The sequence below is a fragment of the Radiobacillus sp. PE A8.2 genome (assembly GCF_045635475.1).
Lineage (GTDB): Bacteria > Bacillota > Bacilli > Bacillales > Amphibacillaceae > JBJGXI01.
This window is the reverse complement of record NZ_JBJGXI010000044.1, coordinates 1-47,360: the sequence shown is the minus strand read 5'-3', so window position 1 is coordinate 47,360 and position 47,360 is coordinate 1. Positions and strand designations below refer to the sequence as shown.

52 protein-coding genes and 1 pseudogene are annotated in these 47,360 nt (G+C 38.5%); 32 read left to right on the top strand and 21 right to left on the bottom strand.

The window, feature by feature from the left end:
* Positions 1 to 109 precede the first annotated feature (109 nt).
* The gene (gene trhO, locus ACI6MV_RS19545) at positions 110 to 1,081 is read right to left on the bottom strand and encodes an oxygen-dependent tRNA uridine(34) hydroxylase TrhO (RefSeq protein WP_407272000.1); all 972 of its coding nucleotides are present in this window, start codon (positions 1,079 to 1,081) and stop codon (positions 110 to 112) included.
* Positions 1,082 to 1,381: 300 nt separating this feature from the next.
* Here trhO and ACI6MV_RS19540 point away from each other — a divergent pair, with 300 nt between their 5' ends.
* The 4 genes from ACI6MV_RS19540 to ACI6MV_RS19525 all read left to right on the top strand — a co-directional run bounded on the left by ACI6MV_RS19540 (position 1,382) and on the right by ACI6MV_RS19525 (position 3,357).
* Positions 1,382 to 1,579 (top strand): cold shock domain-containing protein, encoded by a 198-nt coding sequence (locus tag ACI6MV_RS19540; protein ID WP_407271999.1) that lies wholly within the window; start codon positions 1,382 to 1,384, stop codon positions 1,577 to 1,579.
* 93 nt (positions 1,580 to 1,672) lie between these two features.
* The gene (locus ACI6MV_RS19535; RefSeq protein WP_407271998.1) at positions 1,673 to 2,353 is read left to right on the top strand and encodes a class I SAM-dependent methyltransferase; all 681 of its coding nucleotides are present in this window, start codon (positions 1,673 to 1,675) and stop codon (positions 2,351 to 2,353) included.
* 12 nt (positions 2,354 to 2,365) lie between these two features.
* Positions 2,366 to 2,656, top strand: coding sequence for a hypothetical protein (locus tag ACI6MV_RS19530; protein WP_407271997.1), 291 nt, complete (start codon positions 2,366 to 2,368; stop codon positions 2,654 to 2,656).
* Positions 2,657 to 2,760: 104 nt separating this feature from the next.
* The gene (locus tag ACI6MV_RS19525; RefSeq protein WP_407271996.1) at positions 2,761 to 3,357 is read left to right on the top strand and encodes a xanthine phosphoribosyltransferase; all 597 of its coding nucleotides are present in this window, start codon (positions 2,761 to 2,763) and stop codon (positions 3,355 to 3,357) included.
* 154 nt (positions 3,358 to 3,511) lie between these two features.
* Here the strand turns inward: ACI6MV_RS19525 and ACI6MV_RS19520 are convergent, their stop codons facing one another.
* Together ACI6MV_RS19520 and ACI6MV_RS19515 are read right to left on the bottom strand one after the other, a co-directional pair.
* Entirely contained in the window at positions 3,512 to 4,390 is an 879-nt protein-coding gene (locus tag ACI6MV_RS19520; RefSeq protein ID WP_407271995.1) for an NAD(P)-dependent oxidoreductase, read from the bottom strand.
* A gap of 53 nt (positions 4,391 to 4,443) precedes the next feature.
* Positions 4,444 to 5,109 (bottom strand): Type 1 glutamine amidotransferase-like domain-containing protein, encoded by a 666-nt coding sequence (locus ACI6MV_RS19515; RefSeq protein WP_407271994.1) that lies wholly within the window; start codon positions 5,107 to 5,109, stop codon positions 4,444 to 4,446.
* Between the two features lie 234 nt (positions 5,110 to 5,343).
* On the opposite strand from ACI6MV_RS19515, the gene ACI6MV_RS19510 reads away from it, so the two are divergent.
* The gene (locus ACI6MV_RS19510) at positions 5,344 to 5,793 is read left to right on the top strand and encodes a GNAT family N-acetyltransferase (protein ID WP_407271993.1); all 450 of its coding nucleotides are present in this window, start codon (positions 5,344 to 5,346) and stop codon (positions 5,791 to 5,793) included.
* Positions 5,794 to 5,893: 100 nt separating this feature from the next.
* Positions 5,894 to 6,595, top strand: coding sequence for a TraR/DksA C4-type zinc finger protein (locus ACI6MV_RS19505; protein WP_407271992.1), 702 nt, complete (start codon positions 5,894 to 5,896; stop codon positions 6,593 to 6,595).
* Positions 6,596 to 6,956: 361 nt separating this feature from the next.
* Here ACI6MV_RS19505 and ACI6MV_RS19500 read toward each other — a convergent pair whose 3' ends face one another.
* Positions 6,957 to 7,571, bottom strand: coding sequence for a GDSL-type esterase/lipase family protein (locus ACI6MV_RS19500; protein WP_407271991.1), 615 nt, complete (start codon positions 7,569 to 7,571; stop codon positions 6,957 to 6,959).
* A gap of 140 nt (positions 7,572 to 7,711) precedes the next feature.
* Here ACI6MV_RS19500 and ACI6MV_RS19495 point away from each other — a divergent pair, with 140 nt between their 5' ends.
* Complete coding sequence (locus ACI6MV_RS19495) at positions 7,712 to 8,446, top strand: serine/threonine protein kinase (protein ID WP_407271990.1); 735 nt, start codon at positions 7,712 to 7,714, stop codon at positions 8,444 to 8,446.
* Here the strand turns inward: ACI6MV_RS19495 and ACI6MV_RS19490 are convergent.
* Positions 8,427 to 8,600, bottom strand: coding sequence for a hypothetical protein (locus ACI6MV_RS19490; RefSeq protein WP_407271989.1), 174 nt, complete (start codon positions 8,598 to 8,600; stop codon positions 8,427 to 8,429). The two genes, ACI6MV_RS19495 and ACI6MV_RS19490, sit on opposite strands and share 20 nt — an antisense overlap.
* 254 nt (positions 8,601 to 8,854) lie before the next feature.
* Between ACI6MV_RS19490 and ACI6MV_RS19485 the strand changes: the two genes are divergently transcribed.
* Genes ACI6MV_RS19485 through ACI6MV_RS19470 form a run of 4 tightly spaced genes read left to right on the top strand, consistent with a single transcriptional unit; the run spans position 8,855 to position 11,547 of the window.
* A complete protein-coding gene (locus tag ACI6MV_RS19485) occupies positions 8,855 to 9,241 on the top strand; it encodes a GntR family transcriptional regulator (RefSeq protein ID WP_407271988.1) in 387 nt (128 codons plus the stop codon).
* Positions 9,238 to 10,122, top strand: coding sequence for an ATP-binding cassette domain-containing protein (locus tag ACI6MV_RS19480; RefSeq protein ID WP_407271987.1), 885 nt, complete (start codon positions 9,238 to 9,240; stop codon positions 10,120 to 10,122). The genes ACI6MV_RS19485 and ACI6MV_RS19480 overlap by 4 nt, the downstream gene beginning before the upstream one ends.
* Positions 10,103 to 10,849, top strand: coding sequence for a hypothetical protein (locus ACI6MV_RS19475; RefSeq protein ID WP_407271986.1), 747 nt, complete (start codon positions 10,103 to 10,105; stop codon positions 10,847 to 10,849). Before ACI6MV_RS19480 ends, ACI6MV_RS19475 begins: the two co-directional genes overlap by 20 nt.
* A complete protein-coding gene (locus ACI6MV_RS19470; protein ID WP_407271985.1) occupies positions 10,846 to 11,547 on the top strand; it encodes a hypothetical protein in 702 nt (233 codons plus the stop codon). Before ACI6MV_RS19475 ends, ACI6MV_RS19470 begins: the two co-directional genes overlap by 4 nt.
* 522 nt (positions 11,548 to 12,069) lie before the next feature.
* On the opposite strand, the gene ACI6MV_RS19465 is transcribed toward ACI6MV_RS19470, so the two are convergent.
* Entirely contained in the window at positions 12,070 to 13,353 is a 1,284-nt protein-coding gene (locus ACI6MV_RS19465; RefSeq protein ID WP_407271984.1) for a serine hydrolase domain-containing protein, read from the bottom strand.
* Positions 13,354 to 13,403: 50 nt separating this feature from the next.
* On the bottom strand, positions 13,404 to 13,841 hold the full coding sequence (locus tag ACI6MV_RS19460; RefSeq protein ID WP_407271983.1) for a GNAT family N-acetyltransferase: 438 nt from the start codon (positions 13,839 to 13,841) through the stop codon (positions 13,404 to 13,406).
* A gap of 100 nt (positions 13,842 to 13,941) precedes the next feature.
* Between ACI6MV_RS19460 and ACI6MV_RS19455 the strand changes: the two genes are divergently transcribed.
* Positions 13,942 to 14,148 (top strand): zinc ribbon domain-containing protein, encoded by a 207-nt coding sequence (locus tag ACI6MV_RS19455; protein ID WP_407271982.1) that lies wholly within the window; start codon positions 13,942 to 13,944, stop codon positions 14,146 to 14,148.
* A gap of 518 nt (positions 14,149 to 14,666) precedes the next feature.
* Here ACI6MV_RS19455 and ACI6MV_RS19450 read toward each other — a convergent pair.
* Entirely contained in the window at positions 14,667 to 16,106 is a 1,440-nt protein-coding gene (locus ACI6MV_RS19450) for a S1C family serine protease (RefSeq protein WP_407271981.1), read from the bottom strand.
* 372 nt (positions 16,107 to 16,478) lie between these two features.
* Between ACI6MV_RS19450 and ACI6MV_RS19445 the strand changes: the two genes are divergently transcribed.
* From ACI6MV_RS19445 to ACI6MV_RS19425, 5 genes are all read left to right on the top strand, one after another.
* A complete protein-coding gene (locus tag ACI6MV_RS19445; protein ID WP_407271980.1) occupies positions 16,479 to 17,183 on the top strand; it encodes a response regulator transcription factor in 705 nt (234 codons plus the stop codon).
* A complete protein-coding gene (locus ACI6MV_RS19440) occupies positions 17,180 to 18,502 on the top strand; it encodes a sensor histidine kinase (RefSeq protein WP_407271979.1) in 1,323 nt (440 codons plus the stop codon). Before ACI6MV_RS19445 ends, ACI6MV_RS19440 begins: the two co-directional genes overlap by 4 nt.
* A gap of 82 nt (positions 18,503 to 18,584) precedes the next feature.
* Positions 18,585 to 20,411 (top strand): translational GTPase TypA, encoded by a 1,827-nt coding sequence (gene typA / locus ACI6MV_RS19435; RefSeq protein WP_407271978.1) that lies wholly within the window; start codon positions 18,585 to 18,587, stop codon positions 20,409 to 20,411.
* Positions 20,412 to 20,531: 120 nt separating this feature from the next.
* The gene (locus tag ACI6MV_RS19430) at positions 20,532 to 20,807 is read left to right on the top strand and encodes a YkvA family protein (RefSeq protein ID WP_407271977.1); all 276 of its coding nucleotides are present in this window, start codon (positions 20,532 to 20,534) and stop codon (positions 20,805 to 20,807) included.
* A gap of 147 nt (positions 20,808 to 20,954) precedes the next feature.
* Positions 20,955 to 21,764: a ZIP family metal transporter gene (locus tag ACI6MV_RS19425; protein ID WP_407271976.1), complete on the top strand. Its 810-nt coding sequence runs from the start codon at positions 20,955 to 20,957 to the stop codon at positions 21,762 to 21,764.
* A 346-nt stretch (positions 21,765 to 22,110) separates the two neighbouring features.
* Here ACI6MV_RS19425 and ACI6MV_RS19420 read toward each other — a convergent pair whose 3' ends face one another.
* The 5 genes from ACI6MV_RS19420 to ACI6MV_RS19400 all read right to left on the bottom strand — a co-directional run bounded on the left by ACI6MV_RS19420 (position 22,111) and on the right by ACI6MV_RS19400 (position 25,205).
* Positions 22,111 to 22,260 (bottom strand): YfhE family protein, encoded by a 150-nt coding sequence (locus tag ACI6MV_RS19420; RefSeq protein ID WP_407271975.1) that lies wholly within the window; start codon positions 22,258 to 22,260, stop codon positions 22,111 to 22,113.
* 86 nt (positions 22,261 to 22,346) lie between these two features.
* Positions 22,347 to 22,853, bottom strand: a complete 507-nt coding sequence (locus ACI6MV_RS19415) for a cupin domain-containing protein (protein ID WP_407271974.1) — start codon at positions 22,851 to 22,853, stop codon at positions 22,347 to 22,349.
* Positions 22,854 to 22,879: 26 nt separating this feature from the next.
* Positions 22,880 to 23,659, bottom strand: a complete 780-nt coding sequence (gene fabI / locus ACI6MV_RS19410; RefSeq protein ID WP_407271973.1) for an enoyl-ACP reductase FabI — start codon at positions 23,657 to 23,659, stop codon at positions 22,880 to 22,882.
* Positions 23,660 to 23,755: 96 nt separating this feature from the next.
* Entirely contained in the window at positions 23,756 to 24,301 is a 546-nt protein-coding gene (locus tag ACI6MV_RS19405) for an HD domain-containing protein (RefSeq protein WP_407272001.1), read from the bottom strand.
* A 94-nt stretch (positions 24,302 to 24,395) separates the two neighbouring features.
* On the bottom strand, positions 24,396 to 25,205 hold the full coding sequence (locus ACI6MV_RS19400; RefSeq protein ID WP_407271972.1) for a DUF2935 domain-containing protein: 810 nt from the start codon (positions 25,203 to 25,205) through the stop codon (positions 24,396 to 24,398).
* 242 nt (positions 25,206 to 25,447) lie between these two features.
* Between ACI6MV_RS19400 and ACI6MV_RS19395 the strand changes: the two genes are divergently transcribed.
* On the top strand, positions 25,448 to 26,644 hold the full coding sequence (locus ACI6MV_RS19395) for a CapA family protein (RefSeq protein WP_407271971.1): 1,197 nt from the start codon (positions 25,448 to 25,450) through the stop codon (positions 26,642 to 26,644).
* A 63-nt stretch (positions 26,645 to 26,707) separates the two neighbouring features.
* Here the strand turns inward: ACI6MV_RS19395 and ACI6MV_RS19390 are convergent, their stop codons facing one another.
* Both ACI6MV_RS19390 and ACI6MV_RS19385 read right to left on the bottom strand, forming a co-directional pair.
* The gene (locus ACI6MV_RS19390) at positions 26,708 to 27,376 is read right to left on the bottom strand and encodes a DUF1129 family protein (protein WP_407271970.1); all 669 of its coding nucleotides are present in this window, start codon (positions 27,374 to 27,376) and stop codon (positions 26,708 to 26,710) included.
* A gap of 2 nt (positions 27,377 to 27,378) precedes the next feature.
* Positions 27,379 to 27,708, bottom strand: a complete 330-nt coding sequence (locus ACI6MV_RS19385) for a PadR family transcriptional regulator (RefSeq protein ID WP_407271969.1) — start codon at positions 27,706 to 27,708, stop codon at positions 27,379 to 27,381.
* A gap of 171 nt (positions 27,709 to 27,879) precedes the next feature.
* Here ACI6MV_RS19385 and ACI6MV_RS19380 point away from each other — a divergent pair, with 171 nt between their 5' ends.
* From ACI6MV_RS19380 to ACI6MV_RS19370, 3 genes are all read left to right on the top strand, one after another.
* Entirely contained in the window at positions 27,880 to 28,095 is a 216-nt protein-coding gene (locus ACI6MV_RS19380) for a hypothetical protein (RefSeq protein ID WP_407271968.1), read from the top strand.
* A gap of 117 nt (positions 28,096 to 28,212) precedes the next feature.
* Positions 28,213 to 29,028, top strand: a complete 816-nt coding sequence (locus tag ACI6MV_RS19375; RefSeq protein WP_407271967.1) for a DUF368 domain-containing protein — start codon at positions 28,213 to 28,215, stop codon at positions 29,026 to 29,028.
* Between the two features lie 340 nt (positions 29,029 to 29,368).
* Positions 29,369 to 29,689 carry a thioredoxin family protein gene (locus ACI6MV_RS19370; RefSeq protein ID WP_407271966.1) on the top strand — a complete coding sequence of 107 codons (321 nt, stop codon included), beginning with the start codon at positions 29,369 to 29,371 and terminating at the stop codon, positions 29,687 to 29,689.
* A gap of 201 nt (positions 29,690 to 29,890) precedes the next feature.
* Here the strand turns inward: ACI6MV_RS19370 and ACI6MV_RS19365 are convergent, their stop codons facing one another.
* A complete protein-coding gene (locus ACI6MV_RS19365) occupies positions 29,891 to 31,804 on the bottom strand; it encodes a DUF2207 domain-containing protein (RefSeq protein ID WP_407271965.1) in 1,914 nt (637 codons plus the stop codon).
* Between the two features lie 95 nt (positions 31,805 to 31,899).
* Positions 31,900 to 32,784, bottom strand: coding sequence for a MerR family transcriptional regulator (locus ACI6MV_RS19360; RefSeq protein ID WP_407271964.1), 885 nt, complete (start codon positions 32,782 to 32,784; stop codon positions 31,900 to 31,902).
* A 245-nt stretch (positions 32,785 to 33,029) separates the two neighbouring features.
* Between ACI6MV_RS19360 and ACI6MV_RS19355 the strand changes: the two genes are divergently transcribed.
* Genes ACI6MV_RS19355 through fni form a run of 8 tightly spaced genes read left to right on the top strand, consistent with a single transcriptional unit; the run spans position 33,030 to position 41,894 of the window.
* Positions 33,030 to 34,550, top strand: a complete 1,521-nt coding sequence (locus ACI6MV_RS19355; protein ID WP_407271963.1) for a phytoene desaturase family protein — start codon at positions 33,030 to 33,032, stop codon at positions 34,548 to 34,550.
* Positions 34,547 to 35,998, top strand: coding sequence for a phytoene desaturase family protein (locus ACI6MV_RS19350; RefSeq protein ID WP_407271962.1), 1,452 nt, complete (start codon positions 34,547 to 34,549; stop codon positions 35,996 to 35,998). Before ACI6MV_RS19355 ends, ACI6MV_RS19350 begins: the two co-directional genes overlap by 4 nt.
* Positions 35,991 to 36,818, top strand: coding sequence for a phytoene/squalene synthase family protein (locus ACI6MV_RS19345; RefSeq protein ID WP_407271961.1), 828 nt, complete (start codon positions 35,991 to 35,993; stop codon positions 36,816 to 36,818). The genes ACI6MV_RS19350 and ACI6MV_RS19345 overlap by 8 nt, the downstream gene beginning before the upstream one ends.
* Positions 36,819 to 36,864: 46 nt before the next feature.
* A complete protein-coding gene (locus ACI6MV_RS19340) occupies positions 36,865 to 37,575 on the top strand; it encodes a carotenoid biosynthesis protein (RefSeq protein ID WP_407271960.1) in 711 nt (236 codons plus the stop codon).
* Entirely contained in the window at positions 37,544 to 38,293 is a 750-nt protein-coding gene (locus ACI6MV_RS19335) for a lysophospholipid acyltransferase family protein (RefSeq protein ID WP_407271959.1), read from the top strand. Before ACI6MV_RS19340 ends, ACI6MV_RS19335 begins: the two co-directional genes overlap by 32 nt.
* A complete protein-coding gene (locus ACI6MV_RS19330; RefSeq protein ID WP_407271958.1) occupies positions 38,275 to 39,396 on the top strand; it encodes a glycosyltransferase family 2 protein in 1,122 nt (373 codons plus the stop codon). The genes ACI6MV_RS19335 and ACI6MV_RS19330 overlap by 19 nt, the downstream gene beginning before the upstream one ends.
* Positions 39,393 to 40,853 (top strand): phytoene desaturase family protein, encoded by a 1,461-nt coding sequence (locus ACI6MV_RS19325; protein ID WP_407271957.1) that lies wholly within the window; start codon positions 39,393 to 39,395, stop codon positions 40,851 to 40,853. Before ACI6MV_RS19330 ends, ACI6MV_RS19325 begins: the two co-directional genes overlap by 4 nt.
* Before the next feature lie 12 nt (positions 40,854 to 40,865).
* Entirely contained in the window at positions 40,866 to 41,894 is a 1,029-nt protein-coding gene (fni, locus tag ACI6MV_RS19320) for a type 2 isopentenyl-diphosphate Delta-isomerase (protein ID WP_407271956.1), read from the top strand.
* 25 nt (positions 41,895 to 41,919) lie between these two features.
* On the opposite strand, the pseudogene ACI6MV_RS19315 reads toward fni, so the two are convergent.
* A pseudogene (locus ACI6MV_RS19315) lies at positions 41,920 to 42,147 on the bottom strand (GNAT family N-acetyltransferase); the annotation flags it as partial.
* A 149-nt stretch (positions 42,148 to 42,296) separates the two neighbouring features.
* Between ACI6MV_RS19315 and ACI6MV_RS19310 the strand changes: the two are divergent.
* On the top strand, positions 42,297 to 42,617 hold the full coding sequence (locus ACI6MV_RS19310; RefSeq protein ID WP_407271955.1) for a thioredoxin family protein: 321 nt from the start codon (positions 42,297 to 42,299) through the stop codon (positions 42,615 to 42,617).
* Between the two features lie 130 nt (positions 42,618 to 42,747).
* Here ACI6MV_RS19310 and ACI6MV_RS19305 read toward each other — a convergent pair whose 3' ends face one another.
* From ACI6MV_RS19305 to ACI6MV_RS19295, 3 genes are read right to left on the bottom strand one after another with little or no spacing between them, the layout of a single operon-like run.
* A complete protein-coding gene (locus tag ACI6MV_RS19305; protein WP_407271954.1) occupies positions 42,748 to 45,291 on the bottom strand; it encodes an FtsX-like permease family protein in 2,544 nt (847 codons plus the stop codon).
* 2 nt (positions 45,292 to 45,293) lie between these two features.
* Positions 45,294 to 45,953 carry an ABC transporter ATP-binding protein gene (locus ACI6MV_RS19300; RefSeq protein ID WP_407271953.1) on the bottom strand — a complete coding sequence of 220 codons (660 nt, stop codon included), beginning with the start codon at positions 45,951 to 45,953 and terminating at the stop codon, positions 45,294 to 45,296.
* A gap of 34 nt (positions 45,954 to 45,987) precedes the next feature.
* A complete protein-coding gene (locus tag ACI6MV_RS19295; RefSeq protein ID WP_407271952.1) occupies positions 45,988 to 46,401 on the bottom strand; it encodes a hypothetical protein in 414 nt (137 codons plus the stop codon).
* 556 nt (positions 46,402 to 46,957) lie between these two features.
* Here ACI6MV_RS19295 and ACI6MV_RS19290 point away from each other — a divergent pair.
* Both ACI6MV_RS19290 and ACI6MV_RS19285 read left to right on the top strand, forming a co-directional pair.
* Positions 46,958 to 47,146, top strand: coding sequence for a hypothetical protein (locus ACI6MV_RS19290; RefSeq protein WP_407271951.1), 189 nt, complete (start codon positions 46,958 to 46,960; stop codon positions 47,144 to 47,146).
* Positions 47,136 to 47,360: sigma factor (locus ACI6MV_RS19285; RefSeq protein WP_407271950.1), on the top strand; the 225-nt coding region annotated here is incomplete at its 3' end. The genes ACI6MV_RS19290 and ACI6MV_RS19285, both read left to right, overlap by 11 nt.

Sequence of the window (47,360 nt, the reverse complement as noted above, 5' to 3'; positions counted from 1 at the left end):
CACTCTCCAAGTTACGACGGAGTATAGCTGTTTTGCTTACTAACAACAATCTTTTAGAAAACAGCCTAATATAAAAAGACCACAAAGGATCGCCTTATTAGTTATATAACTAGGATTGTGTTATAGCATCTTCATTTTCAATACGGGATAAACGAGCTTCAATTTCATCAGAAGATAGATTGTGCTCCTCCACGTACATATTTCTTGGAGACACACGGCATTCATGTGTACAGCCACGCATATATTTATGCTCATTTTCTTCTGAGCAGAGAATTTGTTTATTACATTCAGGATTAGCACAATTGATGTAACGTTCACAAGGCTCGCCATCAAAGTAATCTTTTCCAACGATCACATGGTCTTTGCGATTTACTGGCACAGCAATTCGTTCATCAAATACATACAATTGCCCATCCCAAAGCTCACCTTGGACTTCTTGATCTTTTCCGTATGTGACAATTCCACCGTGTAGTTGACCTACATCTTCAAAGCCTTCTTTCACAAGCCAGCCTGAGAATTTTTCACAACGAATGCCACCAGTACAATACGTAATTACTTTTTTACCGTCTAATATGTCTTTGTTTTCTTTTACCCAATCTGGAAGGTCACGGAACGTTTCTATATCCGGACGGATTGCCCCGCGGAAATGACCCAAATCATATTCGTAATCATTTCTTGCATCTAAAACTACCGTATCTTCATCCTTTAGTGCTTCGTAAAACTCTTTTGGACTTAGATATTTTCCCGTTGTTTCTTTTGGATTCACATCATCTTCCAATCGAAGCGTTACTAATTCAGGTCTTGGACGAACGTGCATTTTCTTAAACGCATGTCCCTCTTCCTCATCAATCTTGAAGATCATATCAGCAAAACGAGGATCTGCATGCATCGCTTCCATATACTTATCTGTTTGTTCGATGGTACCGGAAACTGTGCCATTGATACCTTCGTTTGCGACTAAGACACGACCTTTTAATTCTAGATCCTTACAGAATTTTAGATGTTCTGCAGCAAAGCTTTCAGGATCATCAATTTGTACATAATTATAGTACAATAAAACGTGATACTTTTCCTTTTCCATTTGTATTACCACCTATCAATTCATATTTACAAGATATAAATGAGTATAGGCTGGACAATCTAATATAACATTGTATCTTGCAAGGATATATTTTACCAAAAAAGTATCATACATGGCAATGTCGTTTTTTGTAGTCCGAAAATTACCAGCGGATTATTGATTTTTAATGGAAAAAGTAGTAAAGTGAAGTAGTAAAAGGAAATTTGAATTTGAATATTTCTTTACGTTCTCTTTAACAATAAGTGGTGTAAAGGTAATATTAGATTCAGTTACCTTGTTTATTGTTAGGAGGTCAAGTATATGACAGGAAAAGTAAAATGGTTTAATGCAGAAAAAGGCTTTGGTTTTATCGAACGCGAAGACGGCGACGATGTATTCGTTCACTTCTCAGCGATCCAATCAGAAGGTTTCAAAACACTTGAAGAGGGTCAAGAAGTTGAATTCGAAATCGTTGAAGGAAACCGTGGACCACAAGCTGCTAACGTAACTGGTCTGTAATAACAACACAACTGCCAAAGGATGTATCTCTTGATGAGATGCATCCTTTTTTAATAGCTCAAATATTTTATAATGATTGTGGAGGATGATACGATGACTGATCATAGATTTAATTGGCACAAGGAAGCAGAGCAACAATGGGATATGCGTTCAAATTTTTGGAATCAAAATAGTAAGGATATGTGGGATTCCGGAAACCGCAGTACAATTATTCCATTAATCGGTAAGCATATGAACCCGCAAGCAAGATTGTTAGACGTTGGCTGTGGCGACGGCTACGGAGCATATAAATTATCAGCATTAGGATTTGAGGTTGTAGGGGTAGATATTTCTGCCGAGATGGTGAAAAAAGCGAAGCAAAATCAATCAAACCGACTTTCGTTTGTTCAAGGGGATGTGGTTAATCTTCCTTTTGAATCAGACACATTTGATGGGATCATGGTGATAAATGCGCTAGAATGGACGGAAGATCCTTTCAAAGGATTACGCGAATTACACCGGATAGCGAAAAAAGATGCACGCATATTTATAGGTATTTTGGGACCGGCAGCTGGTCCGCGAACGAATAGTTTTCCCAGGTTGATTGGCGAGCCAACAATCTGCAATACGATGATGCCGTGGGAACTAGAGCAATTGGCGCTAGAATTAGATCTTAAAGTAATTGACGGCATGGGTGTGTATGATGCACAAGTAGATCAATTTGAGATTGACCAACTGCCAAAGCGCTTAAAACAAGCACTCACATTCATGTGGGTATCTGTGTTGAAAAAATAAGGAGGAACAAGATTGGATAAGAAATATATAGAAGATAAAGTGATAGAACAATATCAACAAGATGAAAAAATGATGATATTAATTTTTGCGCAATGGTGTATTAACAAACAGTTAGATCCAATTCAATTATATCAAGAAGCCTATCCTAATCAAATGAAAAATCCGGTGCTGGATGAAGTGATGGAGTTGACTGTAACGAAGGAAGAGTCGGATACAATACCAGATGAATCGGTTCTACATGTTTTACAACTGTTTGGTAACGATGATTTGGCTATTGTCGTGGCGTCTTATTTAGATAAATAATGGTTTTGACCACTACCTCTGTACATGATACGATTTACTTTAACAAATCAGCTCGGGTTTTAACAAGGTAAATAACAAATTATGAACAAAGGGGAGAGGTAAACGTGGAGAAACTTAAAAAAGCCATCTTGCAAAAGGGAAAGGTCGTAAGCAAAGATGTATTAAAGGTTGATAGCTTTCTCAATCATACGATAGATCCTTTACTTATGAAACAAATAGGTGAAGAGTTCTATTTTAGGTTTAAAGGGGAGCATGTGACCAAGATTATAACAATTGAAAGCTCAGGAATAGCGCCGGCAGTTATGACGGGACTATTTTTAAATGCACCAGTCGTTTTTGCGAGAAAGAAAAAGTCACTTACCATGACAGATGACGTATATAAAGAGACCGTATTCTCCTATACAAAGCAAGAATATACAGATATCACAATTTCTAAAAAGCAAATTTCGGAAGGTGACCGCGTCTTAATTATTGATGATTTCTTGGCAAACGGTGAAGCAGCACTAGCGCTTGCCAAGTTAATGAAACAGTCGAATGCAACAGTGATCGGTATTGGAATTGTTATTGAAAAATCCTTTCAGCCAGGGCGCAATAAGCTTATTGACAAGGGTTATCGCGTAGATTCCTTAGCGAGAATCGCTTCCATGGAAGATGGTAAAGTGACATTTGTTGAAGAAAAAGCAGAAATCCATCCAAAATAGGATGGATTTTTGTATCGCCAACTGAAAAGTAACTCATTTTAGTCAATTTCATAATACTGATTTTTAGCTATCTTCATCCATATATAGTCGGATTAAACCGTCTCCGAACTATATACGGATGAAGATAGCTGTATAAGGTAATTATGAAATTGACTCACTTACTAAAAAGCTTAATCAGTGCTTGTGTACCATTGTTTTCATAGCCGTTTTCCGCTAATTGCTTATAAAGTGATAAAGATAGCTCCAATCCAGGAGTCATTAATCCCATTTCGTCAGCTGATTCGAGTGCAATCGTCATATCCTTAATAAAGTGCTTTACATAAAAACCAGGTTGATCATCACCGGCAATCATGCGAGGAGCTAGGTTGGATAAAGACCAGCTACCTGCTGCTCCGGTGGTGATCGTCTCTAATACGCGTTCTGGGTTTAGACCAGCTTTCTGGGCATAAGTAATTGCTTCACATACCCCAATCATGCCAGTGGCAATCGCAATTTGATTGCACATCTTTGTATGTTGGCCAGCACCAGCTTCACCTTGGAGAACAATGTTTTCTCCCATCACTTCAAATAATGGAAGTACCGCATCAAATGCCTGCAGTTCACCACCAACCATGATTGCTAACTTTCCATTTCTTGCACCAATGTCGCCACCGGATACAGGAGCATCTAATGCGTAGATGTGTTTTGCTTTTGCTTGTTCGTAAATCTGAACGGCTAATGCTGGCTTCGATGTTGTCATATCAATAACGAAACTATTGGGTTGGGCATTGTTCAAAATGCCATTTTCACCAAAGTAGACTTCTTCAACATCACTTGGATAACCGACAATCGTTAAAATCACATCCGAATCGGCTGCTAAATCTGCAACTGTATCTTTCCACACCGCACCTAATTGTATTAATTCATCAGCTTTTGCTTCCGTTCTAGTAAATACATTTAAGTTGTAGCCTGCCTGTAAAATGTTTTTGGCCATGCTTTTTCCCATTACACCTAATCCGATAAATCCGACGGTAGCTTGTTTAGTCACAGTCATTCTTATACTCCCTTTCAAATTTGTCTCTTCATAATAAATTCGATACAAATGATTTAAGACCCTTTATTTATGACTTTATGTACGCGTTCTTTGCCGAGATAAGAAAATTCTTTGCCATCTTTAACAACTAATGTAGCGTCATCATCAATACCGTAGCCAATAGGTACATCGTGACTTAATAGACCGAGTTCTAAGTTAGCTGCATCATTCCATTTGCTATAGTGCACACTAATTAGTACGTTATCAACCAACCCAATGCCTTCCCCTAACCATGCTTTCCCGTTATCCGTATCACTTGGTGACAGCAGCACTTGTGTTGGCAAAATTAACGCGCCTGCAGAGCAGCCAGCAATTGGTACGCCATTTGTATATTGGCTTGTAATCATGGATTTTAAAATTTCATTTGTATAATAAAAATGATACGTTTTCGTATGCCCGCCGCCAATAAAAATGCCTGTTGCATTACGCAGAGTTTTTACTGCTTTTTCCATTGATAAGTAGCCGTCTGGCTCTGGAATAATAACTGAAATATTGTCTGGATCAACGCCGTTTTCTATCCATAATTTCGTATATCGAGGTAAATACGCTTCCCAACCAGGCCGATATACAAGTAAGAGTGCAATCTTTGCTTTATTTCCACCAGCCTGCTTAACAAATGCTTGCATAGCTTCGGGTTGAGAGGGATTTCCTCCTAGTAAAAATAAATGATTATTTTCCATTACAAAATCCCACCTGAGTTCCCTTATTATTTCCTCAAGTATACAATAACAAAGTGGGATATAAGCAAGCATATTTATTCAGTTGATCTCGCGTATAAAGTAAAATACTTTTTAAGTGCGTGTTTAAAAAGTTCCGTTTAGCATCGAGAAGATAGGCTATTTGCGTAATTATTATGATTAATTGGGATTTTTTGAACAACCTCTCTAAGAACAATAAAGGGATGATACATACATATGGAATGGCAATTAAAAACATTTGAACAATTATCTACATCGGAATTATATAGCATACTAAAGGCGAGGGTTGACGTGTTTGTTGTAGAACAAAACTGCCCTTATCCAGAAGTGGATAATGTTGACCAAGCTTGTTTACACTTGTTTTCAGAGAAGAATGGAGAAATAATCGCATATGCACGACTAATACCTAGCGAAATTTTGTACCCACAAGCTTCTATTGGTCGAGTATTAATACATAAAGCACACCGAGGTCACGGTTATGCGCATCAGTTAATGAAAAAAGCGATTGAAGTTATTAATGATGATCGGAAACAGTCGGCTATAAAGTTACATGGACAGGAATATTTACGCCACTTTTATGGCTCTTTCGGTTTTAAAGAAATTACCGAAGTATATTTAGAAGACAACATTCCACATGTTGATATGCTGTTAGAGCTTGCAAGGTAATAATAACGAAATTACCAAAAAACGAGCAGTTTTTGATCTCTGTTAACGGTTATACTATAACTGCCCCATTGAAGACATGATTGTCAGGAGGCGATTATACGTGATCACTGTAACAGAGCAAAATAAATGTAAAGAAATGTTATTGGAGCGGAAGCAAGAGTTAGATGCTCAAATAGAGGACCATTTTGGAACGCAGTACGAATTAATAAAAGAATCCATGGGCGACCTTTCAAGCTACGACAATCATCCGGGGGACCAAGGAACAGAGCTCTATGAGCGAGAAAAAGACATCGCTTTAAATGACCACGCCGAAGAAGAAGTGAAAGATATAAATAAAGCGTTACAAGCCATAGAAGCTGGAACGTTTGGGAAATGTGAAGTATGCGGGACCGACATCGATAAAGACAGAATGTTGGCGATGCCAACGTCACTCCGCTGTATTGAACATGCGGATCATCGAATTTCCCGTGACAGACCGGCAGAGGAAGATGTCATCCATCCAAGCGTGAATGAGATGGAATCATCCGTCGATGAGGAAGAATCGACAATTTTTGATGCAGAGGATTCATGGCAACGTGTAAGTGCGTGGGGCTCATCAGAGGGACCTTCCGATTTCTATGACACAGAAAAAGACTTTGACAACATGTTTTTTAATTCGGATGAATTAGTCGGTAGTGCAGAAGAAGTAGAAGGATTTATATTAACCGATATGCACGGCAATTATATCGGGGTAAATGAAGACCATGAGAAGTATGAAGATTATTTAGATGAAAATCAAGTAAGCTCAATCTTATATGAATAATGAAAAGAGTCATCCTAGAGTTAGTCTTGGGATGACTCTTTTTAAAAAATTGTGCATGTGTCTAGCTCCAGCGTCCAGCAACTAGCGAGACTTCCCTCACCTCATGACACGATAAGTCAACATCGACTCCAGGTTTGTCGAGGGTCGACTAAGAGCGGACTTGCCGTCCAACGTCGACAACCCCCTTATGCAGGGGCATGTTGCCTTTATCTCCTCGAAAATACAATGCAATTTTCTTCGTGCGAGGTGACGCTTCGAAGCATACTCTGGTCCTACGGCTCAGTCCGTACGTTGCTAAACGGACGCTTGCGCTTTTCTTATGCGTTATATGGTAAAATTTAAAACAGATCAAAGATGATTATCATATTATATTTTTTTCCTCTAATCGATTAGCAATAATCTGATATCCGCGCCCATTTGGGTGAATTCCGGATCTGACTTTATTTTTATAAAAATCAAAAGGTTTATAAATATCAATATAGGAGACTTTTCGGGATTCCATTAACTGAAGTGTCGAATTAAATCGTTGCACCCATGATTCACTGTGAGCCAAATCAGGAAGTGGGTTGTATAAACCGACAACTTGAATAATATAATTGTCTGCTCCTTTAATGTTACGAATATGATCAATAAGCAGCTGTATATTCTTGTGAAACAAAGCGAGCGCTTTTCTAAAAACTTGTGGATCATCACTTTTCTTATAATCTTTATTGGCCTGAATTAAATCGTTTCCGCCAATCGTAATTGTAATGATTTTAGCATTTGCAATGTCTTCTATTACATCAGGCTGTTCAGCCATAAGAAGCAGTTCTGTAGATGTGAGTTTAGGTTTGGCGTGCAATCTAGTTATCACGTGACACTGGTATTGGCTACTTAACTTGTAAGCGTAACGGTCAACGAAACCTGCACTAAAGTAAGTACCATTTCCGATAGTAAGTGAGTCGCCGAGGGCAGTGTAGAGCAACGGAGTATGCATAAGTACCCACTCCTTTCATCACGTGTTTGTTCATCTTATGATGGAAGGGATTTATGTGTGTAAATATGCGTTTATTATAACGGAGAGTGTGATTTGCTGTGGAAGGTTTAAAAAAATTAATAAAGAGAGGATACCGTCTTTTGACGGATCGCCATTATAAAAAAGATACGATTATTTACGAACGATATAAGGTGAAATCAATACTTGGAGTTGGTAGCTACGGAATAACCTATCTCTGCACCAATCTTGTGAGTGACGCGTTATGTGTAGTAAAACAGATGACAAAGAGTAAGAAAAGGCAAGAGATCAGTCAGATTTATAAGCAAGAGATTAAAATACTTAACATGTTGAATCATCCTAATATACCAGCATATATTGAATCTTTTACATACAACGAGGACTGTTTTTTTTCAATGGAATATATAAAGGGTAGGAATTTTGAGGACGTTTTATTTTATGATAAACAAACATATAAAGAAATAGAGGCATTGTTACTTATTCGACAACTATTAGAGGTCATTGAATATGTGCACGCGCAAGGGGTTATTCACGGTGATCTTAGAATCCCTAATGTGATTGTGAATAAGGAAAAACCTTACATCATAGATTTTGGCCTGGGAACAGACGCTTCACAACATAAAAACAAGGCTGATCTATTTAGGCAGGATTATTATGACCTAGGCGATTTACTACTCTTCTTACTATATTCCGGCTATAACGCCGGAGTTAAAAAAGGCCGTCCTTGGACCGAAGAGTTATCATTGCACGCTACTACTAGGCGCCTATTAAAACGGATGCTTGGTATAGACCAACCTTATTCTAATACAAAAGAAATAAAAAGTGATCTTGATATGGCTATAGATCAGCTAAGTTAGCTACTGCTTCCATAGCCTTTTCTTTTATATCTGTGACTACCATGAAACGGAGATCGTTTGTGATCGTTACTACTGCTACTATACCGACGATATTTACGATGGCTGCTGGAACTATAATGGCGACTGCGGTATTTGCGCTTACTGCTACTTCCACTATGCTTCATTACTTTTTTGATAAACTTGTCAAACATCGAAAAACCTCCTTTTGTTTATTATTATCTACTACGATTATTTGGCGAGTGAAGTTTCAATAATTGATGAAACATCTATAAAAACTGACTCTCGGTTATTTGAGGGTCTTTTTTTTATGGAATTTGGAAAGTTTTTCTTGATTTTAGCATAATATATATTGTATAGTACATTACAGTACTAATGCACTAACCTAATCGTGTGGAAGGAGGCTTCGCTTTGATTCTAAATCCGGATAGTACAAAACCAATCTACGTTCAAATTGCAGAATGGTTAGAAACCGAAATACTGAATGACAACATTCAAAAAGATGAGAAAATGTATTCGCAGTATCAACTTGCAGAGATGTTTAATATTAACCCCGCAACAGGAGCGAAAGGACTTAACTTGCTAGCAGATGAAATGATTTTATATAAGAAAAGAGGGCTTGGTATGTTTGTATCAACAGAAGCGAAGCAGCTAATCCTGACGAAAAGGAAAAATCAAACACTAAAACAATTAGTAATAGACGTGGTTTTAGAAGCAGAAAGACTACATGTGGATGAACAGGAATTAATTGAAATGATCAAACAAGTGAAAAACGACAGTGAGGGGGATGCAAAATGAAGGTGATTGAATGTAGTGGATTAACAAAAGCCTATAGTAAGGGAAAGGCATTAAATGAATTATCTTTCACAATTGAGGAAAATAAAATTACTGGCTTAATTGGAAGAAATGGAGCAGGTAAAACAACACTGCTTAAGATTATTGCGGGTTATTTGAATGAAACCTCAGGAGAGATACGCGTGTTTTCGCAGAAACCTTTTAACAATCTGAAGGTATCAAAAAATATGGTCTTTATAGATGATCAACTGACATTTCCTGCTGCTTTTAGATTGCAAGAAGTCCTCGATACAGCGGAACTGTTTTATCAGCACTGGGATATGGACTTAGCAATGCGATTATCGAACTACTTCTCTTTAAACCTCAATAGTTATCATGCGAGTTTATCAAAAGGAATGACGAGCACATTCAATATGATCTTTGGATTAGCAGCAAGATGCCCACTAACTATCTTCGATGAGCCCACAACAGGAATGGACGCAGCAGTTCGTAAAGATTTTTACCGTGCGTTATTAAAAGACTATATAAATCATCCGAGAACAATTCTCTTGTCGAGTCACTTATTAAATGAAATTGATGATCTTCTAGAAGATATTTTGCTCATTAATGATGGACAAAAAGCTCTTCATTTACCTGTCGAGGATTTAAAAAACTATGCAATTGGCGTACGCGGCAATACAGAGACGGTTAATGAATTGTTGAGAGGAAGAGAAGTATTTCATCGCCAAAGCATTGGAAGTAATGGGACGTACGTGGTTGTTAAAAATGATGCCGCTATACATGCAACAGGTTTGGAAGTCACACCAGTATCTGCTGATGATTTATGCGTCTATTTAACGAACAAGACCAAAGGGGGAATCGATGATGTTTTTAACAGAGGCTAATTTAAATGAAGTTGTAAAGCAGCAATACCAATTTAAGTTGAAAGCATATGTTGGGGTATTCAGTTCCTTACTTGTTGCACAAATTATTGCCATCCTTTTTTCGTTTGCTGGAATGGGAAATTATTCTACGAGCTCTATGTCTTATAGCATAGATATGCGTTATTTTTCTGGAGACTTAATCATCGGCTTCACGATGATATGGGCATTTGTTAATGCAATTATTATTACTACCAAAGGCAATAAATACGTAGATTTTGTGTTTGTTACAAACCGAATCAGCAGTAATATATCTAATATTGCTTTTCTGTTGACAGCAAGTCTTATCGGAGCTGTTACATCGATTTTAGCAAGCTTTCTCGTGAAAGTTGGAGTATTGTACTTGTTTGATTTTCAGTTTATCGCTGGAGAATTGCACACAGTCAGTGAGCTCTTAGTGGGTATTGTTTCAACAACATTATATATTTTCTTAGTAGCTTCATTTGGATACTTTTTCGGCGTGTTGGGACAGCTTAGTAAATTATTAATTGTGTTTATTCCGGCGCTATTTACAGGGTTTTTATTTCTTGAGGCTAGAGCGTTTGGCCAATCAACCTATGTTGCAAAATTCTTTAACTTTTATGTTGGGGAAAGCTCGATGTTGCTATTTTTAGGAAAGGTTCTACTTACTGTAATTACCCTTTATAGTGGAGCTGTTTTAATCTCCAATCGCATGGAGGTAAGAGGATGATTATGATTAGCATACTGCCAATCTTAACAATAATCGGGATAGGTGCTTTCGTATTTTTAATTTTGAGACGTCTTGGAAATGCTAAGAAGCCAATTCTAGTTAATCGAATTAAATGGATATTTATAGGTTATGGCATTGTGTTGTTATGTGCAACTGTATTGTACTATTTTATGCCAAAAGATAGTTTTAAACCAGCTGCATCCACTGATACTGCTGAATTGGAAAATCGGGATGATTTAATAACTAATATGTACAACCAAGCATTACAAGGTAACGTGGATCAATTGGAAGGTATAACTGTAAAAGAAGATTGGCAATTTGAAGTGGATGGCAGTCAGTTAACGATTAACCAAAGTGACTATAACGCATTTATTTTTGTAGAGAAAAAAGAAAATGCAGATAACAAGATTGATGTAACGGAGTATGGAACGAAAGCTTATTTTGACAATATTGACGTTACAGATTTGTTGCAGGCTTCAAATATAACATACCGTAATAACGAGCTCATGATAAATAGCCCTTACAGAGCGAGCATTAATATTGTGAAATTTAATAAGGAATTTACGATAACACAGTTCACAGGAGAAAAGGGCATGGGTCATGATGTAAACAATATAAGAGAAAACACGATTATTTATGTGCAGGTTCCAGCGGATGTAGAGGTAAGTGGGGATGAAATAGAATTTGTTCAAAACTAAAATCAGGAAAACGAGCTTGGTTCTGCCAAACTCGTTTTTTATATTGGCTGTTTTGTAAAAGTTTGTGGTTATTACGCAAAATAGCTAGTATGCGACGTAACCTTGGGATAGTGCTTCCACCCAAAAGCACAAGTGCTACATCTACTAAATCAAAGCGCTATTCAATAGTACGCCCTTTCCAGAACGGGGTAGTACGAAGGTCTGTCGCCCCGTAAAGCTGATCTAAGCGGACACCAGGGCGCTTATTTCGCTTGAAATCACAGATTTGATGATTTAGCGGACATGAGAGCCCTTATCTACTAAGAATTGATCTTATTCATGTGCCTTTTGGTTAAATAAGCGCTCTGGTGGCCGCACAATTCAAATGATGCCCTTTTTGTCACAAATAAGCGCTCTGGTGGCCGCCAAAAAACGCCGAACTTGTCTCTCAACCTTAATCGCCACTTGCACCTAAGTACTACGCCGGAGTTTACTTCAATTATGAAGTTTAAAAGCAACAATCTTACATAAAGAGCCATTTTGTTAATCTCTTATTTTCCTCAATACCCGCATGCCAAATCGAACGGCCCATGCTAGGTTGTTGTCATCCATCAAAAATGGAAGCGTAAAGTTTTCAATTTTTACGATTAATGTTTGTTGATCTAATTGTTCTAAATCGTATTCGGTCCCTTCGACAACAGCAACAACCTTGTTATGAGAAAGCTTAACTTCAAAAGTATCTCCTTCAGCAGAAGTATATTTTCCGGTAAAGCGTATACCTTCCTGAGCAGAGAGGGAGCTACTTTCTCCAACGTCAATCTGCTGATCAACAGGTAAACCAAGTGCGGTATTCACTGCTGCTAACCATACGTCGTTAACTGGTACGCCGGTAACATTCGTAAGCACAGAAATCACGATATGCTTTTCAGGAATAAACCCGAAATAGGACGAGACACCATGCTGACCGCCACTATGTCTTACTAAAGTCACGCCATTGTAATTTTCTGTAACGGCAAGTGCATAACCGTAATCTTCACGCGGCTTCACATAGATGTGGGGTTGCCACATCTGATTATATTCGCCCTTATTTACACCAAAATAATGCTCGCCGTATTTCAACAAATCAAGTACTGTTGAACGAATGCCGCCGCCAACTGCATAATTTCCAAGTGTTGGCCAAGGTTCAACATCGAATTGACTTTGTTTTTTGCTATATGTATATGGAGTTGATACATTATCAAAAACCGCAAGATTATCTAAATAAAATGTCGTTCGATTCATCTGATAGTGTTCTAAGAAATGCTTTGTGATGAATTCACGGTACGTTATTCCAGAAACCCGCTCGATTATTATCCCCAGCAATAAGAATGCGTCATTGGAATAACTAAAATAAGTGCCAGGCTCACCGAGCAGTTGGATTGATGTATTTCGCAAATACGTTAAGTGAGCTTGTAGATTTGTCAATTGTTCATTTCGTGTAATGGGAGGTAATCCGGAAGTGTGCGAAAGTAGATGGTGGATCTTAATTGAATCTACGTTTACGCCTGAGATCGTGAGCTCAGGAATATATTTAGAGACTGGATCATCGACTGAAAGCTTCTCCTTTTGCTGTAGCATGATAATCGATGCTGCTGTAAACGATTTAGTAATCGAGGCAGTACCGAAAATGGTTTCAGGTGTGACCGCTTGTTGATCATTGATGTCACGGTATCCAAAGCCTTTTTGATATAAAAGTTCGCCGTGCTGGGAGATGGCTACTGCTAAACCAGCAATGTGGTCTTTTTTCATTTTGTTTGATATGTAATCCTCAAATTGCTTCCAATCCATTGTCATCTTTATAAATTCCTTTCTGTTTCGCATTCCTATAACTGCATACGTCAGCGAATCATATCACGACAAGCAATGCCATTTTCTATTATCGGTTCATCATAATTTCTTATGAAAAAATCGTGATCCACACCAGTAATACGAAATCCGCATTTTTGATACAAGGCTAGTTGACCAATACTGGAATTTCCCGTCCCAATTTCTATGTGGCGACAACCCCACTGCTTGGCTTGTAGCTTTGCATGTTCAATTAGTCTTTTTCCAATTCCTTGATTTTGAAAGTCAGCGGAGACTGCGATGTTCATGATTTCGGCTGTATTTTCACTTGATTTGAGCAAGATAAAAGTGCCTATAACCTTAGTTGCTTCAACAGCCATGAAGCACGTTCCTTTTTCTAAATAGCGATTAATCATAGCTTTACTTGGATCAGCCGAAAATAGTAACTCATAAGGAATTTCATCACCTTCACCGAGTTGCACAATACGCATGAAGAACACCTCTTTCTCTATAATTATACATCATAAAATTCCTTGAAATGTGAAACTATCCCTTATATCTCTTCGTATTATTTTATAGGAGGATGATAATATGTCAGAAAAAGGTTGTATAAAATGTGGAAGTACCGACGCGGATCAAAAAGAGGTTGCAATGACGGGCACTGGTTTTTCTAAAATGTTTGATGTTCAAAACAACCAATTTGTTGTTGTGTATTGCAAAGACTGTGGGTATTCTGAGTTTTATAATAAACAGGCATCTGGAGCTAGTAATATTTTTGATTTCTTCTTTGGAGGCTAAAGGCTTAAAAAGAGGACGGCAAAAACTAGGGCTCTTTCCGTAAAATTTGGAGCTTTTTTATGAAGTGAAATGCGACATACTGCTCGAGATTTTTGCCAATGCGACTAGCTATACTAACAGCAGAGGGGCTAACCGGATTGAGCGGCCATATAAGCGCTTATTTCGTTTGAATTTTCAGTATCGAGGATTTGACGGCCACCACAGCACTTATTTACCGATATCAAATCGTTGAAACAACATATTCACTCAAATAAGTGCGCTGGTGGCCGCACAATTCTAATAATGCCTCTTTTGTCACAGATAAGCGCAGTGGTGGCCGTCATCAACTCACCGACTGCAGTTCATGCCTCCTCTACAGCACCTGTTTAGCACTACGTAGCATACTAGATATTTTGCGCAAAACAACAATCTTTTGGAAAAAGCCAAAGATAAAGAGGGTGTAGCAAAGTTCTAAACTTTGCTACACCCTCTATCTATGTTAATTCCTTTTGGCCAAAGGGGGAGGCCATAAAGAAAGTTTAGTTTGTAATTGCTTCTGTACCTTGGTTGCTTAATGTTAATGTTGTCGTTTGTTGAGTTCCATCACGATAGAAAGTGATTTCAATGGAATCGCCAATCTTCGTATCGTTATATAAATACTTTTTCAAATCCATCATTGATGAAATTGGTTGTCCGTCAACTTCAGTAACAACATCATATTGTTCAATACCTGCTTGATCTGCTGGTGTGTTCGGTTGAACTTGCGCAATTACGATTCCTTCTGTTACATCTTCACTTAATTGTAAGGTTTGTTGTTTGTTACGAGTTGGCACTGTATCTAAACCAACTGCGGTAATACCCATAAATGGTCGTGAAACAGAACCATTTGTCTCGAGTTGTTCAATAATTGGTTTTGCTGCATCAATCGGTATCGCAAAGCCAATTCCTTCTACTGCTTGTAAGGCAACCTTCATCGAGTTAATGCCGATAACTTCGCCGTTAGCGTCAATTAATGCTCCCCCACTATTGCCTGGATTTATTGCTGCGTCTGTTTGTATAACCTCTGTTGTCCAATCAGAGACGCCATCAGAATTAAGGTCAATATCAACGGATCGTTCCAGTCCACTAATAATCCCTTTTGTTACCGATCCTGCAAAATCAGTTCCTAATGGGTTACCGATTGCAATTGCTGTCTCTCCTATAATTAGGTTGTCAGAAGTACCGAGCGTAGCTACTTGTGTTACTTTACTTGCGTCAATCTCCAGGACTGCTAGATCAGTTAATTGATCGGCACCTAACAATTGTGCTTCCACACGTTCTCCACTAGCTAAAATCACTTCTAATGCTCCTGCACCTTCAACGACGTGATTGTTTGTTACTACGTATGCTTTACCATTTTCTTTTTTATAAATTACGCCTGAACCAGTACCTGCATCTTGTGATTCTGTCCATAGACTTGCTTGCTGAATATTAGCAACACCAACGACAGCCTCAGAGACGTTTTCAATAGCACCTGATAAATCGGTATCACCCATATTAACCGTTCGAACTATACTAGAAGTTGGTGTTGCTTCGGGTGATGTAATACCAGATTGATTTACTTCTGGTGTTGAACCTAATTGCTCAAGTGGAATCACACCCGTTGTAAACAAAACAGTACCAGCAATGGCAACAGACAATCCACCAGTTACACCACTAATGATATGTCCAAGCACGCCATTTCGTTTCGGTTGTTTCTGATTTGTCCTTTGCTGCGAAGATGGAACAACTGGTTCTTCAGTTTTGCTTTCGCTGACTTCTTCCATTGGAATGTGCTGCGCTGTGTTTTCTTGAACATTATCTTCTGTGTTTTCTTGTTCATTGGTGAAAGCTCCATAGCTGTATGTGTATTCTGGTGCTTGTTTATCGTTTTGTTCATTGTTGTAAGTATCATCATGCTGTTGGTTATCGTTACGGTGATAGTCTTCATTGTTATTCATTCGAAAATCACGCCTTTCTTACAAAGTATAGTTTCTTTCTTACATTACCTATTGTAGACAAAAGTTTCGGTAAGTTTTTGGTATAAATGTGTAAAAAGTGTGGAATTAACACATATAGAGAGATAAATGTACGTGTGCATTTGTACTAGGTTCAAGGAAACTGTACATTACTGTTGTATGTGGAGAACTTATATGTCTGGATTTATCACGGCCAGCTCCGGCGCCTACCTCCAATCCAATATGTTGCAAAGAACGCCACGACGAGGCTTGTCTTAAGCTTGTCGGAGATGATCAAGGCACATGCGCTTTTATTACTGCTTGCGCTTTTCTCAAGATGTGCGAAAATAGTGCTAGATAAGGGAGGCGGAGTTATTGAATTATAAAATTACAGTGGTAGAGGATGACCCTAACATCCGCGATATCGTGGCAGCCTATTTGAAAAAGGAGGGCTATGACGTTACCATGGTAGAAACGGCTGAACGTGCTTGGGATCTGGCAAAAACCACTCCCCCGGATATGTGGATCTTGGACATTATGTTACCTGGCATGGATGGTTATGAATTATGTAAAAAGATTAGACAAGAAAGTGAAGTGCCCATCATAATTATATCCGCTAAAGACGATGAAGTCGACAAAATACTCGGTCTTGAATTAGGCGGTGACGACTATTTAACAAAACCATTCAGCCCTAGAGAATTAGTTGCACGAGTCAAGCGCTTGTTTAAAAGGTCAGCGCCATCATCCCAAGATATGCATAACCCTAATCAAGAACCAGACGAGATTGAACTTGGCGGACTAGAGCTGAAATTAAATGATCGACGCGTATTTTGGCAAGGAGAAGAAATTGAAATTACTGCTAAAGAATTTGATATCTTAAGCATTTTTATGCAGAATGAAAATCGGGCTTTTTCAAGAGATCAATTGTTAACCCGGATCTGGGGAGATGATTATTTTGGAAGTGATCGTGCGGTAGATGATTTAATTAAACGATTAAGAAAAAAAATGGACGGACTGCCAATCGAAACAGTATGGGGTTACGGCTACCGGATGCGTTCTAGTAATGAGGATGAACAATGAAGCTTCAATATCAGTTGACAGCAGCTTTTACAACACTATTAATTGTGATTATGTCGGTTGCGGCGATCTCGATTTATTCCTTACTACTTGATTTATTAATTCAAGATGAAAAAAGGCAACTGCAGGAAAATGGTGAAATTCTAGTCAATTTACTTTATTCGGAAAGAAGCTTCTATAATGTACAACGACTTAATGAGCTGTTTGAGAATCAAAATATCCAAATGTTTATTTACGATGAAGATATTAATGCAATCTATTATTCTAATTTACCAGTAGAAATGGTTCAGCAATGGGCTGAAACCTATGATTTTAGTGAAGACGGCCAGCCGTTATGGAAAGCAGGGAACGCGCAATATGTTGTCTCAAAGCTTCCATTAACAGCGCTTAGCTCTGGTATGCAGTTGATTTTAGTAACACCTTTGGTGGATTTGCAGGCCGTTCAACAAACCTTCTTAACAAGACTATTAATTATTTTTGTAATTGGAATTGCTGCAGCGATTTTATTAAGCCATTATTTAACGAAACGATTAGTAACACCACTTACAAGATTAAAGATACAGTTGAAGAAGATTGAAAAACGAAAGTTCGATGATATTGAGGAAATCAAAGCGAGTGGTGAAATTAAAGAGGTAGAACAGAGTGTTCTAGAAATGGCAAGAGAATTACAACGGTATATTCGCTCACAACGACAGTTTTTTCAAAATGCCAGTCATGAATTAAAAACACCGTTAATGACTATTCAAGGTTATGCAGAAGGTATTCGCGATGGAGTGTTTGAAAAAGAGGCAGCAGAACGAGGCTTAGAGGTAGTTGTAGCTGAAATTGGACGCCTGAAAAAAATCATTAATGAAATGATTCTTTTGGCCAAATTAGATAGTGAGGAAAATATTTATCAAGAAGAACAAATAAATGTGGAAGAATTAATTAAACTAACAGTAGACCGTGCCTTACCATTAGCAAATGAAAGAAATATTAAGCTAGTCCATCGAGCAGCACCAAATCTAAGTCTATATGCTGATCAGCAAAAGCTATTACAAGCGACGATGAATATTGTTACCAACGCGGTCCGCCATGCATCGAATCAAGTGCTCATTACTGTTAAAGAAGAGTATGGAATAATCCTTATTCAGATAGAAGATGACGGCAAAGGCATTGCACAAGAGTTGATGCCACAATTGTTTCAACGCTTTGTAAAAGGTGAAGGAGGAGAGACTGGACTTGGGTTAGCGATAGCTCGTGCGATTGTAGAAAGATCTGGTGGAAGTATCCTTGCAGACCGCTCATCACTTGGTGGTGCGATGTTTACAATTAAATTTTAGTCGTAGTTTACAAAGTTTATGGTATAATAGCCTAGTTGTGATTCGGAACCGAACTCGGTTGAAAGAGGAGAGAATGTATATTATGCAATTAAGACAAGATATTCGTAACATTGCTATTATCGCTCACGTTGACCATGGTAAAACAACCTTGGTTGATCAGCTACTACGTTATTCAGGAACTTTTCGTGATAATGAACACGTAGATGAACGAGCAATGGACTCGAACGATCTGGAAAAAGAACGCGGAATAACGATCCTAGCTAAAAATACAGCCATTAATTATAAAGATACACACATAAATATTATGGATACACCAGGACACGCAGACTTTGGCGGTGAAGTAGAACGGATTATGAAAATGGTAGACGGTGTTCTACTTGTTGTGGATGCATATGAGGGAGTTATGCCTCAAACGCGATTTGTATTGAAGAAAGCTTTAGAGCAGAAATTGAATCCTGTTGTAGTTCTAAACAAAATCGATCGTCCAAGTGCTCGCCCTGCTTACGTAATTGATGAAGTACTCGATTTGTTTATTGAACTTGGTGCTGATGATAATCAATTAGAATTCCCAGTAGTGTATGCTTCTGCATTGAACGGAACTTCTGGTAATGAGCCTGAAGAACAGGAAGAATCAATGGAAGCTGTTTTCCAGACAATCATCGAAAACGTTCCAGCTCCAGTCGATAATTCAGAGGAGCCACTACAATTTCAAGTTACGTTGTTAGATTACAACGAGTATCTTGGACGTGTAGGAATTGGACGTGTTTTCCGTGGTTCAATTAAAGTTGGTCAGCAAGTTTCATTAATGAAAAAAGATGGATCTGTGAAAAATTTCCGTGTTACCAAGCTATTCGGTTTCATTGGTTTAAAACGAATTGAAATTGAAGAAGCGAGTACTGGTGATATTATCGCAGTAGCTGGTATGGAAGACATTAACGTTGGTGAAACGGTTTGTCCAGTAAGCCATCAAGAAGCGCTACCTATCCTTAGAATTGATGAGCCAACCTTGCAAATGACATTTGTAGTTAACAATAGTCCTTTTGCGGGTAAAGAAGGTAAATACATTACTTCAAGAAAAATTGAAGAGCGCTTGTTAACACAGCTGGAAACAGATGTTAGTTTACGTGTAGATCCAACTGAGTCACCGGATGCTTGGATTGTATCAGGTCGTGGTGAATTACACCTTTCTATCTTAGTTGAAAACATGCGTCGCGAAGGCTATGAACTTCAATTATCTAAACCGCAAGTTATCATTAAAGAAATTGACGGTGTTCGTTGTGAGCCTGTTGAGCGTGTACAAGTAGATGTTCCGGAAGAGCACACTGGTGCTGTAATGGAATCGCTAGGTTCACGTAAAGGTGAAATGCTTGATATGATTAACCACGGTAATGGGCAAGTTCGTATGGAATTTAAAGTACCATCACGAGGGTTGATTGGATATTCTACTGAATTTATGACACAAACACGAGGCTTTGGTATTATTAATCACACGTTTGATAAATACGAGCCGGTTGTACCTGGTCAAGTTGGTGGAAGACAACGTGGTGTACTTGTTGCCTTGGAACATGGCAAAGCAACAACATATGGTATCATGGGACTTGAAGATCGTGGTATTATCTTTGCTGATCCTGGTACAGAAGTATACGCTGGAATGATCGTTGGAGAGCATAACCGTGAAAACGACCTAACAGTAAATATTACAAAAGAAAAGCAATTAACTAACGTGCGTTCTTCTAATAAGGACCAAACAGCAACAATTCGTAAAACACGTAAGCTTACGTTAGAAGAAGCGATCGAGTATCTAAATGATGATGAGTATTGTGAAGTAACTCCGGAGTCAATTCGCCTTCGTAAGAAAATCTTAAATAAAAACGAACGTGAAAAAGCATCAAAGAAAAAATCGGTATAATAGTCGTGAAAAACCAGTGAAGGGAGCGATCTCACTGGTTTTTCTTTATATACATTAAAATAATATATGCAAACTTATAACAAAATAGTAATAAAAATTTTAAAAAAGGAGAAAGCTCATTTGATACGTTTGTGGAAAAGGTTAAAGTTTATTTTTAAACTAAAAAAATCGATACCATTTTTCGCTGAGTTTTTCGTTAGTAAAAAGGTAAAATTTGTCCATAAACTGCTAGCTATTTCACTGATGTTTGGTTATGCGATATTTCCGTTTGATGTTATTCCTGATCCAATAATCGCTTTAGGAATAGTCGACGATGTTGCTGTAATTAGCATTATCCTACAACGAATTGTTCGAATCGCACCACCTGAATTAAAGCGAAAATACGACATTAAGTAGAAATTATTTATCAAAAACATTGACACTTCGAATAGTGTGGGCATAGACTAAGGAAGTAATGTTTTTGCCTAGACCAACAAAAGTGTCTAAGGCTAAAACGAGCAATATATGCATCAATGATCATGCTCAACGAAGGGGAGATATGCTTTGGTTCAATGGTTTATGGAGCTTACTCCAATTATTCAAGCGTTTATATTTACTTTATTTACATGGCTGGCGACAGCAGTTGGGGCATCAGCAGTATTTTTCTCGAAACAGCCGAGCCAGAAATTATTTGATAGTATGTTAGCATTTGCTGGTGGGGTTATGATTGCAGCCAGTTTTTGGTCTTTGCTTGCGCCAGGAATTGCGATGGCAGAAGAACAGGGTATACCTGGTTATATCCCAGCAGTAATCGGTTTTTTGTTAGGCGGTATTTTCCTTATGCTTGTCGACCGAGTCTTGCCATTTATCGATGAAAATTCATATTTTAAGGACATTAAAGATCGTAAGGCAAAACATCGTACTGCGATGCTAGTCTTTTCTATTACACTTCATAATATCCCAGAAGGTCTTGCGATTGGTGTAGCATTCGGTGCCTTAGCGGCGAATTTCAGTTCTGCAACACTTTCAGGTGCGATTGCTTTAGCGATTGGTATTGGTATTCAAAATGTTCCTGAAGGGGCGGCAGTGTCTCTTCCATTGCGAAAAGAAGGAATGTCGAGAAGAAAAAGCTTTTATTATGGTCAGTTTTCAGGAATGGTGGAACCAGTGGCGGCCGTTATAGGTGCGTTGGCTGTTGTATTTATTGAACCATTACTGCCATATGCACTAAGCTTTGCAGCAGGTGCAATGATTTTTGTAGTGGCAAAGGAAGTTATACCGGGATCACAGGAAAAAGGAAATGTGCAGCTTGCAACCATGAGTTTGATGATTGGCTTTGCTGTCATGATGATTCTAGACGTTGCATTAGGATAATTCTTTTCCATTGTGAGAGTTTTATAGAAATATATTATTAACACGTGAATGCTGATATGCAATTCACGTGTTTTTTGGTTGTTTTATAAAAGGTTGTTGTTGTTGTTGTTGTTGTTGTTGTGCAAAATGGCTAAACTCCGACGTAACGTAGTGCTCGTGATTTCCGCTCCAGGCAGTCGCTTTCCGGAGCGGTGCAAGCACTCTCCAAGTTACGTCGGATTTCACTTCAACTCTGCAGTTTATAAAGTAATAAACTTATGAAAATAGTCTTTATTTTTATAATATAGAATGCAAAAAAGCGAGCTTGAATAATTCAAGCTCGCTTCGTAAGAGGGTGGAAAGCCCTCTAAGAATATTCAATTTCTTTCATTCTCTGTTTGCGATAGCCACCAGCTATGTCTGCCTGTTTAAATTCTTTGTTGTAATGAACCTCTTGGGCAGAAGATAATTGAATACCTGTTCTTTTAGTTGGTTGGTATTGTGCTTTTCTTGCCATATGATATCCATCCTTTCTCCTATGATTGGTTGAAAAATGGCTATAATAAAGCGATACCCGAACGGAAGAAAACTAAAACATTGTCGCTAATATTTTTCATGCCAAATATCTAAAATTGGACCATCTGTACCGAAGATAGGATCATAATCTGGCAAAGGCACATTTATAATTCGTTTCAAATTTTCATCATGTTCTTCTGGTTTGCCAGTTTTCAAGTCGTAATTGAATCCGTTTGGATAAGCACCCATCACGGCAAAATCATCGCTCGAACCAGCATTTTTATGGCTGACACCGGCGGGTATTATTACAACATCCCCAGCAGCTACGCGTAACTTCAAGCCACATTTTCCACCAAAAATAATCGCAGCCTTCCCTCGTAACACAGCTAATACTTCATGGGTATTACTATGAAAGTGGTGAAAATCGAACACACCGCCGGTCCAACTGTTTGTCCAATTATGACTGTGGAGTAAATTCTCGACTTTTTCGGGATTATCCATCACCTGAGGATATAGGAGCAAAGGAAGTTTAGGGTTGTTTGGAAATTGCCCATCATCCTCAAATAAAAAGGTCTGTTCTTTTTGATAGACCATTTATATCCTCCTTTACTTCAAAATGTTTATCCGATAATATGATACCCTGAATCAACATGAACAACCTCACCAGTCACTGCACGTGAAATTGGGCTTAACATTGCAACCGTCATGTCACCGACCTCTTCCTGGGTAACATTAGCTTTTAGTGGTGCTTTGGTCTCGATCTCATGTAACATTTGATTAAACGACGGAATGCCTTTTGCTGCAAGTGTACGAATCGGACCTGCTGAGATAGCATTAACACGGATGTTATCTTTTCCTAATTCTAGTGCCAGATATTTTACAGAAGATTCTAAGGCTGCTTTCGCAATCCCCATTACTTTGTATCCTTCAAGCGCTCGTTCTGCACCCAATGCACTCATCGTCACGATAGAAGCACTATCAGATAAATAGGGTTTCGCTTCTCTTGCAACAGCTATTAACGAATATGCGCTAGTATCTTGAGCAAACGCGTAGCCACTTCTTGTAGTGTTGATAAATTCTCCTTTTAGATCTTCTCCATGAGCAAATGCAATAGAGTGAACGATACCATCGATTTTGCCGGCTTTCTCACCTATTTCAGTAAATGCCTGCTTAATGCTTTCATCATTAGTAACATCACATGCAACAATTAATTCCGCAGGTAAACTATGTTCATCGAGTAATTTAGTCAACTTGTTTAATGAACGTTCTTTTCTGTATGTGAAAATAAGTTTAGCTCCTGTTTGATAAAGTGATCTAGCCACTCCCCAAGCAAGACTACGCTCGTTTGCGACGCCCATTACAACGAATACTTTATCCTTCAATTTCAGAATATCTTCCATAATAACCTCCATTTAAATCTAATTAATATGTATGTGAACAACATAGACTATAACTGATTTTTACCGTAAATACCACATGTTGTCCGAACGACTATGTTATTTAGTCTCGAAAAATTGTGTTAATAGCTTTTGATAGACAGTAAACAAGGCTGGACGCTCCTCTTCATCTATACCATGAATAAGGCTGTTGTAAACTGAAGTATAATACCATTTTTGACTGTCGTAATCTCGTTTAAATGATTTCCACACGTCATCGCCAATTTGCGCATAGGTTTGTGAAATTGATGAGAGGTTATCAATCTTATCTGCACAGACGACAAGTTTTGCTTGAATTGGCGCATTTTTAATCGTTTCTATCGTGTGTTTTTTCCGTTCTTCCCATGAAAGAGATTTATCCGGTTCGCTCGCATATTCCACAAGTGCGGCAACTGTTTTTCCAAAAAGTTCACTTATTTCAGCTAACGTTCCATCAGTATCTTCCACTACATCATGAAGGATCCCTGTAATAACGACTTCTTCCTCACATTGTTGTTGTGATAATAGCATAGCGACACGGTAAGGGTGTGAGATATAGGGGATATCCTCGGCTTTTCTCCGCTGTCCATCATGTTTTTTTGTTGCATACGCAATTGCTTTATTCATATTTTCCACGTTTATCACCTCGTCACAAGTATAGCGGATATGCAGATAGTTTTCCCGAAAACAGCGCAAATAAAAAGAGAAGGTTTCCCTTCTCTCATTGCGCATCTGGTATTCGTGGTTTGGTTGGGTCACAGTTTGGTGCTGGTTTATTCGTTGATTGAGCAAGCTTGATTAAATAATAGCATTCCTCACGAAGCATATGGTCAGCCATTAATCCTGAGAACGTACCCAAGACGGTTTCGGAGAGCTCCATTTCTTCTAATTCATGTAGAAACGTTCGAAATAAGTGCATTTCTATTTCAACATCAGAATTAAACCTTTCTAAAGCTGGGAATGCTTTAATGTCCGAGCGAAGGTAGCCAGTTAACTCAATTGCCTTTAAGTAAAAGTTGTTGAACTGCTTGGTAAAATCTTTACTCTTCATTTTTAGCCTTTTTTCCACACCATCCATACGGTCATTAATAGCACCTGCATGACCAGATGCATCGACTAGCCAAATTAAGTGATGATGAAGTTCGTGGAAGATTGGGGGAACATCTCCTTGTTTTAAATAACCTAGGACAAGCTCATATTCTTCTAATTCATTGACCATATGATTAACGAACGTAGGTGATAAATGAATGCCAATTGTTCCGGTCAATTGCCTTCGCATGATTGAGAACTTAAAAGCCTTTAACTTTTCAGTAAGACCTTCTGCTTTTTTTGTAAAAGCAATCGCATTATGGTCGTCGATTGATTTTGCTTGGGCAAGCAATTGATCAAATTGGTTAACAAACACTTTTGCTTGTTCGATATCCTCTGTTTCCTTTGGATATAAAGAATCACGAATAAATCGAGAATGGTCTCCTAAAATTTGCAACCAAAATTGATGTTCAAAAGAAGCACTACGTAAGAAGTCGTTCAATTCTGTCAGCCCCTTTGTTACTTAATCAATTCAGTCTATTCTAGTTATTTGTATTTTATTAACCTTTTCGAGCATGAGTATAAACAAATTGGAGAAACCAATAGTAACGAAACTATTATGATTCTTTTACGTCTAATAATAGAGGTTGTTGAACAAGCACTTATAATGAAAAAATTAGGCATACTTTGTCATTTGATGTAAGATGGGTGAAGAATATACAGCAGTTAAGGGGAGTAATGACGATGTATAAACGATTGATAGTACTAGTCTTTAGTTGCTTATTGTTAACGTGGCTAGTTGCATGCAGTAACGGAGAGAAAGACAATGAAACGACCGAACAAGAGAATCAGCCAACTGATGTAGAAGAGATAGAAGAACCAGTAGTTGAAGAAGAACCCGAAGAACCAGAGGAACCAGAAACGGTTACACAAGAAATTAGCATAGCAGCGGTTGGAGACATCCTAGTGCACAGCTCTGTTTATGAAGATGCAAGAACTGAATCAGGCTATGATTTTATGCCAATGTTTGAAAATGTTAAACCATTTTTGGACGATACGACGATCACCATCGCTAATCAAGAAACGATGATTGGTGGTACAGACCTTGGTTTATCGACTTATCCAAGGTTTAATAGTCCGTATGAAGTAGGAGATGCCCTAAAAGGAATTGGGGTAGATGTCGTATCAATTGCTAACAACCATACATTGGATCGTGGAGAACAAGCGGTTCAAAATGCCATTAGTCATTGGGAAAAGATAGATATGATGTATACAGGAGCATACAAAGACGATCTTGATCGGCAAAATATCCGCGTGATGGAGACCGAAGAAGGCATTGACGTAGCATTCCTAAGCTTCACATATGGTACGAATGGAATTCCTGTTCCTGAAGGGAAAGATTATTTAGTTAATTTAATTGATCAAGAAAAAATAGTCGCTGATATCGAAGCGGCCAAGAAATTATCTGATGTTGTCATTTTAAGCCTTCACTTTGGAACAGAGTATCAGCGTATGCCAAATCAAGAACAAATTGATTTAGTCCAGCTTGCGGCTGACCATGGGGTAACAGCTGTCATTGGCCATCACCCACACGTGTTACAGCCTGTCGACTGGGTTGAAGGTAAGAATGGCAACAAAACGTTTGTATCCTATTCATTAGGTAATTTTATTTCTGCGCAGGATGAGTTTTATCGTCAAATTGGCGGTGTCGTTCAATTTGATATAGAAGTTACAACGACTGGGGAAGAAAAAACGGTCGAGGTACAGGATCCAAAATTCTTGCCAACGTATGTGAAGTATCAAAACTGGAGTAACTATCAAGTGCTTCCAATGTACCAACTAACCGATGAAGACCTACCAAATGCTGCTGAGCACTATGAAGAGATAAAGCAGCATATGTCGCAGCTGGTACCAGAACTAACGTTTATAGAAAGTGAATGATAGAAGCCCTGCCTCCCGTGCAGGGCTTTATTTATGTTTAAGGATGGAAATAGAATAAAATTATTAGCCCTTGGTGATTTTATAGCGCCTGTTCATGATGAATGCAAATATCGAAAGTATCGCTCCAGGTATGAGCAGTCCTGGTGTTGTAACGGTAATCTCTCGTCCAAAGTCGGGGATGAAGGAAACGAGAACAAAACCTATACCATTAATAGCTAATAGAAGTATAAATACTCTAAAAAATTCTTTGATTTTACTCAACTGTTTTCCGCTTATCCACCGCAGCCAAGAAAATATAGCGAAAATAGACAGAAAGAGCATACTAAGAATTACTACTAATAGTAAAGCTCCTCCACCTATAGAAACGGTAGGGGGGGTGTCAAAGAAAAAACTAACGATCCCAACAATTAATGCCACTTCTCCTAAAAACATAGAAATAAGATAGCTGTAATAAGTAACATTATTTTTAGTCTTCTCAGCAGGCAATTCGTTTGCTAAGGTTTTGCAATATGCTTTCGGATCTTCTCCGAAAACTTCCTGTGCTGATTTCCCACGAGTTTGTGCATCCAATAAGTGATCCAAAAGCTCATTTAATAATTCTTCTGTCTGTTGTTCAGATTTGTTAATCGATAACCTTAAGTACACAAGCATCTCCTCATAATAGGAAAGATTATTTTCATTCAACATTTCTCTTTTTTGATTGTTTAATGCAATTAGCTGTTTCGCATTCATCCTTATTGCCCTCCTTGTTTTAAGATGTTATCTACAGGACTTTTGATGCTTTCCCAATGCTTTTCAAAATTTCGCAACGTCTCTTTCCCTTGTGGAGTAAGTGTGTAGTATTTACGTTTAGGACCTGTCTCTGATTTCTGCATCGTTCCGATAATTAGTTGCTCTTTTTGAAGCCTGAGCAGAATCGGATAAATGGAACCTTCACTTACATTTGATAGTCCATTTTCTTGTAGCTTTAGTGATAGCTCATAACCGTATGTTGTTTGTGAATTGATGATTGCTAAAATGCATCCTTCTAAGATTCCCTTGAGTAATTGACTTCGTGAAGACATGTAACCACCTCTATCTTGTTATGCAATATACCTGTTTTAAATCAAGCTAACTTGCTTAACAAGATAGCTTGATTATAATATACACTTATTGTATTCAAACTGCAAGCCTAATCTGGTATGATAAACATGTACTTTGTTTTTAAGAAGTAGTATAAACAAGGAGTGTGTAAAATGGCTAAAAGCAAAGCGAAAAAGTATCGTGAAAGAATGGAAAGAGAAGGGAATTATAATCCTGAATTGAATAGAGGTTTATATACCTTTGCCGACATGAGAACAAGAAAGACGAAAACATTAAAAGATAAAATGTATCGAGTTAAACATAAGGAGCGTTCATCCAACCAAAACCATGGCTATGATGAAGGCTCTTTTTGTTTGCTTGTGATGTAATAGCAAATAGTTAAAAATTATGTTAACTATCATTAACTGTATATAAAAAACTGTTTATATTTGGTATGATAGGCTTTGAACTATAGTACATAACCTTTCTAGAAGGAGATTAATCAGATGGAATGGAGAAATATTTATCGGGGAATCTTAATGGGGGCGAGCGATGTCGTTCCAGGTGTAAGTGGGGGAACAATAGCGGTAGTATTAGGAATTTATGACCGGTTGATTGAAGCAATTAACGGTTTTCTCAGTAAAGAATGGAAAAAACATCTTGCCTTTTTGGCACCACTTCTAATCGGCGTTGGTGCATCAATTTATTTGTTGAGTGGTGTCGTTACATGGTTATTTGAGCATCATCCACGTCCAACTCAATTTGCATTTCTTGGGCTGATTATAGGTGTGTTGCCATTTTTGTTTAATAAATCTGATGCTAAAAATACATTCAAAACACAACATGTCGTTTTATTAGTGATTGGTGCAATCATTGTAGGCTCTATGGCCTTTTTTCATACCGTTGAATCGGAACCGATGCAGAACTTAACAATCTCAAATTATCTTTTTATCTTGCTTGCCGGGTTTATTGCAAGTAGTGCCATGATCCTACCTGGAATTAGCGGCTCCTTTTTATTATATTTGATGGGTGTTTACACGACTGTATTTGGTGCTGTTCATGATTTGCAATTGGATATCGTTGCTGTGTTCGGAGTAGGGTTTGTGATCGGTATCGTTATAATGAGTAAAATTATTCATTACTTTATGGCAAACTTCCCTACTAGTACGTATGCTTTGGTGATTGGGCTAGTAATCGGATCGGTTGCCGTTATTTTTCCAGGGTGGCCAACGACGACACCGTCCACCATCTATAGTATCATTGCATTTGCGGGTGGGTTACTTGTGGCTTATCTGTTAGGTAGAATTGAATACAAAGAGTAGAGGTAAAGCAGAATACTTGCTTCTTCTCAAAGGCGATGATACATTTTTTGCAATCAACAAATATTATATTATACAACCTATGGACATCTTACTAAGTTATCTGGCCACGTCCAGCTCCAGCGCTAAAGCTGTAGTGAGACAACACCCACCTCCGTACGATAAGTCAACATCGATTCGCTTTCGCTCATCGTGTTTCCTTTATCTCCTCGAAAATAAAGAGCTATTTTCTTCGTGCGAGGTAAAGCTTTCGAAGCATAGTCTTGTCCTGCGGTTCAGTCCAGTCCATACGTCGCTAAACGGGCGCTTGCGCTTTTGTTACTAAAGAAAGGGGTTATCAACCATGAAAGCTATAAAAACAAAAGAAGAATTCTATGAAGTAATTAGTTCAGATAAACCTGTCATCGTTAAGTTTTTCGCAGACTGGTGTCCAGACTGTAAACGAATGGATATGTTTATCGGTGATATTCTTGAAGAATACAATCAGTATGAGTGGTATGAAGTGAATAGTGATGAAGTTGAAGGACTAGCGCAGGAACACGAAGTAATGGGCATTCCTAGCTTACTTATTTTCCAAAATGGTGAAAAGCTAGCACACCAGCATAGCGCCTTTACAAAATCACCAGAGGAAGTAACCGAATTTTTACAACAACAATTAGGTTAATGAAAAGCTCCCCTTACTTTTTACGGAAAGGGGAGCTTTTCATGGTTCTCGGTGCTCCAGTCGGTGGCGATTGCACCACACGTGAGGGGAATTGCACCAGAAGCCAGGCTGATTGCACCACACCTGGACAATTGCACCACACATCATAACAATTGCACCATACGCCGCCGTAATTGCACCAAACACGGCCATAACCAGTCGCTAAAATGCACCTGCTCCGCCGCCACCACCAGCTGCACCCCCGCCACTTGTTCCACCCCCTTGACTGTCTGCTCCCATCATTACCGCAGATGAGGAGGCAATTAAATAGATACTAGGGTCGAATGCACTCGCTGCGCTTACCGGATTTTTTAGTAAAGGAAAATGTCCCAACGAAGCATAGGAATCTGCAAATGATCCAAGTTGTTTGGCAAACATATTGCCATAACCGAGAAGAATCGCGTATTGCATTTTTGTTTCTGCTTCTTCTGGTGTAGTTCCAGTTGGATACTGATTAGTACTGAACAACCGTTTTGCTGTCTTAATTGCATATCTTAATTCCTTTACGTCATCATTCCATTGGTAACTAGGAAGGACGAGTGATAGTGTACCTGCAACGAGTATGAAAGCGAGTAAAGCCCAAGTACCTGTCGTAAATGTTAAGAATAAGCACATGATTGTTACGGTCAAATAATAAATTGCCAGTAGAATTTTATTGCTTTTAAAAGCTACTGTCGATACTGCTACAATAGTAAGGATCGCCGATACAACATATTGTGATGCTACGGGTAACACATCTTGGTAATAAAAATAAATAACAAACAACCCGGTTAATACAATATCCACAAAAGAAAATGCTAAAAACGGACGATAGCTGCTTTTCAGCTTTTGGAAAGACGGTTGTTCTTTCACAAGCTTACGCCAATGTTCAAATTGTATTTTTAAAGCTTCCATTTTATCACGTACAATTTTTTGTTGATCAGGAAGCAGTTCCTCATAATTTTCAGGAGCTTCTAACGATTCAAGTGAAAAATATTCTCCTTGCTCATCCTCTTTCGTAAATAACCATTCCTTTAAAAATTGATCGCTCTCGGACAGTTTCTTGGTAGTACCTATCCAAGTAAATCGAAATGGAGTCCTGCTGCTTGTTATGGTGTCTGATGGTAACTCGCCAATCGAAACAAGGCCACGTTGATGGAGAGAAAAAAGTCCGGCAATAAAGTCCTCGCCAGATAACCTTGTGTTATTAGCGACATATTTTACGAATAGCGGATCGTTTTTCTCCATGAGTTGGATTAATGCTTCTTTGTTTTTTGTGCCTTTGTATCTATTTGGATGATTCCAAAGCATGATAACTCCGATGATCACGGATAGGAAAATAAATATTAGTAAAACAGGAGCCATCATATTTAGATTTTTGTCTAAGTTTTTATATTTTTCCTGCAAAAGTTGTTCTTCAGTTAAAATGGAACTTTTCATTTCCTTATTCTCATCCACAGGTTGTGCGGTTAATTGATCAGCAGGAAAGATGAGTCGGAAATCATAAGATTGATCGGCTGAGACGAAATCATAGCTGTAATGGATTCCACCATCATACGATTCTACCGCCGGTTTTTCTTTGGCATGCAAAAAGAAAAAGGTGTTCTCGGTCACAGCTTCCGCGGGCGTGTATAAGTGAATCGAAACATCGTGTAAGTCCGTCTCGTTAGAACTATCGAAAAAAGTATATGTTAAATCAGCAACATCGGTATATTTCGTCACAGAGCCAACAATATCATAGCTGTATAATACTTGTTTTGTCTCGTTTTCCGAGCTTGTATAGATCTTGTACTGCTCTTCATCTAACTCAATCTCTAATTGTTCTAAACCATCTGTAGCTATGCTCGCATCATCAGCTTGTTCATCGACTAAGTACGCATGGAAATTTTGTGCGTTTGATTTAATCGCACGTGTCATCCCTTGGAAAGATCCATCAAAAGTATATTGAAAAAGCTCTTGGACATGGATCGTTCCGTCTGTATCAATTTGTGCTTGGATATCCACTTTGTCGATGGAGAAACTGCGGTCCCCGTCGGAGAAACCAGTTAAGATAAAAAGCGCGCTAATGAAAGAAAGAAGGGGAATGATTTTTTTCATCTAATCCATCCTTTTCGTAAAATGTTGTTTGTACATGTACGAATGAGTAGTATGAAAAGTTCCACTGATATAGGCTAAACCCAAGTCAGGTAGGGTTATAGTTTAATCTTGTTTAACCAAGAACCCCATTCCTCAACCCCGCCGGAAAGTACAAATTTTTGAAGTTGGTCAGGAATCTGCTTCGCGGCTGCCCCGCCTATAACGTAGTGCACATCAAGCGAATAGTCATCCAAATAGGCAATAAAATCCTGCAAATGCTTGACATGGTCATCAATTGTAACCGAAAAACAAATGAGCCGAACATTATTTGCATGGATGACAGGAAGTACGTTTTCCTTTGGCGTGTTTTCCCCAATAAATAAGACGTCTGTGCCACGTCTTTTGAGAAATAAGGAAAATAGAATTAAGCCAATATTGTGCAGTTCATTTGGTGGACAAATCGCTAACGCTTTCGGCTTATTACTGTCTCCGGATATTTCTTGGAAAAAATGGAACAGCCTTCTTTGTAAATAGTGACTAATAAAATGCTCCTGTGCGACACTTAGCTCTCCTGATTTCCAATTGTCGCCAACTATATATAAAATTGGTGCGAAAATATGATGAAAGACATCTTCATAATCAAACGTTGAAAAAGCAAGATTAGTGAGATGTGTCGCCTTTGTTGTGTCATATTGCACTAACGCTTTATAAATATTGTCAATAAACTGGTTATAGTCTGCAATTACTTCCTGCGTCACGATATGCGTTGCATCAAGTTTATGCTTTCTTTCCTGCAATAACTTCATCGCTTGTTTTACCGAAATTTTATTTGTTTCTTTCTCATTAATTACCCATAACAGGTCATCGACGTGCTCTTGGGTATACATCCTGGTCCCGCCATCGGTCCGCAATGGTTTTATCACTTCATATCTATTTTCCCACGCCCTTAATGTAATTGGCGAAATCCCGGTTATCTCTGATACTTTTTTTATCCCAAACAAATAGGTCACTCACCTTCTGAAAAACTGATACAAAATCTATACAGTACTTGTATAAGCATACTGTATTTCAGACCTTTTTAAAAATATTTGCTAAAAATTAAACTGTTAATTTTACCGTTGGTCAAGGTTAATCGATGTGCAAATTGTAATAAAATATGCTAAAATCTATACAAAAGTTATACAAAGATTATATAATTAGGGTGGAGAATTTGTCACGTCGGTTGTTGAAAGTGAGGGAGGATACGATGAAAAAAATAATAATTGTCGGAGCGGGCCCTGGTGGGCTAGCTGCAGGAATGCTGTTAAGTGCTAAGGGTTATAGAGTAAAGATAGTTGAGAAACAACCTGTGATTGGCGGTAGAACGTCAAAGCTTTCCGTTGGTGACTATTCTTTTGACTTGGGACCGACTTTTCTAATGATGCCTCAAGTGTTAGAGGAGTTGTTTGAGCGTGCTGGCAGAAATTTGCACGAGTACGTGCAAATGAAGGAACTGTCACCGCTATACACACTGAAATTTGGAGATATTTCGTTTACTCCGAGCCGTGATGTAGAAGCGACTAAAGCGCAAATTAAAGAATTATTTCCAGGAGATGAAGAAAGTTATGAACGCTTTTTACGCATTGAAGGTGAAAAGTTTGATCGGGTTACGAATCTATTAAAACAACCGTTTACGAGTTTAGGAGATTTTTTTACAAAGGATATGTGGAGAGCATTACCGAAGCTAAATGCGCTTGATACCGTTTATGGTAGGTTATCAAAATATTTTTCTGATGAGCGTTTAAAATGGGCGTTTTCCTTTCAAGCGAAATATCTAGGAATGTCACCATGGGACTGCCCCGGTACCTTTACGATTCTCTCTTACTTAGAGCACCGTTATGGTTTGTATCATCCTACAGGCGGCGTAAATCAAATTTGTGAAGCAATGGCTAGCGTGATTGAAGAGTATGGTGGAGACATTTATACAAATGCAGCTGTAGACAAGATCATTGTTGAGGATGGTGAAGCGAAGGGCGTAACACTCTCAGATGGAGAGGAAATATATGCAGATGATGTGATCATTAATGCTGATTTTGGTTATACTATGACACATTTATTTGATCAGTCAGATTTAACTAAATATCGTAAAGCGCGACTAGAGAAAAAAAGTGTATCTTGCTCTACGTTTATGGTTTATCTCGGAATTGACCGAGAACTAGATTTACCACACCATTTGATATTTTTCGCTGATGATTATAAAAAAAATGTAATGGAGATTACCAAACAATCAAAGCTTTCGGATGATCCGTCTATATATGTACATAATCCATCCGTTATCGACAAGACCCTTGCACCAGAAGGAAAAACAGCTTTGTATTTGCTTATGCCTGTCCCTAATTTGGATGCAGATATTGATTGGGAAGAGCAAAGAGAAGTAGTAAAAGATAAAATTATTACTAAACTAGCGCAACAACCAGGACTAGCAGACATACGAGATTGGATTGAGGTGGAAAAGGTTATCACCCCAGCTGATTGGGAAGCGGACTTTCACGTGTATAAAGGTGCTACTTTTAACCTATCACATAGCTTGGACCAGATGATGTATTTCCGTCCACACAATAAATTTGAAGACGTGGATCATTGTTATCTTGTTGGTGGGGGAACGCACCCAGGCAGTGGTTTACCGACAATTTTTCAATCTGCGATGATTAGTACCGACCTATTGATAGCAGAACACGAAAATGATCGTAAAGCTAACGCGGATTACAATAGGGAGCTTACACAATGAATATCACAATTGTTGGTGGAGGAATCGGCGGATTAACGGCTGCGCTTTTGCTGGAAAGACAAGGGCATCAAGTGACCATTTATGAAAAAAACGAGGAGCTTGGTGGAAGGTTGGCCTTTCAATCTAATGGAAGATTTGTGATTGACCAAGGTCCAACAATTGTATTGTTACCAGATCTATTACTTGAAATTTTGCAGGATGCAGGGATGGATACGAGTGAATTAGAATTGTTATCCTGTGATCCTTTGTACGACATATATTATGCAGACGGTTCGACGTTTAGAAAATGGAAAGAAATCGACAAGCAAATAGTAGAGGTTGAAAGGCAGTTTCCGGGTGAATCGTTTCATTTCAAACGGTATATGGAAGACATGGAAGCTGTTTACCAGTTTGGTTTTGAGGCATTTTTGTCTCGTATATTTAAGCGGAAAAGGGATTTTCTTTCCTTTACAAATGCAAAATTTGTATGGCAGTCACAGTCCTATAAAAATGTTCAGGACTTTTTGTCGCTATATTTTGATGATATTCGACTGCGGCATGCTTATGCACTGCAAAGTCTATACATTGGTGGTTCCCCTCATAATGTGCCAGCATTGTACGGCTTAATATCGTATAGTGAGCACGCTTTTGGCATTTGGTATCTTAAAGGCGGTTATGCAAGTTTGATCCCGAAGTTAGAGCAGGAATGTGCAACAAGAAATATTACTATTTATAAACAGACCGAGGTAGAACGAATTGTAACAAAAAACAAAAAAGCACAAGGAGTTGTCATCAATGGGAATTTTCAGCCCAGTGATGCCGTTGTCTTTAATGGTGACTATCCACATCTTGATACGTTACTAGACACAAAGAAAAAGGCGATTAAAAAATATCAGCCATCATCAGGGTGTGTGCTCGTGTATTTAGGGGTAAATAAACGGTGGAATACGGCAATTACACATCAGTTCTTTTTGTCGGACGACTTTGACCAAAATATGAAGGAAGTATTCAAGGAGAACAAAGCACCTACAGACCCATCGTGTTATGTTTTTAATCCTTGTGCGATTGATAGTGAAGCAGCACCAGCCGGGACGAGTGTATTGTATTTTCTAATTCCAGTTCCATCAGCTATGAAGCTATCTGACGAAGTGCTTGACGCCTTGGTTGACCAACAAATACAACGGGTTGAAAACAGCTGTTTTAAAGGATTGCAAGCGTCAATAGAATGGAAAGAGGTTCGAACCCCAAGAGACGCGGAAGCTGAGGGAAACTATATGGGTGGAAGCTTTGGAATTGCACCTAACATAAATCAGTCAGGTGGCTTCAGGCCGCAAGTATCACACCCCACGATCAGTGGCTTATATGCTGTCGGTGCCTCTGTTCATCCTGGTGGGGGCATTCCGATTGTCATGCAAGGTGCAAGACTGCTAAGTGAACTAATTGAAAAGGAGATGGAAGTGAATGCTTAACCGGTCATTTTCGCTAGCTTGCGAGCAAATGATGAAGGAGAACTCTTCAAGTTTTTATCATGCATTTAAATTCTTGCCTTCACCAAGAAAAGAGGCTGTTTATATTATTTATTCATTTTGCCGGATGATTGATGATGCCGTTGACGAACCGGACCGGTCTCCATACACATTAGATGAGCTTGAAGACCATTTTAATCACTTAGAAGAAGCAGAGGGGCACTTTGTCTGGCCGGCGCTCAGGTGGCTATTTGAGCAATTTCCAATTTCGAAACAGCCATATTATACACAAATGAGTGGCCAACGCCTGGATTATGTGCAAACATCATATGAAACATTGGGGCAATTAGAAGACTATTGTTACCGCGTAGCTGGATCGGTTGGAGAAATGCTAATTCCTGTGCTTCATGATCGAGCTGACGAGAAAATCGTGCAGTCTGGTGTCGCATTAGGAAAAGCGATGCAAATTGTCAATATCATCCGTGATATTGGTGCCGATCAACAATTAGAAAGAAGATATGTACCTAGTGAGTTATTAAACAAATATAACTATCAGCAACAAGATTTTGACGCGCAACTGGTGAATGATTCATTCAGGCGTATTGTAAATGATTTAATCGAGGTTGCAGATGACTGGTTTAGAGAAGGATTAGAAATGCTAGATACGTATCCTAAGAAAAGTGGATTATCTATAAAACTAGCAGCAAATTATTACCGAGAGATTGTTCAAGTTGTACAGGAAAATGATTATCAAGTATTTACAAAGCGAGCGGTTGTAACTAATCAACGGAAAAGTAAGTTGTTTTTACAACTAACGCAATAGGTAGAAAAGAGTGATATAGTTGCGAACCTACTTAAAACCACTTCCGTTGTTTGTTGTATGGTATGGGATTGGCTTTGTGTTAATGCTGTTCTGGGAAATCCCAGCATGGCTACAATTTTCTAATGCTATTTTCTTAATTTTATATGCAGTCTGTATGGTCGATCTTTTTGCTACTATCTATACTTGGAAGCGTTTGATATGGATTTGTGCCGCTCGCGTAGCAATTGTTACATTTTTCATAGAAGTAATTGGTATTTCAACAGGTTTTCCGTTTGGGGAATATCATTATACAGCAACGCTTGGTCCACTATTGCTAGGTGTACCATTTACGATCGCTTTAGCGTGGGTAGGGATAATCGCAAATAGTATCCTCCTTTCCACGCAAAGCAACAAGTGGTTACGCGCCTTAGACACGGGTCTTTGGGTAGTAGTGCTTGATTTAATTTTAGATCCTGTTGCAGAACAAATGAATTTCTGGCATTGGCAGCACCCAGGAGCATATTTCCAAATTCCTACAACTAATTTTATAAGCTGGTATGTGATTGGCGCTTTATTATCGTTTGTTTTCCCGTTAGTAGAACGCAGTCAACAGACACATCGGATTGCAACACGCTTATTTCAGCTTATGCTATTTATGTTTGGTTCACTTGGTTGGAAACATGGATTTCCTTCCCTGTTTCCGTTGGCCATCGGGTTTATTTTTGTAAGTGAAGGAAGGTATCGATATGCTTACCGCACAAAAAAGCAAACCGTTTAGACGCTTGTTTTACTTGTATCAAAAACATTATTTAATAAAACGAAATTTTCATACGGTCGTGTGTAAGGGAGATGTTGATCCAATACAATCGGGACCGGTGATCTACATTGCAAATCATAGCTCGTGGTGGGATGGGTTGTTGATATTCCAGTTAACAGAACAATTATCCAACTTGGACCACTATATTATGATGGATGAAAAAGGCTTAAGCAAGTATCAGTTTTTTAGAAAATTAGGTGCTTTTTCAGTAAACAAACAACACCCAAGGGATATTGTTCGTTCACTAAATTATAGTGAGCAATTAGTTCAACAGGGAAAAGCAATTTGGATGTTTCCGCAGGGTGCCATTGAGCATCAAGAAAAGCGTCCATTTGAGTTGGAATCAGGAATTGGAGCTTTAATAAAAACACTAGACCAAGTAATCGTCAAGCCGGTTAGTTTTCATTATTCATTTAGTGAACAACAAAAGCCAATCGCATCAATCATAGTTGATGAAGTGCTAGTGCGGAATGGACGTGAGCTAGACCGCCATCAATGGACACAAGTGTTTCGTGATATATTGGAAAAGCAAGTTGATGCGCATCGTGACTATGTGATCGAACATCCGCATTTTTATGATTATGCAACGTTTAAACCGATCAATAAGCGTAGTAAGTCAACGAGTGATCTGTTTGACGATTGGAAAGAAGGGATTAGAAAATGGATGCCATTCTCCTAATCGTCAGTACAATACTATTCATGCAACTAGTGTTTGTGATCGTTAACTTATCTCAACTTCAATCTTTAAAGCAAGAGCATGGGGACAACTCAACATTTCCGACTATTTCTGTGCTTATTCCTGCAAGAAACGAAGCAAATAACATAATCGATAGTTTACATTCGATTTTACAACAATCAGTTCCACCGTTAGAGATTTTAGTGCTTGATGATCATTCTTCAGATCAAACGGCAATACTCGTGGAAGAGATAGCAAAAGAACACCCGAGTGTTCGGCTGATTACAGGAGAAGCATTACCGTCTGGTTGGCAAGGGAAATCGCATGCTTGTCACCAGTTAGCACAAGCAGCACAGGGAGAGTGGCTATTGTTTTTGGATGCAGATGTAAGGCTGTCAAAACATGTATTAGCTGCTGTTGGGCCGACGATAAAAAAGCAAAAAACAGGGATGATTTCCGGTTTTCCAAAACAAGTGGTTGGCTCATGGATGGAGAAGCTCGTGGTGTCGATGATGATGTTTGTGATTATTTGTCACTTACCCATTCGACTCGTGCGAACATCACAAGACTCGAAATTCTCCGCTGCACATGGTGGGTTTATACTTATTGAACAAAGTAGCTATTGGCAAGTGGGTGGACATGAGACAATTCGTGAAGCGTTGTTGGATGATATGGAGATGATTAAAGCGGTTAAAAAAGCAGGCATTCCTGCTAATTTGATGAAAATAGACCGTTACGTATCCATGCGCATGTATCACAATCAGCGCGAAGTGTGGCGTGGCTATCAAAAAAACATCTTTGCTGGATTAAATAAAAATATCGGACTAATGCTTTCCGTTGTTATTTACTATTTTACTTTATATTTGTTACCTTTTGGTGTTTTGCTGTATGGGATCGTAGTTGGTGAACTGTATGTGTGGGCCTTATCTGCTTATTTGCTTGCTGTTATCACGAAAACAATTTCAGATGTGTCTAATCGGATGTTACCACTATATGGGGTGTTCATTCCGTTTAGTGTGTTTCTCGTACTTGCGATTGGGATAGATTCTGCATGTAAATCGTTCAGTAAACAAGGATACGAGTGGAAAGGAAGGCGTTATTTTTGAAAAAGATCATGATAATTGGTGCTGGACTCGGCGGTTTAGCTTCTGCGATTCGACTAGCTTATCGCGGCTATCAAGTGACCATTTTAGAGAAAGAACAAACCGTTGGTGGTAAATTACAGCGGGTAGTGTCAGATGGTTACCGGTTTGATCTTGGGCCGAGTACCATCACGATGAAGCATGTGTTTGAGTCGGTGTTTGAGGATTCTGGTAGACGTATGGAAGATTACCTTGAATTTTATCATCTTCCCATGGGAACGAGAAATTTCTTTGAAGATGGTTCTGTTGTAGATTTTTGTCCTGATGTGGATAAGGTCGAGCAGCAAATTGCAAACTATAGTACAGAAGATGCAAAACAATATCGTGCTTTTTTAAAGGATAGTGCCAAATTATATTACATTGCCAACGATCAATTTCTAAATAAATTGTTATATGATTGGAAAGCGAAATTAAACCCCAAATTGTTAGTCAGTTTTCTAAAGGTAAAACCAATGACAAATTTCGATAAATGGTTACAATCCTATTTTAAACATCCGAATACATTAGCGATGTTTGGTAGGTATGCAACCTATGTTGGCTCATCCCCTTATCAAGCCCCTGCCACTTTTGGCATGATGGCCCACTTGGAAGGTAACCAGGGTGTATATGGTGTGAAGGGTGGTACGTATTCGATCGTGGAAGCCTTTCAAAAGCTAGCCGAAGAGTTAGGTGTAACCGTACAATTAAACACAAAGGTAGAGCGCATTCTTGTAAAAGACAGACGTGCTGTCGGAGTAGAAACAAATCTAGGAACGTATGATGCTGACGAAATCATTGCCAACGCTGACGCATTAACGGTTCGTGAGAAGCTTTTGAGTAATGATAGAAAACTGGATCGTGTAGAGCCATCTTTATCAGGATTTGCGTTATTATTAGGAGTAGAAAGTAAGTATGATCAGTTAACCCATCATAATGTATTTTTCCCACAACACTATAAAGCAGAGTTTGATGCCATTTTCACCTATAAAAAGATGCCTGAAAATCCAACCATCTATATCTGCAATTCTGGATTTACTGATAAAACGGCGGCAGGGCAAATGACTAGCAATTTGTTTGTACTCGTGAACGCACCTGTTGTTTCAGAAAACACAGATTGGACGAAAAACAAAGAGATAGTAACCGAAAAAATAATAGCCAAGCTAGAAGCTAAAGGATTGACTGGTCTTAATAAACATCTAACGTACAAGTGCACGATGACACCGGAAGATATTGAACAACGGACGGGAGCATATAAAGGATCGATATACGGGATGTCATCTAACAGCTTTAAGCAAGCATTTTTTAAAATACCAAATAAAGATAACCAAATTAAGCACCTGTGGTATGTTGGCGGTTCTTCACACCCGGGTGGTGGAACTCCAATTGTGACATTGTCAGGGATGTTGGTCGCTGATAAAATTCATAAAATAAATACACTCTAGGAGGTGCACAGGATGACAGACAATATAAACGAAAGAAAGTCCGAACATATAAAATTGTGCTTAACAGATCAAGTGACCGGGGATAACATTGCCACAGGCTTTGAAACAGTGCGGTTTATACATAATGCGTTACCAGAAATCGATTTTGCTGACATTACAACGGAAGCAAACTTCTTAGGAAAATCGAGGGCTACGCCATTTTTAATTAGTAGCATGACTGGCGGAGCAGCTTTAGCAGAAACCATTAACCGAAACTTGGCAACAGCAGCAGAAGCTAAAGGGTGGACGATTGCTTTAGGCTCAACGCGCGCACTTGTAGAAAGTAAAGAATATCGCGCCAGCTTTCAAGTAAGGGAATATGCGCCCAATACACCGATTATTGCGAACCTAGGCGCTGTGCAATTAAACTACGGATTTGGAATTGAGGAATGTCGAAAAATCATTGATATAACCAATGCAAATGCACTAGTGCTTCACTTGAACACGATCCAAGAAGTGATTCAACAAGGCGGAAACACGAACTTTAAAGATTTACTTTCGAAAATAGAACAAATATGCAAGCAATTAGAAGTTCCAGTTGGGGTAAAAGAAGTTGGTTGGGGGATTGATGGAACGGTGGCTAAACGGTTAGCAGATGTTGGGGTGTCGTTTATTGATGTTGCGGGTGCTGGAGGAACGTCATGGAGTCAAGTCGAAAAGCTACGCTCCAAAGAGCCGATCAAAAAACAAGCAGCAGAAGCGTTTAGTGAATGGGGTATTCCGACAGTTGATTGTATTATGACCGTAAGACAAGAGTTGAACCAGCTTCCCGTTATCGCGAGCGGTGGCATGAAAACGGGATTAGACGCTGCCAAAGCGATTGCGCTTGGTGCTAATATGGCCGGGTTCGGTCGGTCGATTTTAAAAGCAGCAACCGAATCGTCAGAACAGCTTATTGAAATAATGGAAATAAAAGAATTGGAATTAAGAATGGCGATGTTTGCAATTGGTGCACAGTCTTTAGATGATTTGCAGGCAACAAATCGTCTAGTCAAAGGGTGAATTGTTTTTTGATAGTAATTACGGCTCAGTTAATGTACTGAGCCGAAGTTAATTCCCATTCTTCACGTAATATCCCCATTTTAATGGCATCATAATATTTGTCCTCAACCATTCTAGCTTTTCTGATCCGGGCTTCCTCTTGCATTCCGATTCTTTTTGCTACCTTAATCATTCGATTATTTACTGACCATGTTGACATGCCAATTCTATGTAATTGAGTGGATTTAAATAGGTAATCAATCCACAGCTTATAGAGGATGTTCAAAAAAAATGGGTAAATCCATTTTTAGGGGGAGAGTTTTTTGCGCCAAATTTGAGCGTAAACCCCCATTTTCGTATAAATAAAGTATTTCGACATAGTGAAAGTTTTTAACAACCTAGTAAAGAAAGGGGTTAGACTGGATGAAAGCGATAAAAACAAAAGAAGAATTCAATGAAATAATCAGCTCCGATCAACCTGTTATCGTGAAATTTTATGCCAACTGGTCCCCGGACTGCAAGCGGATGGATATGTTTATTGGTGATATCCTAGAAGGATACAGTCAATATGAGTGGTACGAAGTGAATAGTGATGAAGTAGAAGGACTTGCACAAGAGCATGAAGTGATGGGTATTCCGAGCATTCTTATTTTTCAGAACGGTGAAAAGCTAGCGCATCAGCATAGTGCCTTTACGAAATCACCAGAAGAAGTCACTGAGTTCTTGCAACAACAATTAGGTTAAAGAAAAGCTCCCCTCCTTAAATTAGGAAAGGGGAGTTTCTTTCTCTATAAGTGCGTGTTAAAAAGGCGCCGAATTATCAACAAGCAGGTAAAGGCGGTGTGAGTTTTTGAGGATCATGCACTATTAACCTTTAATCCCCTCGCCTTAATACAAAAGAAGATGAAAGCTCGGTGTTAAGAATTCGTCGGATAATAGAATAGCAAGTCACCAGAATAATAAAGTACAGACTTAACCAAGAAATAAGCGCAATCACTAGGGATCCATAAGTAATCGGATAAATTAAACTATAACTGACCACACATAAGATGATCCCTACTAAAGTAGCAAAGCCTGTCCATAACGCCATTTCGTAAAAGAAGATATCGATAATTTGCTTGGCATCCCACCCAACTGCACGCAATATTCCAACTTCCCTACGTCGTAATGATAATAATGTTTCGGTCGTGTCAGTGATAGTAATGATAGCGATCGTATATCCTGCTAACATTACAATCAACTGCATGATAAAAATCTGATTGTTTATAAATTCTCCAAGTAAAGTGACACCCGTTTGATTGGTTGTCTCTTTAATGGATAGATAAGCAAATGTCGTTAGAAAACTAACAAATAGCAGTTGGAGTACACATGGTCGTAAATAAGGTAGATAAAAGTGAACATTGCTTTGTATTAGACGAGAAAACGAACTGCCGTCTATTGTTTTATGCTTTCGTATTCGACCTGTTTTCTTTCGATTTGATACGCGGATATGCCAAATTGAAATAAAAAAAACAATGCATAGCAAGAAAGCATATATACTATATGTGAGCGAGGTGTTAGCTAATGGATCGTGTGTCGCCCACAAGCCGAGCAAAGAAACAATCCCTGCCAGCAGAAGCAGTAGGGTAACCTCAATTTGAAAGAGCAGACTGATATGCTTTTTGTCCCAGCCCAATTGCTGAAGTAATATAATTTGGCCACGCTTATTTACTTTCCATAAATACATGCGGTTAAATAAATATGTTAGTGAAACAAGACTAAATACGATTGATAGTAAGATTGTTGTCCCATTCCATCTATTTTGAATAGATGCGGAAGCACCTAAGGTAGTCCAGGATTCTTTGACTATGCCTAACCCTTCTACCTCCACTTCGAGATACTGTGGAGAAGCACCGGCGACAATGTCGACCTGATAGCCTAATTTGGCAATTTCACCAGCAACTTGTTTAACTTTATCGGCAGTTTTGATTGTATATCCGTCAATTCCAGCTACACGCACTCGAATCGCATCGATTGGTTTTTCACCCTTAATAATTTCTGTATCTTCAAGTAAAACGACTCCTTGAGCAGGTGAAGGTACAAAGCTTCCTGGAGTAATCGTAGGTGTCATTTCTATGTCCGTAATTTTCCCTTGTTCATTTTCGACAAGTGTAGGATTTCTCAGCTGATAAATACCTAAAGGACTTGACGCAATCTCTTTTTGTCTGTCAACCATCGTATAGTCACCGACAGTTTCTAAAACAAATGGAAGTTCTCCAGTACTCTCTGTGAAGGTGACTCCTCGTTCTGTTACTTCTCTATAAGTTGGAACCCCTTCATGCACTCCTTGAATGGTAACAGCAAGCCGATTTCTAGAAGGATCTATTTCATATGGAATTTCGGATGTCTGGTAAAACATGGAGGTTTCTCCTTGGTTTGACCATCCCCCTTGCTCTTTATCAACAATGATTTGTTCTTCCTTATTGACGTATATAAAGTCATATGAAAAGGGTTCTATATAATTAGAAAAATTATAATGATATGTTTTTTCCTCACTTGCAGGATAGGATTGTATATTTGCTAGCACTTGACGGGTGGCTTCTGTTGATCCTAAGAAAAAAGGTTCGTCAAGTTCAATGTCCAATTCTTCTCGGATTTCGGATAATTGCTCTGAAGTCACTTCTATAGTATCGTAATCAATATTTACAAAGAGTGGAACCTGTGCATCCTTAAATTTTAATACTTTAATAATTGGTGCGTCTCCCGCAAACGATAATTTTTCTAATTGCCGTGTTGATAGTTCTACATTTAATTGATCAAAGGATATATTTGTAAGTTTTTCCTCGCTTTCTGGGTCAATACCAACGAGTAAGTGATACGTGTTAGGAAATAAAAAAGCGGGATTGACGCCTGGTTGCATATAATTTTTATTTCGTCCCTCCGCCATTTTATCGAATAATCCAGGTTCCCGTTCGATCATCGCTGCTGAAACAGTCTTAATGTTATATCGATTTACCCCATTCGTTGTATAAAAATGGTTATTTACGCGCACGGATTCAGTTGGGTTCCATATCGAAAAGGTTTTGCTTTTGCCTGTAAAATATCCTAGCGATGCGATAGGAGCTGCAACATCCACATCAGCAATCCTTTTTATTTCATTCCATTCCGCTATAGATATCCCGCCGTTTCCTACTGCGAGGTAATTTTCTTCAACCAATCCAAGCTTCTGCTCCACTTGATTAGCTGCTCCTTTGGGGCGAACTAAGATATCATATGTTCCACGAGCGTGGTCTTCAATAGCAGACTGTACCTTTATAGTAGCAGTTTGTAATGTGTTCATCGTTAAAGGGATTGTAAACAGTATGATAGCAATAGCGAGTACGTATAAAAAGGACAGTTTTTTCTGGTTACGAATGGACTGTGCAATGATACTAAACAAGATCACGCTCCTCCTTCTTGCAAGCTACCATCAATAAGGGAAAATTTGCGGTTTGCATGAACGGCTATTTCTGGATCGTGGGTTGCCATTAGAATTGTATGCCCTTTTTTTTGAAGCTCTAAGAGAATTGTGACTATTTGGTCTCGATTTCCTTTATCTAAATTTCCCGTAGGTTCATCCACAATTAAAATATCTGGTTGATTAATCAGTGATCTAGCAATCGCAACTCGTTGCTGTTCTCCTCCTGATAATTCCCCAGGAAGGTGCTCACCTCTTTTGTCCATTCCTACTTCCTTCAATAAGTCAATAGCTCTTTGCTTTAAGTTCTTTTTTTCCTCATAGGGTATCAGCGGTAACATAATGTTATTTAATACGGAATGTTGCGGAAGCAAACGAAAATCTTGGAAAACTAGGCCGATAGTAGAGCGCCGGAATAACTGGAGTTGCTTACTTGTAAATTCCTGTACTTTTTCACCGGAAATTTTAATCTCACCTGAAGTGGGTGTTTCTATTCCAGCTATGCAATTAAGTAAAGTGGATTTTCCTGAACCAGATGGACCTAAAAAAGATATCCATTCGGACCTATCGATTTGAAGTGAAATGTTGTGAATCGCTTGGACTTGATTTTGATATACCTTTGTAACATCTTTAAGCTCTATCAATGCGTACACCTCAATTTATAAGATTTTTACAATTTTACCATCTATCGTGTGTAACTGTAGAAGAATCCGAATCACTGTCTGGAGAGGAAGACACAATTAATGTTTGACTATACTCGGCATATGTGGAGCTTCCTAATGAATATTCGTAAAAGTGGAGTTGACCAGTATTGTATTGAGTACTAGGTTCATATGAATTTCCATCACCATAGCTAAAGAAGACATTATATCTTCCATCACCACCTCCCCAGGATAAATCCCAAGAAGCTGTAGCCGTAGCTCCTGTAATTGTCTGACTACTAGGTGAAATAGAAGCATACACAGGGTAATAATTTGGTTTAATAACATTTCCATCATCGAGAATTTCTACCTCTTGAGCAGAAATAGAGCTACCTAAGACAAATAGACTTAATCCGAAAAATAATATGAGCACTTTAGCCTTTTTTATCAACACATATCTCTCCCTTTTTAGTTTTGGTGATCACCATAATTATAGTTTCTATATCAATCAGCTATTTTCCTCCTAAATTAGGAAAAAAAAGGATTTTTAATTAAGTTATTCTTCTCTCTGTATCCTCTATAATAGTATTAGATCTAAATTGAAACTAAACCCGATATCTATAACACTACAATAACCAATTGCAGTTAAGTATAGCCGGTTTTAGCTGGTCCATTTTAAAAGTAGCCGCAGAATCAGTTGACCAGCTTACCAATGGAATGATAAGTAAATGAATGCAATTGATAATGGAAATATTTTCCGTCGGTGCAAAGTCACCAGAGGAATTGCAAATGACAGATCGATTGATTGGATCGTATATTAAGTGGAGCGCTAAAGAGTAAACGAGCATGACAAAATTGTCATGCTTTTTTAAAAAACTGGTAAAATTCAAAAAATACTTTCTTTAGTCAATTTCATAATACTGATTCTTAGCCATTCATATCCACATATAGTTGGATTAACCCATCTCCATAATATATGTGGATGCAAATAGCTATGTAATGTAATTATGAAATTGACTCTAATAAATGAACTTTTTTCTTATGAAGATAGTCATATAGGCGAGAGGGGTGACAGTGTGGACGTATCAAAGTTCGTAAAAAAAGCAAAAAAAGGCGACAAAGAAGCATTGCTGCAACTAATAATGGACGAACGAGATACTTATTATAGACTTGCTTACCCACTATATGGGCAATAAACAAGATGCCTTAGACGCATTAGAAGATATGATCGTAACACTTTATGAAAAAGTCTATCTTTTAAAGAAAGACGACTCGTTTTATAGCTGGAGCAAGACAATTTTAGTTAACGGCTGTAAAACGATGCTTCGAAAACGTAAAAAGATTGTGTATCTGGAAACACGTGAAGAAAATCAAGTGGAATCAAAAGTGGTTAACCAATCTAATCCATAT

Excerpts from the sequence above, each read along its gene's own strand:
- ACI6MV_RS19440 (WP_407271979.1), top strand. The coding sequence starts at position 17,180 with ATGAAGCTTCAATATCAGTTGACAGCAGCTTTTACAACACTATTAATT.
- ACI6MV_RS19415 (WP_407271974.1), bottom strand. The coding sequence starts at position 22,853 with ATGGTCTATCAAAAAGAACAGACCTTTTTATTTGAGGATGATGGGCAA.
- fabI (WP_407271973.1), bottom strand. The coding sequence starts at position 23,659 with ATGGAAGATATTCTGAAATTGAAGGATAAAGTATTCGTTGTAATGGGC.
- ACI6MV_RS19335 (WP_407271959.1), top strand. The coding sequence starts at position 37,544 with ATGCTTACCGCACAAAAAAGCAAACCGTTTAGACGCTTGTTTTACTTG.
- ACI6MV_RS19375 (WP_407271967.1), top strand. The coding sequence starts at position 28,213 with ATGGAATGGAGAAATATTTATCGGGGAATCTTAATGGGGGCGAGCGAT.
- ACI6MV_RS19405 (WP_407272001.1), bottom strand. The coding sequence starts at position 24,301 with ATGAATAAAGCAATTGCGTATGCAACAAAAAAACATGATGGACAGCGG.
- ACI6MV_RS19455 (WP_407271982.1), top strand. The coding sequence starts at position 13,942 with ATGTCAGAAAAAGGTTGTATAAAATGTGGAAGTACCGACGCGGATCAA.
- ACI6MV_RS19520 (WP_407271995.1), bottom strand. The coding sequence starts at position 4,390 with ATGACTGTGACTAAACAAGCTACCGTCGGATTTATCGGATTAGGTGTA.
- ACI6MV_RS19480 (WP_407271987.1), top strand. The coding sequence starts at position 9,238 with ATGAAGGTGATTGAATGTAGTGGATTAACAAAAGCCTATAGTAAGGGA.
- ACI6MV_RS19475 (WP_407271986.1), top strand. The coding sequence starts at position 10,103 with ATGTTTTTAACAGAGGCTAATTTAAATGAAGTTGTAAAGCAGCAATAC.
- ACI6MV_RS19330 (WP_407271958.1), top strand. The coding sequence starts at position 38,275 with ATGGATGCCATTCTCCTAATCGTCAGTACAATACTATTCATGCAACTA.
- ACI6MV_RS19510 (WP_407271993.1), top strand. The coding sequence starts at position 5,344 with ATGGAATGGCAATTAAAAACATTTGAACAATTATCTACATCGGAATTA.
- ACI6MV_RS19380 (WP_407271968.1), top strand. The coding sequence starts at position 27,880 with ATGGCTAAAAGCAAAGCGAAAAAGTATCGTGAAAGAATGGAAAGAGAA.
- ACI6MV_RS19310 (WP_407271955.1), top strand. The coding sequence starts at position 42,297 with ATGAAAGCGATAAAAACAAAAGAAGAATTCAATGAAATAATCAGCTCC.
- ACI6MV_RS19515 (WP_407271994.1), bottom strand. The coding sequence starts at position 5,109 with ATGGAAAATAATCATTTATTTTTACTAGGAGGAAATCCCTCTCAACCC.
- ACI6MV_RS19470 (WP_407271985.1), top strand. The coding sequence starts at position 10,846 with ATGATTATGATTAGCATACTGCCAATCTTAACAATAATCGGGATAGGT.
- ACI6MV_RS19345 (WP_407271961.1), top strand. The coding sequence starts at position 35,991 with ATGCTTAACCGGTCATTTTCGCTAGCTTGCGAGCAAATGATGAAGGAG.
- ACI6MV_RS19365 (WP_407271965.1), bottom strand. The coding sequence starts at position 31,804 with ATGAAAAAAATCATTCCCCTTCTTTCTTTCATTAGCGCGCTTTTTATC.
- ACI6MV_RS19540 (WP_407271999.1), top strand. The coding sequence starts at position 1,382 with ATGACAGGAAAAGTAAAATGGTTTAATGCAGAAAAAGGCTTTGGTTTT.
- ACI6MV_RS19460 (WP_407271983.1), bottom strand. The coding sequence starts at position 13,841 with ATGCGTATTGTGCAACTCGGTGAAGGTGATGAAATTCCTTATGAGTTA.
- ACI6MV_RS19370 (WP_407271966.1), top strand. The coding sequence starts at position 29,369 with ATGAAAGCTATAAAAACAAAAGAAGAATTCTATGAAGTAATTAGTTCA.
- ACI6MV_RS19500 (WP_407271991.1), bottom strand. The coding sequence starts at position 7,571 with ATGCATACTCCGTTGCTCTACACTGCCCTCGGCGACTCACTTACTATC.
- ACI6MV_RS19395 (WP_407271971.1), top strand. The coding sequence starts at position 25,448 with ATGTATAAACGATTGATAGTACTAGTCTTTAGTTGCTTATTGTTAACG.
- ACI6MV_RS19465 (WP_407271984.1), bottom strand. The coding sequence starts at position 13,353 with ATGGATTGGAAGCAATTTGAGGATTACATATCAAACAAAATGAAAAAA.
- fni (WP_407271956.1), top strand. The coding sequence starts at position 40,866 with ATGACAGACAATATAAACGAAAGAAAGTCCGAACATATAAAATTGTGC.
- typA (WP_407271978.1), top strand. The coding sequence starts at position 18,585 with ATGCAATTAAGACAAGATATTCGTAACATTGCTATTATCGCTCACGTT.
- ACI6MV_RS19450 (WP_407271981.1), bottom strand. The coding sequence starts at position 16,106 with ATGAATAACAATGAAGACTATCACCGTAACGATAACCAACAGCATGAT.
- ACI6MV_RS19385 (WP_407271969.1), bottom strand. The coding sequence starts at position 27,708 with ATGTCTTCACGAAGTCAATTACTCAAGGGAATCTTAGAAGGATGCATT.
- ACI6MV_RS19355 (WP_407271963.1), top strand. The coding sequence starts at position 33,030 with ATGAAAAAAATAATAATTGTCGGAGCGGGCCCTGGTGGGCTAGCTGCA.
- trhO (WP_407272000.1), bottom strand. The coding sequence starts at position 1,081 with ATGGAAAAGGAAAAGTATCACGTTTTATTGTACTATAATTATGTACAA.
- ACI6MV_RS19290 (WP_407271951.1), top strand. The coding sequence starts at position 46,958 with ATGAAATTGACTCTAATAAATGAACTTTTTTCTTATGAAGATAGTCAT.
- ACI6MV_RS19390 (WP_407271970.1), bottom strand. The coding sequence starts at position 27,376 with ATGAATGCGAAACAGCTAATTGCATTAAACAATCAAAAAAGAGAAATG.
- ACI6MV_RS19535 (WP_407271998.1), top strand. The coding sequence starts at position 1,673 with ATGACTGATCATAGATTTAATTGGCACAAGGAAGCAGAGCAACAATGG.
- ACI6MV_RS19420 (WP_407271975.1), bottom strand. The coding sequence starts at position 22,260 with ATGGCAAGAAAAGCACAATACCAACCAACTAAAAGAACAGGTATTCAA.
- ACI6MV_RS19350 (WP_407271962.1), top strand. The coding sequence starts at position 34,547 with ATGAATATCACAATTGTTGGTGGAGGAATCGGCGGATTAACGGCTGCG.